Genomic DNA, 53,071 nt, shown 5'->3' with positions numbered 1-53,071 from the left:
CGACTCCCGGCCCACCGTCGCGACCCCGGCGACCGCGGCCCGCTCCCGGCGGCGGAGGACGGGGATCGCCGTGGCGGCAGGCATCGCGGTGTGTGCGGTGGCCGTGGGTGCGCTGGTGGTCGTACGGGGCGGGGATTCCGGTTCCGGGGGTGCGGCGGCTGCCGTCTCGTCGGCCTCTGCAGGGGTCAAGGAGTCGCAGGCAGGCGGGAGTTCGGAGCTGGTGACCTCGGACACCGGCTCCGCGAGCCCGTCCGCGTCGGGCAAGAAGGCCCAGGGCGCGGAGAGTTCGTCGCCGCAGCCCGGGGCGAGCGGCAGCGGGGCGGCGACCCCGTCCGCGAAAGCCACTCGTACGGCCAACACCTCCGCCGCACCCACCCGGAGCTCCGCTCCGCCGGCCACCTCGAAGCCGACTCCGAAGCCGACGCCCACCCCCGCCTGGATCAGCGAGTGCACGTACTACTCGGGCACCGTGCAGACCGAAGCGGGCGACAAGGGCCAGCGGGTGGTGCAGGTGCAGTGCATGCTGACCAAGCGCGGGTACTCGGTGGGCGCCTCGGGCGTGGACGGGGACTTCGGCTCGGACACGACGGCCGCGGTGAAGCGGTTCCAGACCGCGCGGGGGCTGGAAGTGGATGGGCAGGTCGGGCCCAACACCTGGGCCGCGCTGAGGAGTTGGAGCTAGTCAGTCGAGGGGGTCGGTCACCGCGACGCGGTGGGCCTCCAGGCCGGGGGTGGCGAGGAGTTCGGCGATGCAGGACTCGGATCCGCCGACGTACGTACTGAACAGGTCGGTGTCGCCGCCCACGCACCACGCGCGGTCCTCGGGCCACCACAGGTCGGGGAGTTCGTCGGGCCAGGGGCAGTCGGGGTCCGCCTCCCCTGCCTCGGCCGGGGACGCGGCGTCCGCGAGGCGGCCGGCGAGGAGGATCTCCTCGCGGCCGGGGGTCTCGAAGGCGGGGACGCCGGTCCAGTCGTACTGCCCGTAGCCGTGCCAGAGCCCGAACCAGCAGCGGTCCGGCGTGCGGGTGTGCCGGGCCAGGACGGGAATCAACGTGCGGGCCTCGGCGGCGGGGGTCGGGCCCTCCTTGGGGAGGTACTCCCAGACGCCCGGGCGGCTCAGGTCCCGGTTGTCGAGGTCGAAGCGGTGGCCGAGGCCGATCAGCTCGTGCCAGCGCGTCCCGCCCGACACCGTACGGCCGTACGCCGCCGCCACCTCGTCCCAGCGCACCGGGCGGCCGTCCAGCTCCGCCGGGTGCAGGATGCGCGCGTACGCGGCAAAGCCGGGGGCGCAGACCCCCGCCACCGTGCCGAAGCCGTCGCCGGCGCCGTCGCACGACTGCGGACGGACCAGCCAGCGCGCCGGGGCGAGGTCCTGGCCCTCGATGCGCAGGCGGCCGTAGGTGGCGGGAGTGGTGAGCATGGCCCCAGTCTGGCTCAGCTCCAGAGCGCCTGCAGCACGCCGAGGCCGCTGCAGCCGTCGCCGCCCGACGGGTCGTCCGCGTACACCGTGTAGAGCGCGAAGGCCTGCACGAGCAGCAGCACCGGGATGAGGCAGGCCGCGACCGTGGCGAACGTCCGCAGGCCGCCGGCCGGGCGGGCGCGCAGTGCGCGCAGGAGCGCGCCCGCCGCCAGGGCGCAGACCGGGGCCGCCCAGGCCGTGACGTACATACGCGTCGACGGGCCGAGGTACTCGCAGTGCTGGAAGGTGTCGCCGTCGAAGGTGAAGAACGCCACCGTCAGCGCCGCCGACACCGCCACCAGGAGCGGGACGAGCAGGAAGAGCCCCTGGCGGGACGGGGCGGACTGCGGGTGAGTCGTCGTCATCGCTGTCAGTACCAGTCCGGGTTCGGTCGGACGATCCGTACGTTCTGCTGTCCTTCGCCCTTCTCCGTGGCGGGGAGACGGCCTTCCAGACTGACGTTCTGGTTCGGGTCCGAGTGCTGGGTGTACTTGATCTCGCCGTCCGGCATCACCGCGGTGACGATCGCGGCGTGGTGGGTGTTGCCCTGCTCGTTGGACGCACCGGGGCCCTGCTGCTCGTAGTAGAGGATGTCGCCCGGCTTCACATCGGTGCGCGGGACCTCGTCGCCGCCGTGCTTGAGCATGAAGTTCTGCTGGTTCTCGGCGGCCGCCCAGCTGTCGGAGTAGGCGAGGCGCTTGTCGACGTTGTCGATGCCGGTGCGGTTGCCGATCATCCAGGTGTCGTCGTCCGAGGTGCCCCAGATCGACGTCTTCTCCTTCATGCCCGAGGCGTGCAGGGCGTTGGAGACGAAGTTGGTGCAGTTGTTGCCGAAGTCGGTCGGGTCGTCCTTGTCCCAGTTGTCGAGGGCGTACTGGACCATCTTCACGCGGTCGTACTTGCCGTTGCCGCGCAGATCCTTGCGCACGTCGGCCGGGATCCCGTCGAGGTTGGCGATCGCGACGGGCTCGGCGAGCTGCATCTGCCTGCGCTGCTCGGGGGTGAGGCCGTTCCACCAGTTGGCGACCGTGGTGGGGCTCGCGCCGACCGGGATGTCGGCGGCGAGCATCTTCATCTCGGTCTGCGAGGCGTGCGTCTGGAGGTCGTTGAGGGCCTTGGTGGGGTCCGTGACGCCCGTCTGGTTCGCCAGCTTCTCGAACTCCGCCGCCGCCAACTCGTCGGCGGTGGTGACCTGTTGGATCGCCTGGTTCACCAGGTCCTGCACCTGGGTGCGATACGGACCGATCTCCTCGGCCTCCATGCGGTTGTGCGGGGGCGGGGCGGTGACCGTGCCGTCGTCGGCGATCGTCAGCCCGTAGCGGCCGGCCAGTTCGACGGCCTCACGCATGGTCGAGTGGGCTGTCTCGATGGACGTGGTCATGCCGTCGGCGACCATGTGGACGGCGAGGAGGATGTCGTACGCCGCCTCCAGCTGGTTCGCCAGCTTCTCGAAGTCGTCCTTGGCGGCGGCCCCGACGGCGTCCGCCCAGTTGTCGGCGAGGGGCTTCGCACCGTACTCGCGGAGGTCCTTCGCCGCGTCAAGGCCGTACTTGGCGAGGTCGTGCCACTCCTCGGACGCGGTGTGCCAGATGCTGGGACGGGCGTTGTTGATGCCCTGGTACGACACCATGGTCAGGCCTTTCCGAGGTCGTTGAGTCCGGAGCGCAGCCGGGAGTCGGCCTCGGCGTCGGCCGCGTCGTAGCCGTCGGCGGAGTCGCGGAGGCGGGCGCTCAAGTCGCCCATTTTCTTGGCGAGTTCGACCATGCGCTCCTCCCACTTCAGGGCGCACACTTTGAGCTGGACCGGGCTCTGCCAGCCGTTGCCGTAGTGGGCTCCGTAGACCTCGTCGCTGGTGTCGAGGGAGTGGGCGAGGCGCGCCATCACCTGGCGCGACAGGGCTTCGGTGTCGGCTGCGGCGGCGCGGACGCGGGTCGTTTCTATGCTGATGTCGCTCATGGGCATCTCCCCGTGTGGATGGACCGGTGCATCCTACGGCGCAGGGGCAACAGGAGATTCAGGAGGCACCGATGAACGGGCTGGGGACGGCAGTTGGGGGCACGGGCACGCGGCAGGATCAGGACCGGGGCTGGGGGTTCTTCGCCGCGTGGGCTGTGGTGGGCGGGGGCTGTGCGCTCGCGGTGCTCACGCTGCTGTCGATCGGGATCTTCGTCCTGCCGGTCGCCGCGCTCGTCGCGCTGCTGCTGACCAGGTTCAGTGGGTGGCAGCGCGGGCTGCCGGGGCTCGTGTCGGGTCTCGGGGTGCCGCTGCTGTACGTGGCGTACCTCAACCGCGGTGGCCCGGGCACGGTGTGCACGACGTCGGGGACCGGTCAGACGTGCACGGACGAGTGGAACCCCTGGCTGTGGCTCGTGGGGGCGCTGATTCCGCTGGTGGTGGGGGTGGTGGCGATGGTGGTGGTGCGGCGTCAGGAGAGGCGGGGCGTGAGGTCCGGAGCGTAAAGCAGAAGAGTTCTTCGCGAACATCTCTTCGCAAAGGAGTCTTCTGGTTCTATCGTCGTGCCCATGACGGATCCCCTGGGCCCGCTCGCGCCCGACCCGGACCATGACATATCCCTCGATGTCGCCGCCCTGCGCGTCCTCGCCCACCCCCTGCGGTTCACGCTGCTGGGGCGGCTGAGGCAGTACGGGCCCGCCACAGCACGGCAGTTGGCGCGGTTGTACGACCTGGACTCGGGCGCCGCGAGCTACCATCTGCGGCGCCTCGCGGCCGGCGGGCTCATCGAGGAGGACACCGAGCGGGGCAACCGGCGCGACCGGTGGTGGCGCGCCGTACACCAGCAGTCCTTCCACGATCCGGGGGCGACTGCGCCCTCCGAGGAGGCGGAGAGCCGGGCCTACACGCATGCGGGGGTCCTCGCGTACGCGGACCGGCTGCGCAGGGTGGCGGGCATGGTGCCGCTGATGTCGGACGCATGGCACGGGGCGGCGATCTTCGCCGACTACACCGTGGAGCTGACGCCCGACGAACTCAACCTGATGAAGGCGGAGATCGTCGGGGTGGTGAAGAAGTACCGGGAGCGCGGGGCGAGTTCACCGGTGGGCGAGGGCGCCGCCGAGCGGGTCTCCGTACAGCTGCAGGCCTTCCCCCTGGTGGAGGAGTGATGGCGACGACGGCCACCGCCGTATACCGGGACACCAACGTCCTGCGCTGGGCGGGCGCGTACACCGCCTCGGTCACCGGCGACGTCGTCTACTTCCTCGCCCTGTCCTGGGCCGTCACCCGCACCGCGGGCCCCGCCCAGGCGGGCGCCGTGCTCGCCGCGGGGGCCGTGCCGCGCGCCGTGCTGATGCTCGGGGGCGGGGTGGTCGCGGACCGGTTCGGGGCGCGGCGGGTGGTCCTGGTCAGCGATGCCGTGCGGTGCGCGGTGGTCCTGGCGGTGGCGGCGGTGGTCTTCGCGGCCGGCGCCGAACTGTGGCTGCTGTACGCGCTGGCGGTCGTCTTCGGCACCGTGGACGCGCTGTTCATGCCGGCCGTGGGCGCCCTGCCGCCGCAGCTCGCGCCGCGCGACCAGCTCGCCCGCGTCCAGGGCATGCGCGCGCTGGCGGTACGGCTCAGCAACGCGGTGGGGCCGCTGATCGCCGGTGTGGTGCTGGGAGTCGGCGGGGCGTCGGCCGCGCTCGCGGGCGCGGGGCTGCTCTTCGGCGGCTCGCTGGTCCTGCTCCTCGGGGTACGAGTGAAGCCGCTGCCGGTACGGGACGCGGGGGCCACCCCCTGGGAGGACTTCCACGACGGCCTGCGCCACCTCAGGAGCAACCGCCGCCTCACCCGCCTGGTGATCGTGATCGGACTCGGCGAGATGTGCTTCAGCGGCCCGGTGGCGGCGGGCCTGGTCATGCTGACCGACGAACGGCACTGGGGCGCGGGCGTGTTGGCGGCGATCCTGGCCGCGTTCTCGGTGGGCGGCGCGGTCTCGGCGCTGGCGCTGACGGCCGCGCACCGCATCCCGTACGCCGGTCTCGCCCTCACCGCCTCCCTGCTGCTCACCGCGGTCCTCACCGTCGCGATCGGCCGCATCCCGTCGGCGGTGGTCGCGGTGGCGCTGGGCGCGCTGATGGGGCTGGCGAGCGGAACGGCGATGGTGATCGGTAACGCCCTGCTCCAGAAGGAGACCGACTCCCGCTACCTGGGCCGCGTCTCCTCGGTGACGGCCCTGTGCACACTCGGCCTGAGCCCGCTCCTGTTCCCGCTGGCCGGGGTGGTCGCGGCGGAGTGGGGTACGGCGGTGTTCTTCGCGGGGTGCGGGGCGGTGTGCCTGGCGGCGGCGGGGGTCGCGCTCTCGGTGCGTACGCTGCGGACCGCCCGGCTGTGAACCTCCGGTAGTTTCACCGCCATGCCGTCAGACGATCTGCTGGGTTCCGGGCGCAATGCCGATGTGTACGCGCTCGACGAGGGGTGGGTGCTGCGGCGCTACCGCGACGGGATGGACGCCACGGCGGAGGCGTCGGTGATGCCGTACCTGCGCGAACACGGCTACCCCGTACCTGCCGTACGGTCGGCGGACGGTCCTGAGCTGGTGATGCAGCGGCTGTACGGGCCGACGATGCTGACCGCGCTCCTCGAAGGATCGCTCACCGCCGACGAAGGGGCGGCGATGCTGGGCGGCCTCCTTGAGCAGCTGCACGCAGTGCCGGCGCGGTTGTCGGACGATCCTGCGGTACGGATCCTCCATCTGGACCTGCACCCGGACAATGTGATGCTCACGCCGGAGGGGCCGGTGGTGATCGACTGGTCCAACACGGCTGAGGGATCACCGGAGTTGGACTGGGCGATCTCGGCGCTCATCCTGGCCCAGGTGGCCGTGGGCGACCATCCGCCGGAGCTCGCGGAGGGCGCCCGCGCCGGGCTGGCCGCGCTGCTGAAGGGGCGCGAGGGCCCCGGCGATCTGGCGGGGGCCAGGGCGATGCGGGCGGCCAACCCGACCATGACGGCACGGGAGTTGGAGCAGCTCGACGAGGCGGTGGAGCTGGTGCTCAGCGCGGTCCGGGACTGAACGGGCCGAACGGACCGATGGGGGCCGGGTCCCCGTGCAGCTCCGTGTCGGCGGGACCGACGGCGAAGCGCGTGAAGCGGACCTGGAGCCCTTCGCGCTGCGGCGAGCAGCAGAAGGGGCCCGCGGAGGCGGTGGCGTCCGGGTCGAGCGGGGCGAGGCGGACCATGCGCCAGGGTCCGTCCTCGCAGCGGGCCCGGACGGTGACCGCGTCGCCGGAGCGGCTGGCGCGCACGGTGACGCGGCGGCCCGACCAGTCGGGGACGGGGGCCATGGACCAGTCCGAGCGGTCGTCGCGGGTGACGACGGCACCCAAGTGCGGTGCGGAGTCGGTGATTTCGATGCCCGACTTGATCCAGCCGCTCTCGTCGACGCGGACCATGACGCCGGCCTGGTCGTAGAGCTCGGCGAAGCTCCCGGTGTCGAAGGTGACCTCGACGGCGGATCCGGCGGGCAGATCGGTGAGGAGGGCGTGGCCGTCGTCGTGGACGAAGCCGTAACTGGTGGTGCGCCAGAAGTCGGTCTTGTCGCGGGTCGTGACGAGGAGGCTGTCGCCGTCGCGCTCGGCGGCGAGGGGCGGGTTGAGGGGAAGGGCGTCGTCCCAGTCGAGGAGGTAACCGCCGTTCCAGGGCTGGACCTTGACGACGGCGTCGACGGGGACGGGTCCGTAGATGTGGGGGAAGTCGTCGGCGCCGGGGGCCGGGGGCTCGTAGCGCAGGGGCGCGGTGAGGCGGTCGCTGTCGATGGTGAGGAGGACGAGGTCGTCGGGGCAGGTCCCGTCCCCGTAGAGGAAGCCCGCGACGGCGACGACCTGCCGGCGCAGCGAGGTGTGGATGAAGCCCTCCTCCTGGAGGGTGCGGCCGCGGGTGGACATCTCGTACGTACCGGAGGCGAGGGCGGCGTCCCACAGGGCGCGCTCGGTGAGGTGCAGGAGGGATGTCATGGGGTCACGCTAGCCGGGCGGGGCGGGGCCCTTCGGCTCTCCGCCCCGCTCCGGCTTCTAGCCCCGGCGTCGTAGCCCTGCGACGAGGAGAACCCCGACGCCGATGAAGCACATCGCGGCGAGGGCCAGGGCGCCCAGCGGGTGGTCGCCGGTTCCCGTGTCGGGCAGCGTGCCGGAGTGCGGTCCGGGTGCCGGCTCCACCGGCGCATCGGAGGACGGGGCCGGCGTGGGGGTCGGTGACGGGGTGGGGGCGGCCGTGACGAGCACGGTCTCCGCGGGCAGGCCGAGGCCGTGGCCGACCGGTACCTCGCCGCCGGTGAGGGCGTCGTGGGTGACTTCGGCGTCGAAGCTGTAGCAGCCGGGGGCGGGGAGTCGTACGGGCTCGGTGGCGTACGTGGTGTTCGAGCGGATGACCAGCGGGGCGAGCCGGGCTGCGACCGGGGGCTGAGGGGTGGCCCAGTCCAGGCCGTCGCAGGTGCCGTCGGCGGCGGGCGAGAGGGGTCCGTACAAGGTGACCGCGGCGGTCAGCGTGCGGTTCGGCGGGAGTCCGGCGACGGTGACGCGGTCGCGGACATCGGCTCCTGCCGGCACGGTGCTCTGCGTCGCCTGCGTGGTGACCGACAGGACCGGCGGGACGACGCGCGGCTGGACCTGGAACGACTCATGGGGCTCACCCGGGGCGAAGGAGACGTCGTCTCCGGTCGCCGGGTCGAGGACGGCGCCGAAGGAGTAGCAGCCCGGTGTGTCCATCTGCCGCTCGGGGGTGGCCGTGCGCCCCGCCCCGGTCAGTGCCACGGGGTCGTAGCGGTGGTCGACGGGCGGTGTTCCGGTCCAGTCGACGCCGTCGCAGGCACCGTCCACGGCAGGCAGTGGCCCGTACAGCGTGGTGGTGAGAGTCGCGTCGCCGGTGAGCCCGGAGACGATCAGGGTGTCGGTGACGGAGTCGCCCGCGGTGAGCGTCTGCGCGGAGACCTCACTGGTCATGCGCGGCGGGTCACCGGGCTCGATGTCGATGGTGACCGCAGACTTCGCCTGCAGGGGAAGGGGTTGGGTCAGCATCATCGACTGCACGCGGTGGGCGGGGTCTCCCACCATGAGGGTTCCGGTCGGGGCGGTCACAGGTCCGGTGGCGGACAGCCGGGCGGACGCCTTGGCGGCGGCGCGAATCCACAACTGCCCGCCGGGGGCGACTGTTTCTCCGCTGGTGAAGGGCTGCGTTCCGGCGGCGTCGGTGAAGGCGTCCGCGTTCTCGACGGTCACGGTGACGGGGCCGGTCGCGTTGGCGCCGATCGTGTACGGACCGATCAGCTGGTTCGTGGCGCCGCCGGACGGGCCTTCGATCGTGGGCGTGGGATCGGCGGCCGCCGGGGCGGGGCCTGCGGCCAGGACGTCGTCGACGATCTTGCGTACGACGTCGTAGAGCGCCTTGTCCTGGTAGTCGGGCGGCATGACGATGCCGTCCGTGAAGTAGTGGACGGCCATGGCGACCGTCCCGGACCGCTGCCGGTTGGCGACCGTCGCGTTGGCCGACGGCACCGCGGGTTCGTTCGTCGCGGGCCAGTAGTTCTCCAGGATGCGCTGGACATAGCCCAGGTTGTGGGCCCGGCTCGGCGGTTCGGGGTCGTAGCCGGTGCCGGTGCGCTGGCCCTGGGCCCACTCCACGCAGTACGCGGAGCCGACGACGGTCGTGCCCGTGGCGTCACGGAAGTTGTACCGGCAGGAGTTGGTGCCGTTGGTCCGCGTGAAGTCGAGGCTCGCCGGGTCGTAGCCGAACTCCGGGTAGGCGTGCGCCGCGGGGTCGAAGGACTCGGGGGCCGCGTACGGCTTGGGCTGGGTGTCGCGGACGCCCACCTCGATGCAGCCGTTCGTGCCCCACTGCACGGCCGCGAAGGGAGCGGAAGGCGGCACCTCGTCGGCCGCGGCGGGCGGTTGGCCCAGGCCTCCCCAGGTGACGAGCAGCCCGAGCATCAGCGTCAGCACCGCGACGGACGAGACAGGACGTGAACGAGTCATACGGCAGCCCCTGACAAAAATATGCTTGCCATGACAATCCGTCAGATCTTGTCGCGTCGGGCCCCGTCCACGCCGGGCACGTGCCGGATGTCCCCTGGATGCCTCAACCCGTCAGGCGCCTCACGCGTGACCGGACGGAGGTGGGCATGCTGGGGAGGCTCGTCGGGCGGCGGGCTCGTACGGACGGTGGTGCAGCGTGGCCGGGGAAGCCGCGCGACCGGGAACCTAGCCGGCTCGGCTGATGCGGTCGACGGCCCGCAGGACCTCGTCCCGATGGTGCGCCCGCTTGATCCAGGCGGGCAGGCGCGCCAACAGGGTCATCGTGTGCCCGGTGTCGTTCCGGGGCGCCCGTTCGCGGAGCCGCGCTTCGACGAACCCCCGGATCAGCGCCAAGTGCTCCCGGTTGTACGCCCACACCCAGCCGTGGCGCGTGCGCGCCTGGAGCCGGAGCGGGAGGTGGAAGTACGGGTCCGTCTCCGGAGCGGAGGCGGAGTTGCCGTACGACACGCACCTGCCGCTCCAGGTCCGCGCCAGACCGCACGCGCGGCAGACCAGCTTGCGCGGTACGAACATGGCGCGCCCGCTCCGGTCCCCGCTGTCGGCAACCGGCTCGATGTACGCGGCCTCCGCGCACCTCGGGCAGGTCACCAGGATCTGCCCGAGGTAGTCGTAGAGCGTCGCTCGCGGGTCGCGGAAGCGCGGGGCTGCGGGCATACGGGCAGTATGCGCCGGGGCAGTTCAGCCCCGCAGCACCTTTTCCTCCACCTCCGGGTCCAGGCCCACCGTCGGCCGGTCCGGGCGTTGCGGGGCCTCTCCGCCCAGCGACCGCAGCCAGGTCCAGGTGTCCGCCACCGTCTCCTCCACCGGCCGGCAACTCAGGCCCGCAGCAAGCGCCTTGGAGACATCGCCGCAGTGCATCATGTCGTGCATCTCGCCGCCCGGCGGCATCCAGATCGGGAGATCCATCCACGGCTCGATGCCCGCCGCAAGGATCGGTTCCGGGGCCGTCCAGCGCAGGTCGGCGGGGGCCGCTGCCGTGGAGGCCGTCGCCGCGACGCAGGCCTCCAGGAGCTCGCCCATCGTGGTGTGGCCCGGTGCGCTCACCGCGTTGTACGCGCCCGACAGGCCCTCCGCCGCCGCGTCCAGCACCCACGTCGCCAGGTCGCGGGCGTCGACGTACTGGAGCGGGAGGTCGCGCGGGCCGGGGGCCAGGACCGGGCCGCCGCGGGCGATGCGGTTCAGCCACCACGGGAGGCGGCCGATGTTCTCGTACGGGCCGATGATCAGGCCCGCCCTGGCGAGCAGCGCGCGGTCGCCGAAGGACTCCAGGACCGCGAGCTCGCCGCCGCGCTTGGCCTCCGCGTACGGGACTTCGCCCGTCAGGCCCGGGTCCGACTCGACCACCGGGCCCGTCTCGTCGAGGCCCGCGGCGGTCGGCCAGACGTAGACGGAGCGGCTGGAGATGTACGTGTAGTGGCCGGCCCGCGCCGTGAGGAGGCGGGCGGATTCCCGTACGACCGAGGGCGCCGCCGACCAGGTGTCGACCACCAGGTCCCAGGACCCCTCGGCCAGGGCGGCGAGTCCGTCGGGGGTCGTGCGGTCGCCGTGCAGGGCGGTGACGCCGGGCGGGGACGGCTTGTTGCCCCGGTGGAAGACCGTGACGTCCCAGCCGCGGGCGAGGGCGTCCTCCGCCACGGCGCGGCCCACGAATTCCGTACCGCCGAGAATCAGTAGCTTCATGGCCGCCACCCTGCCCCGGCAGGAGCGGTCGCGACAGGCGGGAACGCTGTCAGCGGAATTCGCCCAGTGCGTAAGGTGCCTGGAATGAGCAGACGGTGGTGGGCGCTCGGCGGCGCGGTGGTGACCGTCGGGGCGGGGCTCGGGGTGCGGGCGTGGGGCGGCGGGGACTTCGCGAAGTACGCGGGGGACGCCCTCTACACGGTGATGGTGTGCGCCGTGGTGGTCGTCGTGGCGCCCCGGCTGCGGACCGGCGTCGCCGCGGGCATCGCGCTGGGATTCAGCTGGGCCGTCGAGTTGTTGCAGATCGTGGGGATCCCGGCTGTCCTGCAGCCGCTCCTCGGGTCGACCTTCAACGCACCGGACCTGTTCTGGTACGCCGTGGGGGCGGGCCTGTGCTGGTGCGTCGGAGCGATGAGGGGATGGGGTCATGAAGACACGGAAAGCGGCTCAACGGTTCGTGCGGGTATGGGAGTCGGAGTGGAAGAGCGGTGACGTCGCCGCCATCTCGAAGCTGTACGCGGACGACTGTGTCCACCGGTCCATGCCCTTCCGCGCCCTGCACCGCGGCCGCGCCGAGATCGCCGCGTACATCGAGTGGTCCTTCGCGAGCGAGCGCGCGCTCGACGTCCGCTTCGGACAGCCCCTGGTGACCGACGACGGGGTGGCCGTCGCCGAGTTCCGGGTGCTGATGGAGAAGGAGGGGCGTCCTTCCACCCTGGCGGGGTGCGTGTTCGTACGGTTCAGGGAGTCGGACGGACTCGCGGTGGAGAGCCGCGACTACTGGCACAGCACGCCCCGCCACCAGGCGCCGGAGGGGCCGCTCGGCCTGGGACAGGAGCCGGAGCGACGATCTGTAATCCGGTCCCGCCCGGACGGGGCGAGCGACTAGATTCGGGGCCATGAGTGATGTGCTGGAGGCGCCGTACACGCGCCTGCTCGTCGACCGGTTCGCCGAGACCTTCCGCTTCTACCGGAACGTGCTTCCGGAGCTCACCGGCGCGAAACTCGCCGGTGGCAACGAGGCTTCGGGATACGCGAGTTGGGATCTGGACGGGCGTACGGTCTTCGCCCTCTTCGGCCGGGGACACATGGCGGCAGCCCTCGGAACCGCCCAACTCCCCCCAGGAGCAGGGGCACAGGACCACTTCTCCGTCGTCGTACACCTCGCCGACCATGCGGCCCTGGACCGCGCGGTCACCCGCTGCACGGAAGCCGGAGCCGAACTCGTGGCGCCCGCGCAGGACAGGCCGCAGTGGGGGCCGACCCTGCGGACGGCCCATCTCCGCGACCCGGACGGGCACTTGATCGAGCTGCAGACCTACTGAAGCTGAAGCTGAAGACGGAACGGAAGGGCATCGCGATGTACGACTTCGACCATGCACCCATGCCAGAACAGCCCCCGGTCCTCGCCGCCCTGCGCGCCGCCGCCGCGGACGCCGGTTTCACCATGTCCTGCGAGGACCGCACCGGAGCCTTCCTCGCCGCGCTCGCCGCGGAAGTCCCGGCCGGCGGCCGCATCCTCGAACTCGGCACGGGGGTGGGCGAGGGTTCGGCGTGGCTGCTCAGCGGGGCGGCCGCGGAGGGCGTGGAGCTGGTCAGCGTCGAGCTCGACGAGGACGTGCAGGCCGTCGCCCGCAAGCATCTGGGGGACGACCCCCGGGTGACCTTCGTGGCCGGGGACGGCGGGGCGTGGCTCGAGGCGTACCGCGGGGAGTCCTTCGACCTGATCTTCGCCGACACCTGGCCGGGCAAATTCACGCACCTGGACGCGGCGTTGAAGCTGGTCAAGCCGCACGGCACGTACGTGATCGACGACCTCTACACCCAGCCGAACTGGCCCGACGGTCATGCGGCCGAGGTCGAGCGGCTGCTGCGCGAGCTCTTCGCGCGGCGCGACTTCACCTGCGTACGGATGGGGCAGAGGGGCCTCTCCTCCGGGGTCCTGACCGCCGAGCGGTCGCGGGGCGGCGGAGGCGGCGGTCGCAAGGGGCGTTAGAGCGCGGCCCGCACCAACGACACGACCTCCTCCTCGCTGAGGCCCAACTCGCGGGCCTCGGCTGCGAGTTCGCGTACGCGCTCCAGGAGGCGAGCCCGGCCGGCCGGGGCCGCCCCGTCCACGACGACCGCGCCGCGGCCCCGGCGCAGTTCGATCAGGCCCTCCTCGCGGAGCTGCTGGTAGCCGCGGAGGACCGTGTGGACGTTGACGCCGAGGGTGTCGGCCAGGACGCGGGCGGCCGGGAGCCGTTCGCCCGCGTCCAGGGTGGAGTCGGCGAGCGCGCCCCGTACGCAGGCGGCGATCTGGTCGCCCAGGGGGGTGGCGGAGGTGGGGTCGACACGGAAGAGCATCAGGGCCTCGCCCGGTGACGGTCGCGGTCGGCGAGGGTGTTGAGGAGGGCCGCGGCCTCGGCGGCACCGTCGACGGTGACCACGAAGTCGCGTCCGCCGGTGCGCCGTACGACGAGCGCGTCGCCGGAGCGGAGGATGATCCCGGTGGCGCCGGGGCGCACGCGCAGGCCCCAACCCCAGAATTCCGTCAGGGCGTTGAGATTCCGGTGGGACGCCTCCTCGACCCGCGAGAGCGGCACCCTGATGCGCGGCCAGGGCAGCCACCCGGTGGTGACCGCGAGCCCCCGGCGGTCCACGGTGACGTACGGGCGGGCGAAGAGCAGCACCAGGAAGCCGATGACGAGCGCCGGGAGCGCGGACACCCAGCCCGCCACGGCCCAGACGACGACCCCGACGGCGAACAGCGTTGCTGCGGCGGCGAGCACCCGCCAGGAGTCGATGCGCCGCGCCCAGCCCGCGATCTCCCCGTCGGCCAGGTCGACTCGGGGCGTGGCGGCAGGAGTTGAAGCGGCGGGGTCCGGCATCGGTACGTACCGTACGAGCAGGAGCCCGACCCCCGTCGCGAGGGCCGCCGCCCCGAAGGCCGCCGCCAGGTTCCACAGCGGCATGCGGGCGGGGGTGTGCAGATTGGCCCGGAGCGTGGCGTCCATCAGGTACCCGAGGAATGCGGCCAGGCCCCAGGCGGCGCCGATCAGGGCCTTGAGCCCTCCGGCGGGCTGGCCGCGGCGGAGCGTGACGGCCGGCCAGAGTGCGGCGAGGGCGAACAGGATCAGCGAGAGCGTGACGACGAAGGGGGTCGTCGCGGTGTGGCCGTTGGGCGTTCCCGTGCCGGTGAAATGCGTGGCCAGGCGGTTGGGCAGCCGGTCACGCAGGGCCGCCCAGGCGATCAGGTCGAGGGCGAGAGCGAGCAGGAAGGGCAGTGCGACCACTGCCGTCAGTCGGGTCCGTGCATGCTTCATGACAACCTCCATTGTTCGCATACTACTAGAACAATCAGAGGTCCGTGAGATCAGGTCGACGTCAGATACGCCAGCACCGCCAGCACCCGCCTGTTGTGCTCCTCCCCCGTCGCCAGCCCCAACTTGCCGAGGATGGAGCCCACATGGGTCTCCACCGTCCGCTCGGTCAGCCACAGCCGCCGCGCGATCCCCAGGTTCGTCCGCCCCTCGGCCATCAGCGACAGCACCTCCGCCTCGCGCGGCGTCAGCGTGGCCAGGGGATCGCGCCGCGCCCCGAGCATCCGGGCCACCACCTCCGGGTCGAGCGCGGAGCCGCCCGCCGCGACCCTGCGCAGCGCCTCCAGGAAGTCGTCCACGTCGAAGACGCGGTCCTTGAGGAGGTAGCCGAAGCCGCCCTGCGCGACCAGTTCCATCGCGTTGCGCGTCTCGATGTGCTGGGAGAGCAGCACGATGCCCAGGTCCGGGAACTCCTCCCGTACGCGCCGCGCCGCACGCGCCCCGTCGTCGGTGAGGTCCGGCGGCATCCGGATGTCGATGACGGCCAGGTCGGGGCGCGTCTCGGAGACGGCGGCGACCAGCGCGGGGGCGTCCGCGGCCCGGCCCACGATCTCGTGGCCGGCGTCCGCGAGGAGCCGCGCGAGACCCTCCCTGAACAGGGCGGAGTCCTCACCGATCACGATGCGCACGGCAGCACCGCCTCCACAACCGTCCCGCTACCGGCCGCACTTGAGACCGAGAGGATCCCGCCGAGCGCCGCGACCCGGTCGGCGAGGCCCGCCAGCCCGGACCCGGGGCGCACGCCCGCACCGCCGCAGCCGTCGTCCTCGACGGCGATACGGATGGACTCGCCCTCGTCCTGCACGCGCAGCCCGATCCGGCCGGCGCCCGCGTGCTTGACGGCGTTGGCGACGGCCTCGCTGGCGACGTAGTACGCGGTCGTCGCGACCTCGTCGGGCAGCTCGGGGCGCTCCAGTCGCCAGTCGAGGGCGATCGGGGCGCGGGCGGAGAGCGCTTCGAGGGCGGGGCCGAGGCCGTCGTCGAGGGAGGAGGGGCGCAGCCCGTGCGCGAGTTCCCTCAACTCCGCGACCGCCGTGCCCAGTTCGGCGACGGCCTGGTCGAGGAGTCCGTCCATGTCGACGCTGTCGTCGTCGAGGTGGCGCTGGGCGAGGCGCAGCGCCATGCCGAGGGTGACGAGTCGCTGTTGGGCGCCGTCGTGCAAGTCCCGTTCCAGGCGGGCGCGTTCGCGGTATCCGGCGCGGAGCATCCGGGCACGGCTCGCCTCGACCTCGCCGAGGGCGCGCCCGACCTCCATGCGCAGCCGTACGGTCTCCACGAGCAGCACGCAGGCGGCGGCCACCTCGCGCGGGCAGTCGCCCCCGGCGACGATCCCGATCGGGCGCCCCGCGAGCCGCACCGGGACGGACCCGGTCACCAACTCGCCGTCCACGTCACGGAATTCGTCGGATCCGGGCAACAGATAGCCGACCCGCAGCCCCGGCTCGCGCAGCGCCTCGCGCAGGACGGACTCCAGCTGTTCGGGGCGCGCCCGCCCTTCGTGGACCTCGCGCTCCAGGGTGTCCAGGGAGGCAAGGGCCGCCTGCCGTACGGGGAAGAGCCGCCGGTCGACCCTGCGCCGCACCCGGTTCTTGACCGGTACGAGGGCCGCCGCGACCAGCGCGGTGAGCGCGGCCGCCGTCACCGCGCTGCCCCGCCCGACGGCGAACCCGCCGGCGAAGGACACCGCCGAGTAGACGGCCAGGAGGCCCGCGGTGACCACGCCCCAGGTGGCGACGGCGCTGGCGGCGCGGTCCACGTCGTAGAGGTCGTGCCGCAGCAGCGCCAGGGTGGTGAGCGCGGGCACCCCGGCGTACAGCGCGATGAGTCCGGCCCAGATCAGCACGCCGACCTCGCCCCACAGGAGGTAGTCGGCCCAGCAGCACAGCAGGGTCCCGGGCAGCGCGAGCGCGCCGAGCGCGAACCACTTCACCTGGGCCCGCTCGACGGCCCCGGCGGCCCGGTAGCGGCCGCGCATGACCAGGACGGAGAGGACGAGCAGGGCCATCATCAGGCCGAGCGGGACCAGGGCGGTCCAGGCGTAGGCGGCGGGCAGGGTGGGGAGCGGGTGGCCGTAGTCCTCGAAGGGCGGTTCGTACGGGGTCGGGTCGAGCATCGCCAGCACATCGAAGACGACGGGCACGACGAGGATCCCGCCGAGGACCCACCGCGCCCGGCGTCCGGCGGGCAGCCGCCCGTCGGGGAAGAGCAGGACGAGGAGCATCACGGGGACGTACCAGAGGGTCCACCAGCCCGAGGTGAGCTGGTGCAGCAACTCGGCGCCGGGGAGGGGCCGCCCGCGGGCAAGGCCGGCCCCCGCGTAGGTGTCGAGGCCGATGATCAGCGGCGGCACGAGCCCGGTGAGGGCGAGCAGCGCCCCGACGGGGTTGCGGGGCCGCCGCCGCGCGACGAAGAGCCCGAGCGCGAGGGAGACGCCGCCGATGACGGCGGCCCCGGCGAAGAGCAGGGAGTCCCCGGCGGCGGGCGAGGGCCGGACGGTCACCAGCACGACGGAGACGACGCACACCACTCCGACGGCGACCAGCGCGACACCGCCGGCGACTCGTCGCGGCCAGACACCGGCCCTGCTCTGCTCCTGTGCCTTCATGCGCTCACGGTAGGGGCGCGGTCACCCTTCGCGGTATCCGTGGCAGCACGCAGACTTCTCCCGTACCCGCCCGGATGTGGCACCAACTCCCCCACCGCCACAGTGCTGTGACAGAGCCTCAGCCACGAGTCCACCGATCCGGGAGACCCCGATGACCGACACCAAGCACCTCGCCGCCCCTGTCACCGCCGCCCCGCTCGCGGCCGGTCTGCGCACCCTCGCCACCGCCGCGCTCGGCGTCGTCGCGGTCGGCTCCGTCGTGAACGCGCTGTTCGCGGTCCTGACTCCGGGCGGCGACCCGCACAACGGGTTCAGCTACGGCGACGCGGCCGGCCACCGCGACCGCTTCTGGGCGATGTTCGCGTACGGCGGGCCGCTCTACGCCCTGTTCTGCGTCGGCCTCGCCTTCGCGGTCCTCGTCCTGGTGCGGCAGCGCGGGGCGGCGCTCGCCCGCATCGGTTCGGTGCTCCTGATCGTCTCGGGGGCACTGGTCAGCTCGGGCTTCGGAGGCGTCGGCGTGCTGTACGGGTACGCCACGAACTCCGCGGCCCTGCCCACCGCTTCGGGCCACAGCTTCGTCGCGTACATCAACGACCACACCGACCTCTACACCAACGTCCTGGCGCCCAGCGCACTCGCCCAGATCGTCGGCTCGGTGCTCGTCTGCATCGCGCTCTTCCGGGCACGCTCGGTCCCGCGCTGGCTGTCCGCGCTGTTCATCGTCGGGATGCTGCTGAGCTTCGCCATCTCCAGCGGCGCCGCCGGGTTCGTCGCGGCACTGCCCTCCGCGGTCGCGACCGTGGCGATCGCCTGGTACGCCCGCGAGCGCACCACGGCCTGACCAGCACCGCACGGGGGCGGCCCCGCACCGGAGGGGGATCCGGTGCGGGGCCGACGCATGCCGTCGTACGTCTACGCGTGCACGGTGAACGGCGCCTGGAGCGAGGCGCCCGGCGGGAGTTGCTCCTGGATCAGGGCGAGTGCTGCCCCGAAGTCGCCGTCGTTGTTCCCGGCGGAGTACCCCGCGCCGCCGTAGTGCAGGGTCACGCCGAGGTCGGTGTCGGGCCGCCGCAGCGCCAGCAGGCAGCTGAGGGTGGCCCGGTGCACCTCGCCGCCGGTGTCCAGGACCGGCAGCGGCATGTCCCACTCGAGGACGCAGTCGCCGAGCGCCGCCCCCTCGGCAGGGGCCAGCGCGTCGAAGGAGTCGCCCACGTACTCAACACCCCTGATCCGGGTGTGCAGTTGCCGCCCCTCGACCGTGATCACGAAGGCTTCCGATCCATGGCGGTCCCGGTACCAGCCGGCCCACGACTGTGCTGTCATGACCCGGACCTTAGCGCTGTCACCAGCCCCCCGTCACAAGGAGTGACCAAGTCCGGAATTACCGCTTCCTGGCGTACTTCGTCACGATCGTCCCGTTGTCGAAGGTCCGTACGTCGTCCAACTCGAAGTCCACGACGCCGAATTCGGCCGAGAAGAGCGGAATGCCCGCCCCGATGACGATCGGATACACCTTGATGACCAACTCGTCGATCTCCGGAAGAAGTTGGGCGGCCAGGTCGGCCCCGCCCGCGAGATAGATCCCGAGCCCGCCCTCCTCCGCCTTGAGCTCCTTCACGGCGCTCAGCACATCGCCGGAGATCATCTCGACGGCGGGGTCGGGGCTCTCGGCGATGGAGCGCGAGACCACGTACTGGCGCAGATGCGCGTACGGGCTCGTCACTCCCATGTCCAGCGCCGCAGCATAGGTACCGCGCCCCTGGATGATCGTGTCGAAGTGGGTGTTGGGTGCGTCGTCGACCCCGAAGTGACCGCGCACATGCGTCGGCAGGCACTCCGGATAGGTGCCGATCAGGAAGTCCTTCAGGAAGGGCTCGCCGAGCGGGTAGAAGTCATAGGCCCCGGAGGGCGCCGCGATGAAACCGTCGATGGAGGCACCGACGTAATACGTGAGCTTGCGCAAACCGGCCTCTTTGGTCTCGGGGATGTGGCCGTCCGTGAACCACGACAGCTATAGTGCTCCACGTGTAGTGGTTGCGCAAGAGCTTCAGGAGAGAGTCATGGCCCGAAATCCGGAACGCAGGACCGCACTTGTCGACGCGGCGATCGACGTACTCGCCCAGGAAGGAGCGCGCGGCCTCACCTTCCGGGCGGTCGACGCCTGCGCCGGCGTCCCCGCCGGCACCGCGTCAAACTACTTCGCCAGCCGCGACGATCTGCTGACCCAGGCCGGACGCCATATCCACGTACGGATGACGCCCGACCCCGCGGAGGTCGCCGAAGCCCTGCGCCCCGGACCTTCGCGCGCACTCGTCACCAGCCTCATGCAGTGGCTCGTGCAGCGCATGGAGAAGGAGCGCAACGGCTATCTGGCGCTCATCGAGCTCCGCCTGGAAGCCACCCGCTGGCCCGCCCTGCGCGCCGAACTGACCGTCGCCCTGCAGACGGTCCTCGACGCCAACATCGCGTTCCATCTGGCCTCGGGCATGCCGGGCGACGCCGAGACCGTACGGCTGCTGTACGTCTCCATGACGGGCCTCCTCGTCGAACACCTCACCCTGCCCGGCCTGTTGGGCGAGGACTCCACCGCCCGCCTGGTCGAGGCTCTGGTCGAAAGGATCGTCCCGGAGGGGTAGTTCAGCCCTGCGGCTCCTGCGGCTCGCGCCACATCGGCCACATCTGCGGCCCGTCGGGAAGCTGCACCGTCCTGCCCATGAAGGCGAACCCGAGCCGCTCGTACAGCACCCGGCTGCGCGCGCTGCTCGCCTCCAGATAGGCGGGCGTTCCCTCGCGGTCGCAGCGCTCCAGGACGGGCGCCATCAGTGCGGTCCCCAGCCCCTCCCCCTGCCGCTCCGGGCTCACCCCGATCATGAGCAGATACGTGTGGGCCCGGTCGTGCGGATGGACGGCGCCCATCAACCGGCCCACCAGCTCGGCCCGTTCGTTCTCCGGATCGGCCGTCTCGCGCATCAGGGCCGGGACCTCGTCCTCGCCCTCCGGCTCACCCGCGGGCACCTCCAGCCACAGGGCCATCGCGGACCCGTCCTCGGTGAGGTCGACCCGGCCCTCGGCGAGGGTGATGTCGATGAAGACCCCGAGGAACTTCCCGTGCACCGCCCGCCGGTGCGCCTCGTCGGGGAAGACCCACCCGCTCACCGGGTCCTGCTGGAACGCACTGTCCAGCAGTTCCACGAGCGCCTCGCGGTCGCCCTCGCCCGCCTGCCGTATCGCCACACCCATGTCCCGTGCCCCTCTCGTCCGTCCGCTCAACCGGCGGGCACGATCTTAGAGTTGGGGGCGGAACGCCGTGTGTCCCGGCGCGGGATCCGCGCCGGGACACACGAGACCTTCGACGCGCGGGTCAGCCGCCGAGCGCGCTGAGACTGCTCTTCGGGTCGGCCGTGGTCGACGCCTTGGCGAGCACGGTGTCGGCGACCGTCCCGACCTGCTTCGTGGTGCGGTCCAGGTCCACCGGGTTGTTCACCTTGGACTTCACCGGGGTCTCGACGCTGGTCAGGGCGTCGGCGGCGTCCGGAACCCCGTCGGCGTACGCGACCGAGGGGGCGGCCAGGGCGAGGAACGCGGCGGCAGCGGCGGCGCCGAGGGTGTGACGGGCAGTGGGCACGGGCGGAGATCCTTCCGGAAACGGGACGTCGATCGCGGGCAGTTCTACAGCCCGCCGCCGCACCGCGTACCGCATGAGCCCTGTCGTGGGCGCGCCGGACCCACTGTCCCCTCATCGGCCCGTCCGGAAATCGGCTGAGCGACTACGGCCCGGCGCCCGCGGCTCAGTGGTTCCGCCGCGTCACGAACTCCGCCAGGGACAGCAGCCCTCCCGCCGCCGTGAGGTCGGGGACAGCGCGCGACAGATGGTGCACCGCCCGGGACATTCGGTCGGCCGCCTGCATCTGCGCCCAGTCGCGGCCGCCCGCCCGCTCCACGGCCTCGGTCGCGGACCTTATGGCAGCGGCGTTCATCGGCCCCCGGTAGAGCCCCTCCAGTTCGGCCGCGGCGGGCGTCCCCGAGGACAGGGCGGCGACCACCGGCAGCGACTTCTTGTGCGCGGCCAGATCCGCACCGGCCGGCTTCCCCGTCTGGGCGGGGTCGCCCCAGATCCCGATGAGGTCGTCGATCAGCTGGAAGGCGAGCCCCGCCTCCCGCCCGAACGCGTCCATGGCGTCGACCACTTCGGTGTCCGCCCCCGCGTACAGCGCACCCAGCGCGCACGCACAGCCGAGCAGCGCCCCGGTCTTGGCCTCCGCCATCGTCAGGCACTCCTCCAGCGTGACGTCGCCCCGGTCCTCGAAGGCGCAGTCCGCCTGCTGGCCGGCGCAGAGCTCGATGACGCACGCGGCGAGACGCTCCGAGGCCGCCCGGGAGGCCGGGTGCGCATCCTCGGCGAGCAGCCGCAGCGCGAGTGCGTGCAGTGCGTCACCGGCGATGATCGCGTCCGGTATGCCGAAGACCGTCCAGGCGGTGGGCCGGTGTCTGCGGGTGGGGTCCTGGTCGATCACGTCGTCGTGCAGCAGGGTGAAGTTGTGCACCAGCTCCACGGCGGCGGCCGCCCGTACGGCAGGCTCCGTGTCCCCGCCCAGGGCCTGCGTCGCGGCGAGCACCAGCGCGGGCCTGATCGCCTTGCCCGCCTGTCCCGCAGCCGGGGTGCCGTCGGGCAGCTCCCAGCCGAAGTGGTACATCGCGATACGGCGCAGGGAGCCCGGCAGGGTCTCGACGGTGGACCTGAGCCGGGGGTTGACCGCGATCCGGGTCCGCTCCAGCAGAGCGGCGGCCTCGTGACCCTCGGTCGCGGAATGTGCAGTGATCACACCCGTTCACCTTCCTTACGGGGTGCGGGCCCGGGGCAGCGGCCCCGGGCCCGCGACCGCCCACTCAGCGCCAGCGACTGACCTCGACGTTCTCCAGCACGCCCAGCGCGTCCGGTACCAGGATCGCCGCCGAGTAGTAGGCCGTCACCAGGTAGGAGATGATCGCCTGCTCGTCGATGCCCATGAAGCGCACCGAGAGGCTCGGTTCGATCTCGTCGGGGATCCCCGCCTGCTGCAGACCGATGACACCCTGCTCGGCCTCGCCCGTACGCATACAGATGATCGAGGTGGTCCGGGCGTCGGTGATCGGGATCTTGTTGCAGGGGAAGATCGGCACCCCGCGCCAGGCGGGCACATGGTGCCCCGCCACCTCGATGCTGTCGGGGTAGAGCCCGCGCTTGTTGCACTCCCGCCCGAAGGCCGCGATGGCGCGCGGATGCGCGAGGATCATCTTCGACCCGCGCCTGCGCGACAGCAGTTCGTCCATGTCGTCGGGGCCGGGCGCCCCGTCGTGCGGCTGCAGCCGCTGGCTGTAGTCGGCGTTGTTCAGCAGCCCGAACTCACGGTTGTTGATGAGCTCGTGCTCCTGGCGCTCGCGCAGCGCCTCGACCGTGAGCCGCAACTGCTGCTCGGTCTGGTTCATGGGCTGGTTGTAGAGGTCGGCGATACGGCTGTGCACCTTCAGCACCGTCTGCGCGACGCTCAGTTCGTACTCGCGCGGCGCCGCGTCGTAGTCCACGAACGTGTGCGGTACGACGGCCTCGCCCACATGCCCGGCGGAGAGGTCGATCGCCGCCTCGCCGTACTTGTTGGTCCGCTGCTCGGGGACGAAGGCGAGCCCGGCCAGATGGTCCCGGAGCGAACCCGCGCGCTCGGCCAGGTTCAGCACATCGGCCCGGGTCAGCTCCAGGACCGTACAGGCGGTGGCGGCGCGGGCGGTGTACTCCCAGGTGGAGTCCGCGTCCACGAGCGCCTGGTCGCCCAGGTACGAGCCGTCGGCGAGCACCCCGAGCACGTTCTCACCGCCGTACTGCCCGGCGCCCAGCTTCTCCACCCTGCCGTGCGCGAGCAGGAACACCCGGTCGTTGGCCGTCCCCGCCTCGGCCATCACCTCCCCTGCCGCGAACTCCCGCTGCGCGCACCGCTGTGCGAGCTCCTGGAGCGCGGACTGGTCCTCGTAGTCCCGCAGCGCGGGCAGCTCGCCCAGCTCGGCGGGGATGACCGCGACCCGGTCGCCGGTCTGCACGAACGTCACGCGTCCGTCGCCCACGGAGTAACTCAGCCGGCGGTTCACCCGGTACGTACCGCCCTGCACCTGCACCCACGGCAGCATCCGCAGCAGCCACCGCGAGGTGATCTCCTGCATCTGCGGCGCGGACTTGGTGGTGGTCGCCAAGTTCCGCGCCGCCGCCGTCCCCAGACTCTGCTGGGACGGGGCCTGCTGCTCGCGGATCTCTTCGCCAACCGACATCTGACTCCCTCTCGATCAAGCGCTGACCTGCGTCCGCGAGCCTTCCACTACGGGGTGTCGCCGCGCCATTACACAAACGGAGGAGACTGTTTGGCGCTGGGCGGGGAAGGGCGGCGACAATCCCCCCATGTCCCCGGAACCACTTCGACCACTCCGCCCCCGCCTCCCGTCCCCGCTCCAGCAGGTCACGGACGGCCGGTTTGACCGCCACGGAGTCGAACTGCTCCTGAAACGGGACGACTTGATCCACCCGGACCTCACGGGCAACAAGTGGCGCAAGCTGTCCCCCAACCTCACGGCCGCGGCGGGCCGCCCCCTGCTGACCTTCGGCGGCGCGTACTCCAACCACTTGCGCGCGACGGCGGCCGCGGGCCGCCTGCTGGGCTTCGGGACGATCGGTGTCGTACGGGGGGACGAGCTGGCGGACCGCCCTCTGAACCCGTCGCTGGCGCGGTGCGCGGCGGACGGGATGCGACTGGTGTTCGTGGACCGCACGACGTACCGGGCGAAGACGGTCCCGCCGGAGTTCGCGGACGCGTACGTCGTCCCCGAGGGCGGCAGCAACTCCCTTGCGGTGCACGGCTGTACGGAGCTGGGCCGCGAGCTCCGGGGGGCGGCGGACGTGGTGGGGGTGGCCGTGGGGACGGGGGGAACGGTGGCGGGCCTGGCGGGCGGTCTGGCGCCCGGGCAGCGGGCGATCGGCATCCCGGTACTGAAGGGAGGCTTCCTGGGCGAGGAGGTACGCCGCCTGCAGCGGGAGGCGTTCGGGGCACCGACGGGGAACTGGACGCTGGACGACCGGTTCCACGAGGGGGGTTATGCGCGCGCGACGCCTGAACTGGAGGCGTTCGCAGGGGACTTCGAGGAGCGCCACGGAATCGCTCTGGAGCGGATCTACGTGGCGAAGATGCTGCGGGGTCTGCTGACACTGACGGAGGAGGGCGCGTTCCCCCGGGGCACGAGGCTGGCAGCGGTGATCACTGGACGCCCGTGAGGAGTTCCCCCACCCCGCCCCTTCCCGAAACTCGGGGCGTCGCCCCAAGACCCCACCGGGGCTCCGCCCCGGACCCCGCCTGGTTTTGCGCCTAAGCCGGCGCCGCTCTCGCGGAGGTGGTTGGCCTGGGTGTGGGTTCCTCAATGGCCGCTTGCGGTCCGTTCCGATGCGACACCGGGGCAAATCCAGCCCGTCAAGGGGGTCCCCCCTGCTCGAGCGAAGCCGAGAGCTTGGGGGAGATTGAGGACACGCGGCCGAAGGTCGCGTACGGGGGCGCGCCCCTAATCCGCCGCCTCCCGGTACGCCGCCGCCTCCTCCAGGTCCAGCCGCCGCAGCAGCGTCCGCAGCATCTCGTCGTCGATCCGCCGCCCGTCCCGCAGCTCCACGAACACCGCCCGCTCCGCCTCGATCATCTCCCGAGCCAGCCGCCGGTACGTCTCGTCCGCGCTCTCCCCCGTCACCGCGTTCACCGCCCCCAGCCGCTCCCACACCGCGTTGCGCCGCCGCTCCAGGACCGTACGCAGCCGGTCCGCCAGCGGCTGCGGCAGCGCGTTCTCCTCGTCCGCGAGCAGCACATCCAGACGCTCCTCCGCCGCCCGCGACGCCTCGCTCTGCGCCTGCGCCTCGGCCAGCGTCTCGGCATGGGCATCGCGCCCCGGGATCTTCAGCAGCCGGATCAGCGGCGGCAGCGTCAGCCCCTGCACCACCAGGGTCCCGATCACGGTCGTGAACGTAAGGAAAAGCACCAGGTTCCGCGCCGGGAAGTCCTCCCCGTCCACCGTCAGCGGGATCGAGAAGGCAATGGCCAGCGAGACCACGCCCCGCATCCCGGCCCACCCCACGATCAGCGGGGCCTTCCAGTCCGTGTCGGGCTCGCGCTCACGGATGCGCTCCGACAGCACCCGCGGCAGGAAGGTCGCCGGGTACACCCACACGAACCGCACCGCCACCACCAGCACGAAGACGGCCACCGCGTACCACCCGGCGACCCACCCCTCGTACTCCCCGAGCCCCTTCAGCACGAACCGCAACTGCAGCCCGATGAGCGCGAAGACGACCGACTCCAGGATGAAGGAGACCATCTTCCACACGGCCTCCTCCTGGAGCCGCGTCGCGAAGTCGACCTGCCACGACCGGTGCCCCAGATACAGCGCCACCACCACAACCGCCAGCACCCCGGACGCATGCACATGCTCGGCCGCCGCGTACGCGACGAACGGGATCAGCAGCGACAGCGTGTTCTGCAGCAGGGCTTCCTTCAGATGCGTACGCAGCCAGTGCAGCGGCACCATCAGGATCAGCCCGACCCCCACACCCCCCACGGCCGCCAGCGCGAACTCCTCGATCCCGCCCGCCCAGCTGGCCCCTTCCCCCACCGCGGCCGCGAGCGCCACCTTGTACGCGGTGATGGCCGTCGCGTCGTTCACCAGTGATTCGCCCTGCAGGATCGTCGTGATCCGCGAAGGCAGCCCCACCTTCCGCGCGATCGCCGTCGCCGCCACCGCGTCCGGCGGCGCGATGACGGCGCCCAGCACCAATGCAGCAGTCAGCGGCAGATCGGGAATGAGCAGATACGCCAGCCACCCCACGGCCAGCGTCGCGAAGAGCACGTACCCCACCGAAAGCAGCGCCACGGGCCGGAAATTGGCCCGCAAGTCCAGATACGAGGAATCGACCGCGGCCGTGTAGAGCAGCGGCGGCAGCACCAGCGGCAGCACGATCCCGGGATCGAGCGTGTACTCGGGCACCCCCGGCACATACGCGGCGATCAGCCCCACCGCGACCAGCATCAGCGGCGCGGGCACCGGCGTCCGCCGCGCCACCCCCGCCACGATGGCGCTTCCCGCCACCAGTGCCACCAGCGGCAATGCATCCATAGACCTGCCCGCCCTCACACACCAGTCCGTCGTAACCTGGCCATCATGAGCGAGTGCCAGCACACAGCCGAACTGCCGCGCCCCGAGCCCGCACCCCTGAACGACACCTGCCCGGAGTGCCTGGCTGTGGGATCGCACCCCGTCCAGCTGCGGCTCTGCCTGGTCTGCGGCCACGTCGGCTGCTGCGACTCGTCGCCGTTCCAGCACGCGACCCTGCACTTCAAGGAGACCGGTCACGCGGTGATGCGGAGCTTCGAGCCGGGCGAGAGCTGGCGCTGGTGCTTCGTCGACGGTTCGATCGTCTGACGCCGGGGTACGTCAACCCGACGCCCCCGCTTCACAATTGGGCCCGCAGACCCCTAGCCACTGTCCGTACCCGTAGGCTTACCATGAGTGACAGCCGCCGGGGCGGGAGTACCGGCCCACGACGACACGCGACCACGGATCGCGATAGCGTCACCGCGCATGGTTCCCGGAGAAGTGACTCCGGAGAACCCGAACGAGCTTGTGCCACCTTGGAGGTGAGGGTGTCCCCTATCGCAGGCGAGCCCGGGAATCAGGACTTCGTGGAAGTCCGGCTGCCGGCTGCGGGTGCTTACCTGTCGGTGCTGCGTACGGCGACCGCCGGCCTCGCAGCGCGTCTGGACTTCACCCTCGACGAGATCGAGGACTTGCGCATCGCGGTCGACGAGGCGTGCGCGATCCTGCTTCAGCAGGCCGTGCCCGGCTCGGTGTTGAGCTGTGTGTTCCGGCTGATCGACGACTCCCTCGAGGTGACCGTCTCGGCTCCCACGACCGACGGCCGCGCCCCGGAGCGCGACACCTTCGCCTGGACGGTGCTCTCGGCGCTCGCAGGACAGGTCGACGCCACGGTCGCCGAGGACCGTACGGTCTCCATCAGCCTGTACAAGAAGCGCGGCGCGGGACCCGGGCCGGCGTGAACGGGGACGGTCCGGTGAGGGACAAGGTGAGCTCGGGCTCGATCCCGGAGCAGCAGGCCCGGCCGCACCCGGTGGATGGACTTCTCGACGCCGCAGAGCAGGCGCAGGCAGAGCAGGCGGGTCCTATGAGCGAGCAGCAGCACGAGCACCACGAGCGGAAAGAACCACGCGATCCGCGCGACCGCAGTGCAGCGCGGGAGATGTTCATCGAGCTGGGCAAGCTTCCCGACGGATCGGCGGAGAAGGCCGAGCTGCGCAACCAGCTGGTGCGGATGCACCTGCCCCTGGTCGAGCACCTCGCACGCCGGTTCCGCAATCGCGGCGAGCCGCTGGACGACCTCACGCAGGTCGCCACGATCGGCCTGATCAAGTCGGTGGACCGCTTCGACCCGGAGCGCGGCGTGGAGTTCTCCACGTACGCGACACCCACGGTCGTCGGCGAGATCAAACGTCACTTCCGTGACAAGGGCTGGGCGGTACGGGTACCGCGCCGCCTCCAGGAGCTGCGTCTTTCGCTGACGACGGCCACCGCGGAACTCTCCCAGCAGCACGGCCGTTCCCCCACGGTCCACGAGCTGGCGGAGCGCCTCGGCATCTCGGAGGAGGAGGTCCTGGAGGGCCTGGAGTCGGCCAACGCCTACTCCACGCTGTCGCTGGACGTCCCCGACACGGACGACGACTCCCCCGCGGTCGCGGACACCCTGGGCGCGGACGACGAGGCGCTGGAGGGCGTCGAGTACCGCGAGTCGCTGAAGCCGCTGCTCGAGGATCTCCCGCCGCGGGAGAAGCGGATCCTGCTGCTGCGCTTCTTCGGCAACATGACCCAGTCGCAGATCGCGCAGGAGGTCGGCATCTCGCAGATGCACGTCTCCCGCCTCCTCGCCCGGACGCTCGCGCAGTTGCGCGAGAAGCTCCTGGTCGAGGAGTAGGTCCCAGCTCGCTACGCGTCGCGGGGGCCCGTGATGTCCAGGGCCTTCGCCGTCGCGGGATTGACCAGCAGGACGAGGCCGGTGACCGCGACGACGGCGAGCACGATGCCGGCGGGGATCAGCCCGTTCTCCGATTTCAGCAGGGTGTACGCCACCGGCAGCGCGATGATCTGCGTGATGATCCCCGGGCCCCGGCTCCAGCTCTTCTGCCGCAGCAGCCCGCGGGCCGCGATCAGCGGGATGAGCGCGAGCGCGATCAGTGTCACACCGGCCGTCGCGCCCGTTTCCGTACTGTTTCCGTCGACGGCGCCCCGGATCAGCAGGTACACGCCCGCGGCGACCAGGCCCGCCCCCTCCAGGCCGCAGAGGGCCGCTGCGTACGCCAGACGGCGGGGCCGGGGGGTCTCGGAGGTGTCGGGACGTTCGGGACTCTGCTCACTGCTCACCCCGGCAGCGTAACGGGCGTCTCGCAGGGCCGGACTGGGCCGGGTACCAGACGGTAGGTAATCTTCTGCCCATGCGCGCTCTCCTCGTGGTCAATCCTGCTGCCACCACTACCAGTGCGCGCGTACGCGACGTGCTCATCCACGCCCTCGCCAGCGAGATGAAGCTGGAGGCGATCACCACCGAGTACCGCGGCCATGCCCGGGACCTCGGCCGCCGGGCGGCGGAGAGCAAGGACATCGACCTGGTCGTCGCTCTGGGTGGCGACGGCACGGTCAACGAGGTCGTGAACGGCCTCCTGCACAACGGCCCCGACCTGGAGCGCCTGCCGGGCCTCGCGGTCGTCCCCGGCGGCTCCACCAATGTCTTCGCCCGCGCGCTGGGGCTGCCGAACGACGCCGTGGAGGCGACCGGCGCGATCCTGGATGCGCTGCGTGAGCGCAGTGAGCGCACCGTCAGCCTCGGTCTGGCGGCCGGTACGCCCGGCACGGAGGACGAAGGGGTCCCGGCGCGCTGGTTCACCTTCTGTGCGGGGCTCGGTTTCGACGCGGGCGTAGTGGGGCGGGTCGAACAGCAGCGGGAGCGCGGCAAGCGATCGACGCACGCGCTGTACGTACGTCAGGTCGTACGCCAGTTCCTGGACGAGCCGCGCCGGCGGCACGGTGCGATCACCCTGGAGCGCCCCGGCGAGGACCCGGTCACCGACCTCGTCCTGTCCATAATCTGCAACACCTCCCCCTACACCTACCTGGGCAATCGCCCGATGTACGCCTCTCCCGAGGCGTCCTTCGAGACCGCCCTGGACGTGCTCTCGCTCTCGAAGCTTTCGCCCACCGCGGCGGCTCGCTACGGCACTCAGCTGCTCACTTCCACACCCGAACGCGGTCCGCACGGAAAGCACGCAGTTTCCCTGCACGACCTCACCGACTTCTCCTTGCATTCCAAGGTTCCACTGCCGTTTCAGATGGACGGCGACCACCTGGGACTGCGTACGAGCGTGACGTTCACAGGCGTACGCCGTGCACTGCGTGTGATTGTGTGAGTGGAAGGGCCGAAAGTCCTTTAACTCGAACGTTTGGGCTGGGCTCCACCCCATGGAAGTACGGCTGTGACCTAGCCGACACCGAGGAATCCAAAAAAACTTCTCGGAAGGGGTTGTATCCGAAGCCGAGGTTTGCGAATCTCTTCATGGCGCTCGGAACGGCCCGCACCATCGGCCCCCTGAAGCACCGGAACCCCTCTACAAGCACAAGAGACGATGTCACGTCAAGTGACCTTCGACTCTTCACCTGCGGAGGGATTCGTGAAAGCGTTCACATTCACAAGCAACGTGCTTGAAACACCTAGGAGAGGTAGCAGCCATGGACTGGCGTCACAACGCCGTTTGTCGTGAGGAAGACCCGGAGCTGTTCTTCCCCATCGGCAACACCGGTCCCGCGCTGCTGCAGATCGAGGAAGCCAAGGCCGTCTGCCGCCGCTGCCCCGTCATGGAGCAGTGCCTGCAGTGGGCGCTCGAGTCCGGCCAGGACTCCGGCGTCTGGGGTGGCCTCAGCGAGGACGAGCGCCGCGCGATGAAGCGCCGTGCCGCTCGCAACCGGGCGCGCAACGCGACCGCCTGAACCACCCTGCACAGAGCCTGAGCCTGGCGGCGCGCGTACACAGCGTACGCATCACCGCCGCCCTTGAGCCGCAGCGCGCAGTACCCAACAGCGCAGTAGATCCACAGCTTTGAGCCCCGGCCCGAATCACTTCGGACCGGGGCTCGCTGCTGTTTCAGCAGGTCCGGCTCCTACTTCTGGGGCTTGACCGGGATGTCGAGTACGACGCGGGTGCCGCGCTCCGGGGCCGGAACCATGTCGAAGGAGCCGCCCAACTCGCCCTCCACCAGCGTCCGTACGATCTGCAGCCCCAGATTGCCGGCCCGGTGCGGGTCGAATCCCTCGGGCAGTCCGCGGCCGTCGTCCTGGACGGTGATGAGCAGCCGGGCATCGTCGCGGGAGCCTCCACCGCGTACGGCGGACACCTCGACCGTGCCCTGCTCGCCCTCTCCGAAGGCGTGTTCCAGGGCGTTCTGCAGAATTTCCGTCAGCACCATGGCGAGCGGGGTCGCGACTTCCGCGTCGAGTATTCCGAAGCGGCCCGTACGGCGGCAGGTGACCCGGCCCGGGGAGATTTCCGCGACCATCGCGATGACGCGGTCGGCGATCTCGTCGAATTCGACGCGCTCGTCGAGATTCTGCGAAAGCGTCTCGTGCACGATGGCGATCGAACCGACGCGGCGGACCGCCTCGTTGAGCGCGTCCCTGCCCTGTTCGGAATCCATGCGCCGCGACTGGAGGCGCAGAAGGGCCGCCACCGTCTGGAGGTTGTTCTTCACCCGGTGGTGGATTTCCCGGATGGTGGCGTCCTTGGTGATCAACTCACGCTCGCGGCGGCGGAGTTCCGTGACGTCGCGCAGAAGGACGAGCGAGCCGATCCGGCTCCCCTTGGGGGCTAGCGGGATGGCGCGCAGCTGGATGACGCCGCCGTTGCCCTCGACCTCGGTCTCGCGGGGCGCGTAACCGCTGGCCAGCTTCTCCAGGGCCTCGTCCACGGGGCCGCGGGAGGGGGCCAGTTCGGCGGTGAGCCTGCCGAGGTGCTGGCCGACGAGGTCGTGGGCGAGGCCCAGACGGTGGTAGGCGGAGAGGCCGTTGGGGCTGGCGTACTGGACGACGCCGTCCGCGTCGAGCCGGATCATGCCGTCGCCGACACGGGGGGACGCGTCCATGTCGACCTGCTGGCCGGGGAAGGGGAACGACCCCGCCGCGATCATCTGGGCCAGGTCGGAGGCCGACTGAAGGTAGGTGAGCTCCAGGCGGGAGGGGGTGCGGACGGTGAGGAGGTTGGTGTTGCGGGCGATGACACCGAGGACGCGGCCTTCGCGCCGTACGGGAATCGACTCGACCCGGACGGGCACCTCCTCGCGCCACTCGGGATCGCCCTCGCGCACGATGCGCCCCTCGTCGAGGGCGGCGTCGAGCAGCGGCCTGCGGCCGCGCGGGACGAGATGGCCGACCATGTCGTCCTGGTACGAGGTGGGGCCCGTGTTGGGCCGCATCTGCGCGACGGAGACATAGCGGGTCCCGTCCAGGGTGGGGACCCACAGGACGAGGTCGGCGAAGGACAGGTCGGAGAGCAGCTGCCACTCCGAGACCAGCAGATGGAGCCACTCGAGGTCGGTGTCACTCAGAGCGGTGTGCTGGCGGACGAGGTCGTTCATGGAGGGCACGCTGCGAGCGTACCTGTCGAAAATAGGGTCGTCGCACGCATGGACAGGGCGAATGGTCTAGTCCACAATGGCTGCGGTAAAGCTTCCGCTCTCCCCGCACAGGAGAGCGGAGACGAGGTACGCGGCGCTCTCTGCCCTGACTGCGCCAAGTCCTCCCCCTCGGCCGGCGGACCGCACATCCAACGGCCGATGTAGCTCCGGGCTGCGGTGTCGGCCGGACGGGCTGAGGGTCCCGTCCGATCAGACGCCGCGGCCCGAAGTGTTTTCACCTCTTCCGGACGCGCCTCTCGCGAGCTTCGGCCCCGGGGGGCCTCAGCGGCTTCGAGCCGCTGCGCCGGCCTCCGGCCGGCCGTGCCGATCACGGCCGGCACTTCACCGCGGGCCCGACCCGTCACCCGTCACCTGTCACGGCCAGGCGAGCATCGCCATCTCCGCCACCCGCGCCAGCTCCTCCCCGCTCGCCCCGTCCCGCGCCTGCAGGGACATGCCCTGGAAGACCGCCGCCACGTAGCGCGCCAGGACTCCGCAGTCCGTGTCCGCCGGGAGTTCGCCCCGGTCGACGTCCGCGCGGATCGCCTTCTCGAAGCGGCCGATGTTGATGTTGCGCATGTCGCGCAGGTCCTGCTCGACCTCCGGCGTCGTGCAGTTGGTCGCCGCCGAGATCACCATGCAGCCCGGCGGGTGCCCGGGCTCGGTGAAGAATCCCGCCGCCTCTCGCAGCACGCGTGCGAACGCCTCGCGGGCCGTGGGCTCCTCCTCGATCGCGACGACGACGAAGGCCCCGTGGACCTCTCCGTAGACCTGCACGACCTCGTCGAACAGCGCCTTCTTGTCGCCGAAGGCCGCGTACAGGCTGGGCGCCCCGATGCCCATCGCGCGGGTCAGGTCCGCGATGGAGGTCGCCTCGTACCCGTGGCGCCAGAAGGCCGTCGTGGCCTGTTCCAGGGCTGCGTCACGGTCGAAGGAGCGGGGCCGGCCGCGCTGTTTCGTTGCCATGCCGTCGATTCTATAGCGGTCGATAGAAAATGTGGGGTACGGTCTTTTCTGTAACGACCGCTAGAGAAGTGGGGAGGCGTCGCCATGGGCACGCTCACGGGCAGGACGGCACTGGTCACGGGCGGCAGCCGGGGCATCGGGCGCGGAATCGCCGAGCGGCTCGGCCGCGACGGGGCGACGGTCGCCGTGCACTACGGATCCAACGAAGCCGCCGCCAAGGAGACCGTTGCGGCCATCGAGGCAGAGGGTGGATCCGCCTTCGCGATCGGCCAGGAGCTGGGCGTTCCGGGAGACGCCGCCGCCCTCTGGGAGGCCTTCGACCGGCGGGCGGACGGACTCGACATCCTGGTCAACAACGCGGGCATCGGAGCGGCGAACGGTTTCGGCACCATCGAGGAGGCCGAGTACGACCGGATCTTCGCGGTGAACACCAAGGCCCCCTTCTTCCTGGCCCAGTCCGGCGCCGAGCGGCTGCGGGACGGCGGCCGCGTCATCAACATCTCCACCGGGCTCTCGCGGGCCGCGCTGATGCCCGACACGATCGCCTACGCGATGGCCAAGGGCGCCCTGGACGTGTTCACCAAGTACCTGTCCAAGGTGGTGGGTTCACGCGGGATCACGGTCAACACGGTCTCCCCCGGCATCGTCGACACCGACATCAACGCGGACTGGCTGCGCGCGAGCGACGAGGCGTGGGAGCAGGCCGCCGCGTTCTCCGCGCTGGGCAAGGTGGGCACCGTCTCCGACATCGCGGACGTGGTCGCCTTCCTCGCCTCGGACGACGCCCGCTGGGTCACGGGGCACTGGATCGACGCGACGGGTGGCTCGCTGGCGTAACGCGGTCAGCGGGTCTCGGTGACCTTGGCCAGGGCCCTGGGTGCGTCGGGGTCCTGGCCGCGGGCGATCGTCACCTCGTACGCCAGGAGCTGCAGCGGGAGGATCTCAAGGAGCGGCTGGAGCTCCTCGGGGACGCCGTCCGTCGGCAGGACGAAGCCCGCGGAGGCCGCGTCGACCTGGTACTTCGGGCCGATGACCACCAGGTCGGCGCCGCGCCCGCGCAGCCGGTCGAGGACCGGCTGGAGCGCATCGCCGCCCGAACCGTCGGTGACGACCGCGATGACCGGCGAGACGTTGTCGACCATGGCGAGCGGGCCGTGGAGCAGGTCCGCGCCCGAGTAGGAGAGCGCGGGGATGTAGCTCGTCTCCATCATCTTGAGCGCGGCCTCCTTGGCGGTCGGATAGCCGTAACCGCGCGAAGTGATCACCATCCGGCCGGCGAAGCGGTAGCGGGCGGCGAGCAGCCGTATCTCGTCCTGGCGGGCCAGGACCGCCTCGGCCAGCTCGGGCAGATTGCGGGCGGCGGCCCCGTCGCTGCCGCGCAGCCCCTCGGCGAAGAGGTAGAGGGAGAGCAGGGACGCGGTGTACGTCTTGGTGGCGGGCAGCGCCTTCTCCGGGCCCGCCAGGATGTCGATGTGGTACTCGGAGACCGCCGCCAGCGGCGAGTCCGCGTTGTTCGTGACGGCGAGCGTGATCGCACCGGCCTCGCGCGCGGCCCGGGTGGAGGCGACCAGGTCGGGCGAGCCGCCGGACTGGCTGACGACCACGACCAGGACGTCGCGCAGGTCGGGCCGGGCGCCGTACGCCGTCGTCGTCGACATGGAGGTCAGCCCGCAGGGCAGGCCGAGCTTGATCTCCAGCAGGTACTTCGCGTAGAGCGCCGCGTTGTCCGAGGTGCCGCGCGCGGTCAGCAGCACGAAGCGCGGGTGCCGGGCCGCGATGGCGTCCGCGGTCTCGCGGATCCTCGGCGCTCCCTGGTCCAGGATCCGCCGCAGCACCGCCGGCTGCTCCGCGATCTCCGCGGACATGATCCTGCCAGGCTGCTCGGACATCGCGACTGCCTCCAAATGGCTGCCTCTGAATGGGTCCCGGGAGCCTTCCCAGTCGACCATGGGAGCAGACGCAGCCGCCAGCCGGAGCGCGTCAAGCTCTGCTAGATTGGTCTATACCACAGTACGCTCCCACTCTTCAGATCGGCAGGCCCAGCGTGGAAGTTGTCATCGTCCCGGACGCCAAGGCAGGCGGCGAACTCATCGCGGAGGCCATGGCCTCGCTGATCCGCCGCAAGCCCGATGCTCTGCTCGGCGTTGCGACCGGCTCTACCCCGCTGCCCATCTACGAGGCCCTGGCCGCCAAGGTCGCCTCCGGCGCCGTGGACGCCTCGACGGCGCGGATCTGCCAGCTCGACGAGTACGTCGGGCTGCCGCAGGGCCACCCCGAGTCGTACCGCTCCGTCGTCCTGCGCGAGGTCGTCGACCCGCTCGGTCTCACCCCGTCCTCCTTCATGGGCCCCGACGGCTCGGCCGAGGACGTCCAGGCTGCTTGCGAGGTGTACGACAAGGCCCTCGCGGACGCGGGCGGCGTCGACCTGCAGCTGCTCGGCATCGGCACGGACGGGCACATCGGCTTCAACGAGCCGTGCTCCTCGCTCTCCTCCCGCACCCGGATCAAGACGCTGACGAACCAGACGCGCGTCGACAACGCGCGCTTCTTCGACAACGACATCGACCAGGTCCCCCACCACGTCATCACCCAGGGCATCGGCACCATCCTGGAGGCCCGCCACCTGGTGCTCCTCGCCACCGGCGAGGGCAAGGCGGACGCGGTCGCGGCGACGGTCGAGGGGCCGCTGTCGGCTCTCGTACCGGCATCGGCGCTGCAGTTGCACCGGCACGCGACGGTCGTCGTGGACGAGGCGGCGGCGTCCAAGCTGAAGCTGGCCGAGTACTTCCGCGCGACGTTCGCGGCGAAGCCGAGCTGGCAGGGCCTGTAGGACCCCGTACGCAAGGGGCCCGGACACCATCGCGGTGTCCGGGCCCCTTACGTGTTGCCGTACAGGCTAAGAAGCGACGACCTCCGCCGCCGCCCGCCCGCAGACGCGTGCCGCGCCGTGCGTGGCGATGTGCAGGGCGCCGCGCGGGGTTGCCTGCGGTACGCCCATCTCGACCACGACCGTGTCCGGCCGGGCGGCGATCAGTGCGTCCAGTGCGGCGGCCATCCAGGGGTGGCGGTGCTCGTCGCGTACGACGGCGACGATGCGGCGCCCGTCCGCTGCGGCCAGGACCGCCTCCGCCGTGGTGTCCGCGCCGTACGTCCCGGTCGCGGTGCCCGGCAGCAGCTCGGCCAGTTCGGCGGCGATGCCCCAGGGGGTCTCGTCGCCGACGGCGATGTTGGCGACGGGCGTGAAGGCGGCGACGTACGGAGCCGAACTCAGCGGCGTGTGGCCTTCGTTGACGGTCACCTTCAGCGCGCGGCGGGCGGCGACCAGGCCGATCTCGTTCTCGTTGCCGGGCGCGGTCCCCTCCTGCACTGCCGCGCCCGGCTCCGATGTCTCCCTGCTCTGCTGGGTCCACGCGGCGAGCGCGCGGACCCGTGCGGCGGCGTCGGCCAGCCGCTCTGCGGGAAGTTCACCGCTGCGGACGGCTGCGACGAGCGCATCCCGCAGCGAGAGGACCGTCTCCTCGTCGGCGAGCCCGCCGCCGACGCAGATGGCGTCGGCGCCGGCCGCGATGGCCAGCACCGATCCGCGCTCGATGCCGTACACGGCGGCGATGGCCTGCATCTCCATGCCGTCGGTGACGATGAGCCCCTCGTAGCCGAGCTCGCGCCTGAGCAGTCCGGTGAGGATGCGCGGGCTGAGCGTGGCCGGGTGCTCGGCGTCGAGCGCGGGCAGCAGGATGTGCGCGCTCATCACGGACTTGGTCCCTGCGGCGATCGCGGCCCGGAACGGGACGAGTTCGCGGGCGTGCAGGGTCTCCATGTCCGCGTCGATGCGGGGCATCGCGTGGTGGCTGTCGACGGCGGTGTCGCCGTGGCCCGGGAAGTGCTTGGTGCAGGCGGCGACGCCGGCGGCCTCCAGGCCTTCGACGTACGCGGCCGTGTGCCGGGCGACCAGGGCGGGGTCGGCGCCGAAGGACCGTACGCCGATGACCGGGTTGTCCGCGTTGGAGTTGACGTCCGCGGACGGCGCCCAGTTGAGGTTCACCCCGCACGCGGCGAGGCGGCGGCCGAGCTCGTGGGCGACGGCCCGGGTCAGGTCGGGGTCGTCAACGGCGCCGAGGGCGAGATTGCCCGGGAAGGAGGAGCCGTTACGGACCTCCAGGCGCGTGACGTCGCCGCCCTCCTCGTCGATGGCGACGAGGATGTCGTCCCGCTCGGCGCGCAACTGCTGGGTGAGCGCGGCCAGTTGCTCGGGCGATTCGATGTTGCGGCCGAAGAGGCCGACGGAGGAGAGGCCTTCGCGGATCTGCCGCAGCAGCCACTCGGGCGCGGTCGTCCCGACGAAGCCGGGCTGGAGCACCGCGAGGGCGTCGCGGGTCAGCGTGTCAGTGCTGGATGCGATCGTGGTCATGGAGGGGCGTCATCCCTTCACGGCGCCGGCCGTCAGACCTGCGGCCATCTTGCGCTGGACGAGGAGGAAGAGGATCACCACGGGCACAGCCATCATGGTGGAACCGGCCATCATCGGGGCGTACTCGGTGCCGTGCTGGGTGGTGAAGGTCGACAGCCAGACGGTGGCGGTCTGCTTCTGCTGGCTCAGCAGCATCAGAGCGTAGAGGTACTCGTTCCACGCCTGGATGAAGCCGTAGACGGAGGTGGCGACCATGCCCGGGGCGAGCAGCGGGAAGACGACGCGGATGAAGGCGCCGGTCTTCGTGCAGCCGTCGACCATCGCGGCCTCTTCGAGCTCCTTGGGGATGTTGACGATGAAGCCCCGGAGGGTCCACACCGTGAACGGGAGGATGAAGGTGAGGTACGTGATGATCAGGCCGGTGAGCTGGTCGTACTGACCGAGGTCGTTCAGCAGCAGGAAGACCGGGATGATCATGGCGACGAGCGGGACCATCTGCACCGCGAGGATGCCGACGATCACGATCTTGCGGCCGCGGAAGGCGAACCGGGAGATGGCCAGGGCGGCCAGCAGACCGACGACCAGGCCGATGGCCACCACCGAGAGCGAGACGATCGCGCTGCGGCCGATGGGGCCCCAGAAGTCGGAGATGTTCAGCGCACGGTCGAAGTTCGCCAGGGTGAAGGTCCTGGGGAAGAAGTGCGGGTTGGGGTCGATCGCGTCCTTGGCCGGCTTGAACGCCGTGTTCAGCATCCAGTAGACCGGGAAGCCGACGACGACGAAGACCAGGATGCCGATGACGTTCCAGCCCAGCTTGGACTTGCGTCGGCGGGGGGCCTTGAGCTTGGCGGCTGCGGGTGCCGCTGTCGTGGTCGTCACTCCACGTCTCCGATCTTGAGCATCTGGCGCATGTACACGGCGACCACACCCAGCAGGAGCAGCACGGTGATCAGGGCGATCGCCGACCCCTGCGAGTAGTCGTTGACCACGAAGGCCTTCTCGTACGAGTACGTGGTGAGCAGCTGGAACTCAGCCTCGGGGTGGCCGTTTCGCATCACGAACACCTGCGGGAACACCCCCATGTCCCAGATGACCGAGAGCGTCGCGAGCATCACGAGGATGGGCTTGAGGATCGGCAGCGTGACGTGGCGGAACACGCCCCAGCCGCCCGCTCCGTCGAGGCGCGCGGCCTCTTCGAGCTCCTTGGGCACCTGGGTGAGGCCGGCGTTGATGGTGATGACGACGAACGGGACCGCTCCCCACACCACCAGGATCATGATGACCGCGAGGCCCTGGGTGCCGCTGGCGAACCAGTTGTGGCCGTTGAAGTCCACGCCGGGGATCTTGCTGAGGACGTAATTGAAGACCCCGTACTGGGAGTCGAACATCCACTTGAAGATGGTGACCGCGACGATGATGGGCATGCCCCAACTCGCCACGAGCGCAATGTTGATGAGCGTCTTCACCCAGCCCGACACGCGCTGGAGAAGCAGCGCGATGAGCATCCCGAGCACCATCGTCAGCACGACGGCCGAGAGGGCGAACACGATGGTGCGGACGACGACGTGCCAGAACTCGCTGTCGCCCAGGACCGTGGAGAAGTTGTCGAAGCCGACCGACTTCGTCGGCTGGAAGCCCCAGAGCTGGGACTGTCCGAACTTCTCGAAGGAGAGCCGGACCAGCCGGTAGAGCGGGTAGCCGAGGACGAGGGCGAGGACGAGCAGACAGGGCGCGAGCAGCGCCCACGGCACTGCGGCGCTCGTCGAGACGCCCTTCTTGCCCTTCTTGCCCTTCTTGCCAGGGCCTCTCGTTCCGGAGTCCGGCGATGGCGAGCGCCGCTGCGGCGGCACCTTTGCGGTAGTTGTCTCTGCGGCACTCATCGCGTGCTCCTCAACGATCCCTTTCGTGCGTACGGGCAGCAGGGCGGGCCCGTTGAGTGTCAACGGGCCCGCCCGTCAGGTCACTTGGTGTTGATGACCTTGTCGATGGCGGCGTCTGCTTCCTTCGCAGCGTCCTCCACCGACTTCTTGCCCGTACCGATGGCCTGCAGCATGGTCTGCAGGACCTGGGCCTTCTCGACCTGGCCCCAGCCCGGCGCCATGGGAACGAACCAGCTGTTCTCGGCGGCGGCCGCGTTGACGGCCGTCTTCGGGTCGTTCTTCAGCGGCGCGAGGTCCGTCTTGTTGTTGGGCAGGTTGCCCTTGCCGACGAGAACCTTCTGGCCGCTCGTGCCGGTGAAGGCGTTGATCCACTCGGCCGCGACGCCCTGCGCCTTGGACTTGACCGGGACGGCCAGGTCGGAGCCACCGAGGAAGACCGGGATGGCCTTGCCGGACGGGCCGGGCATCGTGAAGGTCTCGAGCTTGTCGGCGATCTTGCCGACCTTGTCGTTCTCCGGAAGGGCAGCGGTGCCGCCCTCCCAGCCGGCGCCGAAGATCAGGGCAGACTTGCCCTGGCCGTAGACGATCGGACGGTCGGACTCGTCCTTCGTCTTGTCGCCCTTCATGTACTTGTCGACGACGCTCTTGAACTCGTTGAGGCCCTTGATGGACTCCGGCGAGGAAAGGTTGCCCTTGAACTGGCCGCCCTCCTCCTTCGCGATGGAGCCGCCGGCGTCGTAGATGAAGGAACCGGCCGCGTACCAGTCACGGGTGGGCTGGTACCAGGCGCTGAACTTGTCGCCCTTCTTCGCCTGGATCTTGTCCAGGTCGGCGGTCAGCTCGGTGTACGTCTTCGGGACGGCGGTGATGCCGGCGTCCTTGGCGATGTCCTTGCGCCACGTGGCGACACGGCCACCGGCGTAGTACGGAACACCGTAGGTCTTGCCGTCGTACGTGGCCGAAGCCTTCAGCCCGTCAAGCCAGTTGGCGGAGTTGTCGAACTTCGAGGCGTCGAGCTCGGCGAACGCGCCCTTGATGACGTAGGGCAGCATCTCGGTGTTGCCCATCTCGACCACGTCCGGAGCCTTGTCCGTGGCGAGTACGGCGTCGAGCTTGGCGTTCTTGTCCGGCCAGCCGTAGTACTCGTGCGTGATCTTGATGCCCGGGTGCTTGGCCACGATCGCGTCGTCGGCGGCCTTGACCAGCTCCGGCCAGTTCTTCTGAGCGTCGACCGTGAGCCAGACCTTCAGGGACTTGACGTCCGAGCCCTTGGCGTCGGTGCTCTTCTTGTCGTCGGATCCACACGCAGCGATGCTGACCAACATGCCCGCAACGCCGATAGCCGCGATGAGCTTGCGCTTCACGACACCCTCCTCAGGGATGCAAGAAACTTCCCCCCACCACCCGAGAACGCCGTTCCGCCGCAACAACCATGCGGCGTGTACTGCCCGTGAGGCTGGGACCTGGTCTTTAATGGTTTAGACCAGTACCGGGAGCTTGGCCTAGACCTTTAGGGGTGTCAAGGGTGTATAAGAAGGCCTGTCGCGTCCGTTATCGGACCGACACCTGCGGGAGGCCGACGCCCTGACAGCGCACCGTGCCACCATGTGAGCCGCAACAGACGGAGGAGCCGGTGACGGCAGCAGCGCAGCACTCGGAGAGGCAGGCCATGGGCACTGACGGGGGTAGTACGGAGAATGAGGGCACGACGCCCGGGCGTACTGCGCGCGTGCCCAAGTACTACCGCCTCAAGAGGCACTTGCTCGACATGACCGAAACGCTCCCGCCCGGCACGCCCGTGCCGCCGGAGCGCACTCTGGCCGCCGAGTTCGACACCTCGCGCACGACGGTGCGCCAGGCGCTCCAGGAGCTCGTCGTCGAGGGCCGCCTCGAGCGCATCCAGGGCAAGGGCACCTTCGTCGCGAAGCCCAAGGTCTCGCAGGCCCTCCAACTCACCTCGTACACCGAGGACATGAGGGCCCAGGGTCTCGAACCCACCTCGCAGCTCCTGGACATCGGCTACATCACCGCCGACGACGCACTGGCCGGGCTGCTCGACATCACGGCCGGCGGCCGCGTCCTGCGCATCGAGCGTCTGCGCCTGGCGAGCGGCGAGCCGATGGCGATCGAGACCACACACCTTTCGGCCAAGCGCTTCCCCGCGCTGCGCCGTTCCCTGGTGAAGTACACGTCGCTCTACACGGCCCTGGCCGAGGTCTACGACGTACGGCTCGCGGAGGCCGAGGAGACGATCGAAACGTCGCTGGCCACACCGCGCGAGGCGGGGCTGCTCGGGACGGACGTGGGGCTGCCGATGCTGATGCTGTCGCGGCACTCGATCGACGAGCGGGGCGAGCCGGTGGAGTGGGTGCGGTCGGTCTACCGCGGCGACCGCTACAAGTTCGTGGCGACCCTGCAGCGGCCCAACGACTGAGGTTGATGCCATTCCGGTATGCGGACGGGGGTTCCGCCGGGCGGAACCCCTCGCTTAGATTTCCTGCGCATTACAACAGGTGATCAGCGAGGGGACGGAACACCACATGCCGGAAGAGAAGCCACCACCACCCACCGTCACGCCGGTGCGCGTGATCATCGCGCTCTGCCTGATCGCGCCTTTTGTGGCGATGCTCTGGGTGGGCTCGTACGCGAAAATCGACCCGACCTTCATCGGCATCCCGTTCTTCTACTGGTACCAGATGCTCTGGGTCCTCATCTCGACCGCGCTCACGATGGTCGCGTACAAGCTGTGGCAGCGTGACCAGCGCGCCCGCAAGGCCGACTCGGCCCGCACGGAAGGCGCGTCCTCATGAAGACCGGCGTCAACGGCGTCGCTCTCGGCGTCTTCATCTTCTTCTTCCTGGCCGTCACGGTCATCGGGTTCATGGCGGCGCGCTGGCGCAAGGCCGAGAACGAGGAGAGCCTCGACGAATGGGGCCTGGGCGGACGGTCGTTCGGGACCTGGGTCACCTGGTTCCTGCTCGGCGGCGACCTGTACACGGCGTACACCTTCGTGGCGGTCCCTGCGGCGATCTACGCGGCGGGCGCGGCGGGCTTCTTCGCCGTCCCCTACACGATCCTCGTGTACCCGCTGATCTTCACCTTCCTGCCGCGCCTGTGGTCGGTCTCGCACAAGCACGGCTACGTCACCACCTCCGACTTCGTGCGCGGCCGCTTCGGCTCGAAGGGCCTGTCGCTGGCCGTCGCGGTCACGGGCATCCTCGCCACGATGCCGTACATCGCGCTCCAACTGGTCGGCATCCAGGCGGTACTCGACGTCATGGGCGTCGGCGGCGAGAGCAGCAACTGGTTCATCAAGGACCTGCCGCTGCTGATCGCCTTCGCGGTGCTCGCGGCGTACACCTACTCGTCGGGGCTGCGCGCGCCCGCGCTGATCGCGTTCGTCAAGGACGGCCTGATCTATCTGGTCATCATCGTCGCGATCATCTACATCCCCATCAAACTGGGCGGATTCGACGACATCTTCGCGGCGGCGGGCAAGAAGTTCGCGACGCTCAACCCGGCAACGGGCAAACCGATCGGCGGACTTGCCCCCGGTGAGGCGGGCCAGTGGGGCTACGCGACCCTCGCCCTCGGCTCGGCGCTCGCGCTCTTCATGTACCCGCACTCGATCACGGCGACCCTGTCCTCGCGCAGCCGCAACGTGATCCGCCGCAACACCACGATCCTGCCGCTGTACTCCCTGATGCTGGGCCTGCTGGCCCTGCTCGGGTTCATGGCGATCGCGGACGGTATCAACGTCAAGAACGGCCAGCTGGCGATCCCGCAGCTCTTCGAGAACATGTTCCCGGACTGGTTCGCGGGCGTGGCCTTCGCGGCGATCGGCATCGGCGCACTGGTGCCGGCGGCGATCATGTCGATCGCGGCGGCGAACCTCTTCACGCGCAACATCTACCGCGACTTCATCAAGCCGGACGCGACCCCGGCCCACGAGGCGAAGGTCTCGAAGCTGGTCTCGCTCCTGGTGAAGGTGGGGGCGCTGGCCTTCGTCCTGACGATGGACAAGACGGTGGCGATCAACTTCCAGCTGCTGGGCGGGATCTGGATCCTCCAGACGATGCCGGCGCTGGTCGGCGGCCTGTTCACGCGCTGGTTCCACCGCTGGGCGCTGCTGGCGGGCTGGGCGGCCGGCATGGCGTACGGAACGGCCGCCGCGTTCGGTGTCGCCTCGCCGACGCAGAAGCACTTCGGCGGCTCGTCGAAGGAGATCCCCGGGATCGGGGAGATCGGCTACATCGGCCTGACGGCGTTCGTCCTGAACGTGGTGGTCGTGCTGGTCCTGACATTCGTCCTGAAGGCGGCCAAGGCCCCGGAGGGCGTGGACGAGACGTCCCCGTCGGACTACACGGCGGACGCGGGCGACAAGGGCGTCCAGATCGACCTTCCCCCGGCGACAGCGCACTCCGCCCACTGACCCAACGGGCAACACCCGCACGGGCCGTCACAGCCCCCGAGAGGGGCGCTGCGGCGGCCCGCGTGCGTGGGGTTCGCCCCTCGGCGGACTTGATTTTGCCGGTGTCGCATCAGAACGGACAGCAAGCGGCCATTGAGTAACCCCCACCCACGCCAACCACCTCCGCGAGAGCGGCGCCGGTTTAGGCGCAAAACCAGGGGTCCGGGGGCGGAGCCCCCGAGTTGGGGGCCGCGCACCCCGGGGCGAGGGGGGCCGGATCGGGGAAAACCCCCGCGCCCCGGCCCCGCCGAACCCCGCACACTGACCCCCATGGACCTCACCATCCGCCGGGCCGAGCCCGAAGAGTACGAACCCCTCGGCGACCTCACCGCCGCGGCCTACCTCCACGCCGGCTTCCTCGACCTCGGCGAGGACGACCCCTACCTCGACACCCTCCGCGACGTCCCCGCCCGCGCCATCGGCGCGGAAGTCCTCGTAGCCGTACGCGAAACCGAACTCCTCGGCGGCGTCACCTACGCCCCGCCCGGCAGCCCCTGGGCCGACATCGCCGGCCCGCACGAGGCCGAGTTCCGGACACTCGCCGTCGCCCCGGACGCCCGCGGTCAGGGCGTCGGCGAGGCTCTCGTACGCGCCTGCATCGACCGCGCCCGAGCCGCCTCCCACGTCGAAAACCTCGTTCTTTCGACGCAGCGAACCATGCTCGGAGCCCACCGGATCTACCACCGCCTGGGCTTCACAAGGACCCCGGAGCGCGACTGGGCCCCTGTCCCCAACGTCTCTTTGCTGACGTACAGCTTGAAGCTCTGACGCGACCCGACACAACATATGGGGGGTGCCACATCAAGCGCCCCCCACATGTATGCTCGTGCTCGCTGTCGTCGCAGGGGAATCCGGTGTGAGTCCGGAACTGTCCCGCAACGGTGTGTTAAGTCCGAATACCTGCCGCCAGCACGCGCCGCTTCACCCGAAGCGGACGCAAGACGTCCGGGCCTCGCGGTTGGGCCTGCGGATGCTGTACGGAGTGCTGCCCCGACGCGCCCCCGTACGCACCCGTGTTGCCTCCGCCGGCCCGCCTGCCGAGCGAGGGAGAGCGCACCGTGACCATTGCGCCCACTGCACCTGCTGCCACCATCACCAGCGGCACAGAGCAGGACGCCGATGGACCAGGAACCGCACTGCTGCGGACCCTGACCGACCTCACCGCCGACCTCCCCGACACCGACCCCGGCCGCGTCGCCGCCGCCGCACTCCGCGGCCGGCACGCCGGTTCGGACACGGCCGAACTCCGGGAGCTGGCCACCGAGGCGGCCGCGGGCCTGATCTCCGAGGACCCTGCCTACTCCCGGCTCGCCGCCCGTCTCCTCACCGTCTCCATCGCGGAGGAGGCGGCCACCCAGGGCGTCACGTCCTTCTCGACCTCCGTGGCCGTCGGCCACCACGAGGGCCTGATCGCGGACCGTACGCACGCCTTCGTCGAGGCCCATCTCGCCCGCCTCGACGCGCTGATCGACACGGCCGGCGACGACCGCTTCGGCTACTTCGGCCTGCGCACCCTCTACAGCCGCTACCTCCTCCGCCACCCCATCACCCGCAAGGTCATCGAGACCCCGCAGCACTTCATGCTCCGGGTCGCCTCCGGCCTCGCCGAGGACGAGTCGGCCCGCGCGGTCGACGAAGTGGCCGCGCTCTACCGCCTGATGAGCCGCCTGGACTACCTCCCGTCCTCCCCCACCCTCTTCAACTCCGGCACCCGCCACCCCCAGATGTCCTCCTGCTACCTCCTGGACTCCCCCCTGGACGAGCTGGACTCCATCTACGGCCGGTACCACGAGGTCGCGCGCCTCTCGAAGCACGCGGGCGGCATCGGCCTCTCGTACTCCCGCATCCGCTCGCGCGGCTCCCTCATCCGCGGGACGAACGGCCACTCCAACGGCATCGTCCCGTTCCTGAAGACCCTCGACGCCTCGGTCGCCGCGGTGAACCAGGGCGGCCGCCGCAAGGGCGCTGCCGCGGTCTACCTGGAGACCTGGCACTCGGACATCGAGGAGTTCCTGGAGCTGCGCGACAACACGGGTGAGGACGCGCGCCGTACGCACAACCTCAACCTGGCGCACTGGATCCCCGACGAGTTCATGCGCCGCGTGGACGCCGACGCGACCTGGTCGCTCTTCTCCCCGGCCGACGTGCCCGAGCTCGTGGACCTGTGGGGCGACGAGTTCGACGCCGCGTACCGCAAGGCGGAGGCGGCCGGACTGGCCCTGAAGACCATCCCCGCCCGGGAGTTGTACGGCCGCATGATGCGCACCCTCGCGCAGACCGGCCAGGGCTGGATGACCTTCAAGGACGCCTCGAACCGCACCGCGAACCAGACCGCCGAGCCCGGCACGGTCGTCCACTCCTCGAACCTCTGCACCGAGATCCTCGAGGTCACGAACGACGGCGAGACGGCCGTCTGCAACCTCGGCTCGGTCAACCTGGGCGCGTTCGTCGTGGGCGGCGACATCGACTGGGAGCGCCTGGACGAGACGGTCCGCACCGCGGTCACCTTCCTCGACCGCGTGGTCGACATCAACTTCTACCCAACCGACCAGGCGGGCCGCTCCAACGCCAAGTGGCGCCCGGTGGGCCTCGGCGCGATGGGTCTGCAGGACGTCTTCTTCCAGCTGCGCCTGCCCTTCGACTCCCCCGAGGCGAAGGCCCTGTCCACCAAGATCTCCGAGCGGATCATGCTCGCGGCGTACGAGGCGTCCGCGGACCTCGCCGAGCGCAACGGCCCCCTCCCCGCCTGGGAGAAGACCCGCGCGGCCCGCGGCGTCCTGCACCCCGACCACTACGGCGTCACGCCCACCTGGCCGGAGCGCTGGGACGCCCTGCGCACGCGTATCGCGGCGACCGGAATGCGTAACTCCCTGCTCCTCGCGATCGCTCCGACCGCGACGATCGCCTCGATCGCCGGCGTCTACGAGTGCATCGAGCCCCAGGTCTCCAACCTCTTCAAGCGCGAGACGCTCTCGGGTGAATTCCTGCAGGTCAACGCCTACTTGGTCGAGGACCTGAAGAAGCTCGGCGTCTGGGACGCCCAGTCCCGCGAGGCGCTGCGCGAGGCGAGCGGCTCGGTCGCGGACTTCAACTGGATCCCCGCCGACGTCCGCGCCCTGTACCGCACAGCGTGGGAGATCCCGCAGCGCGGCCTGATCGACATGGCGGCGGCGCGCACCCCGTACCTCGACCAGTCGCAGTCGCTGAACCTCTTCCTCGAGACGCCCACCATCGGCAAGTTGAGCTCGATGTACGCGTACGCCTGGAAGCAGGGCCTCAAGACGACGTACTACCTGCGCTCGCGCCCGGCCACCAAGATCGCCCGGGCAGCGGCGAAGTCCACCCCCATCCCCGTACAGCAGGCCCCTGAGGTCACCGACGCCGAAGCGCTCGCCTGCTCCCTGGAAAACCCCGAGTCCTGCGAGGCCTGCCAGTAATGAGCTCCACCAACGCCGACAAGAACCTCCTCGACCCGGGCTTCGAGCTGACCCTGCGCCCCATGCGCTACCCGGACTTCTACGAGCGCTACCGGGACGCGATCAAGAACACCTGGACGGTCGAGGAGGTCGACCTCCACTCCGACGTGGCCGACCTCGCGAAGCTGACGCCGGGCGAGCAGCACATGATCGGCCGACTGGTCGCGTTCTTCGCGACGGGCGACTCGATCGTCTCGAACAACCTGGTCCTCACGCTCTACAAGCACATCAACTCCCCCGAGGCGCGCCTGTACCTCTCGCGTCAGCTCTTCGAGGAAGCGGTGCACGTCCAGTTCTACTTGACGCTCCTGGACACCTACCTCCCCAACCCGGAGGACCGGGCGGCCGCCTTCGACGCGGTGGAGGAGATCCCCTCCATCAAGGAGAAGGCCCAGTTCTGCTTCAAGTGGATGGACTCGGTCGAGAAGATCGACCGCCTGGAGTCGCAGGCGGACCGCCGCCGCTTCCTCCTCAACCTGATCTGCTTCGCGGCGTGTATCGAGGGCCTGTTCTTCTACGGCGCCTTCGCCTACGTCTACTGGTTCCGCAGCCGCGGCCTGCTCCACGGCCTGGCGACCGGCACCAACTGGGTGTTCCGCGACGAGACCATGCACATGAACTTCGCGTTCGAGGTCGTGGACACGGTCCGCAAGGAGGAGCCGGAGCTCTTCGACGACGCGCTGCAGCAGCAGGTCACCGACATGATCAAGGAGGCGGTCGAGGCGGAGCTGCAGTTCGGCCGCGACCTGTGCGGTGACGGTCTGCCGGGCATGAACACCGAGTCGATGCGCGAGTACCTCCAGTGCGTCGCCGACCAGCGCCTGACGCGCCTGGGCTTCGCCCCGGTGTACGGCTCGGAGAACCCGTTCTCCTTCATGGAGCTGCAGGGTGTCCAGGAGCTGACCAACTTCTTCGAGCGCCGCCCGTCGGCGTACCAGGTCGCGGTCGAGGGTTCGGTCTCCTTCGACGACGACTTCTAGGACGCGGAAGGGGCGGCCGGACGCGGAAATCCCCGCGCCCGGCCGCCCCTTCGCGACTTACAGTGCGCCGCATGAACGACTTCTCCGCCCACGGCGCCACGCTCCACTACGACGATCTGGGCCCGGCATCGGGCCTGCCCGTCGTCCTGGTCCACGGGCACCCCTTCAACCGCACACTCTGGACGCCCCAGGCGCAGGCCCTGGCAGCGGCAGGCCACCGGGTCATCACGCCCGACCTGCGCGGGTACGGCGACTCGACGGTCACCCCCGGCAAGGTCCTCCTCTCCGACTTCGCCGACGACCTCGCAGCCCTCCTCGACCATCTGGGCCTGGAGCGCGCCGTGATCGGCGGGGTCTCCATGGGCGGCCAGATCACCATGGAGTTCCAACGCCGGTACGCCCACCGGGTGTTGGCCCTGGTCCTGGCCGACACCTCCTCGGCCGCCGAGACCGAGGAGGGCAAGGCATTCCGTAACACCCTCGCGGACCGGCTCCTCGCGGAGGGCATGGACGGATACGCGGCCGAGGTGATCGACAAGATGCTCGCCGCGTACAACGTCACCGCGCTCCCGGACGCGGCCGCCCACGTCCTGACAATGATGCGTACGACCAACCCCGAAGGCGCAGCGGCGGCCCTGCGCGGCCGCGCGGAACGCCCCGACTACGGCGAGACGCTCGCGGCGGTCACGGCCCCCGTGCTCATCCTGGTCGGCGCCGACGACGTCTACACACCGGTCGCCACGGCGGAGTCCCTCCACCGCCTGGTCCCGCATGCCACGCTCGCGGTGATCGAGGGCGCCGGCCATCTCCCGGGCGTGGAACAGCCCGACCGGTTCAACGCCGCGCTGATCCCGTTCCTCGCTGCTAGCGTCCCCGCATGGTGAAACGCATACCTCCCCTGGCCGGTCCCGAGAAGGACACCCTCCTCGTCAGCATCAACCGCCACCGCGACGTGGTGCTCTGGAAGCTGCAAGGCCTGGACGACGAGCAGGTACGACGCCCGCTCACCCCGTCGGGAACGAACCTCCTCAGCCTGGTCAAGCACCTCGCGTACGTCGAGTACGGCTGGTTCTGCGGGACCTTCGGCCGCGAGACGGAACCACTGGGAGACCCCGAGAACGACCTGACCGTCGGCCCCGACGAGACGACCGCCGACATCGTGGCACTCTACGGCCGCGCCCGCGCAGCAGCCGACCTCGCGGTCAACGAGGTCGGCCTGGACGGTCTCGGCACGTCCTGGGACGGCGAGACGGTGTCCATGCGCTGGGTCCTGGTCCACATGATCGAGGAAACGACCCGGCACGCGGGCCACATGGACATCGTGCGTGAACTGATCGACGGGGCGACGGGCGACTACGCGTAGCCCCGAGCGACCGGACGTACGGGTGGGGGCCACGACTGCCCCCGCCCGTACGGCTAGCGCAGTGCCACGCCGTCGCCGGCCGAGTTGACCGCCATCGTCGTGTGCGTACCGGAGAAAGCCCACCGCCAGGTGCCGGCCGAGGTCGCGGTGACCGTGGTGCTGAGGCTGCCGGTGGAGTTGGTCTTCGCCGTCTTGACCGTCTTGTACGAGCTCGTTCCGGCCTTCTTGAACTGGAGCTTCACGGTCTGGTTGATGTAGCCGTGGTACTTGAGGTCGCTCCAATTGGCCCGCGTGAGACGCCCCTTGACCGTGAGCTTGCCGCCCTTGGAGACGGGCTCGGGTCCTGCGTCCGTGGTGAGGACCGACGCTCGCTTGAAGTCGAACAGGGCGAGCCGGTCGTGGATCCAGTAGTTGCCGTCATTGGCCGACACGGTCGCGTTCACCTGCCAGGTCCCCGCCAGCAGATTGGGGTCCCGTCCCGGCAGCGAGTCCTTGAACCAGTCCGGGTGGACTTCGAAGGTCTCGGTGCAGACGGAGGTCGTCTTGCTGGACTTCTTGCAGGTGTTGCCGATCCAGTCCTCCGAGTCCAGACCGTTGGAGGTGTTGAAGACCGCGGCGTGCGTCAGCTTCTTCACTCCCGAGTTGTCCCGGACCGTGAACACGACCGAGAACCGCTTCACGTCGTGCACGCCGACGATGACGTTGCCGCCGTTGTTGACGACGGTCTTGATGACCCGGATGTCGCCTTCGCCCTCGGCGTGCGCCGTGGACGCCCCCAGCGCCAGCATCACCACCGCACTCGATGCCGCCGCGCACACCGATCTCTTACGTATGCGCATGTTCTGTGATGCCCCCTCCGCATTGTGGAGAGCGCAGCCTAGCGCCCCTTGATCGGCCGGAGCAGCGCAATCGTGGCAACCGTCGTCGCCACCAGCGCGGCCGCCGCCACCAGCAGGCTCGTACGGAGTGCCATCGAGCCGAACGCGGCCACCGCCACCGCACCCCCCGCCTGGCGCGCCGTGTTGAAGACGCCCGCCGCCGTGCCCGCGCGGTCCGCCGGGACGTTGTCCAGGAGCAGGGCCGTCAGCGGGGTCACGGCCAGGGCTCCCGCGAAGCCCACCGGGATCATCAGGGCCGAGACCAGGGCCGCCGGGGTGTGGGAGTCGGTCGCCAGGAGCGCCAACAGCCCGGCCACTGTGCCCAGTTGGCCCGCCGCGATCATCGTGCGGGGGCCGAAGCGTGCCGTCAGCCGTACCGCGCCGAAGTAGTTCACCAGCGCGACCACCGCCGTCATCGGGACGAACATCAGGCCCGCGGCGAGCGCCGACTGGCCGCGCCCCTCCTGGAAGGAGAGCGAGAGCAGGAAGATCGCGCCGTAGAAGGCACCGTTCACTGCGAAGCCCGCGACGACCGCGAGGGAGACCGTACGGGAGCGGAAGAGGCCCAGCGGCACCATCGGGTTCGGCCGGCGCGCTTCGACCGCCAGGAACGCGGCCGCCGCGAGCACGGTCACGGCCAGCGCGGCGAGGCTCGTCTCGATCACCGCGTACGTGAGGGACGCGAGCGTCAGCGCCCCGGTCAGCTGCCCCGGCAGGTCGAGCGGCGCCGGACGCTTCGGGGAGCGTGCCGTACGGGAGAGGAGGAGCAGGCCCACCACGCCCGCGGGGACGTTGATGAAGAAGATCGTCCGCCAGCCCCAGAGCCCCGTCAGCAGCCCCCCGGCGACGGGCCCCGCCGCTGCCGCGACCGCCCCGCCCGTCGTCCAGACCGCGATCGCGCGGGCCCGCCGGGCCGTGTCCGGGTAGGCCTGGCGGATCAGGGCGAGGGAGGCGGGGAGCATCAGGGCCGCCGCCGCGCCCTGGACCATCCGCGCCGCGACCAGCAGCCACAACTGCGGGGCCAGGCCGCACAGTACGGACGCCGCGGTGAAGAGGGCGAGCCCGCTCCCGTACGCCCGCTTCGCGCCGATCCGGTCGGAGAGCGAGCCCGCGGAGAGCATCAGGGCGGCGAACATCAGGGTGTAGCCGGTGACCACCCACTGCAGTCCGGCCATGCCGCCGTGGACGGAGTCACCGATCGCGGGCAGTGCCACGTTCACGACGAGCGCGTCGAGCGCGATGACGAAGAAGCCGATGAGGGAGGCGGCCAGGACCGGTCCCGGGGAGGCGAGTTGGGGTCGTCCGGTCTGTGCGGTCTGTGCGGTCTGTGGTGCGGTGTCGGTAGCCATGGCCGCAACACTGGTTCCGGGAGGGCCGCCCCGGCAGACCGCACTGTTCCTGGGTGTGCCAGGGCCCCCCACGGCCGACACGCGTCGGCCACAATGGCGTTCATGAGCGAACTCGGCATATTTCTGCGCGCCCGCCGGGCCAGGGTCACCCCCTCCGACGTGGGCCTGCCCGAGGGCATCGGCCTGCGCCGCACCCCGGGGCTGCGGCGCGAGGAACTGGCAACGCTCGCCGGGGTGTCCATCGACTACTACACGCGCCTGGAGCAGGGGAAGGAGACCCGCCCCAGCCCGGCCGTGGTCGACGCGCTCGCCGCGACCCTGCGGCTCAACGACGACGAGCAGGAGCACCTGCGCGGACTCGCGGCCGCATCGGCCCAGCGCGCCCCCGAGCGGCGGAAACCCGTACCGGCGCGGACCGTGCGGCCCGGCGTGCACCAGCTGCTCGAGGCGCTGCGGCCCAACCCCGCCTATGTGGTCAGCCGCACCAACGACATCCTCGCGGCCAACCCCGGCGGCTACCGGCTGCTCGCCGGCATCGAGGAGTGGCCGGCCGGGCAGCGCAACATCCTGCGGTTCTTCTTCCTGCACCCGGGTGCCCGCGCCCTCTACCCGGAGTGGGAGAAGCTCGCCCCGGGCGTCGCGGCCCGGCTGCGGGCGATGGCCGGTACGTATGCCGACGCACCGGACCTGGTGGAGCTGGTGGGCGAACTGGCCGTCAAGAGCCCGGAGTTCGCCCGGCTGTGGAAGCAGTACGACGTGGAGGCGAGGGTGGACGGACACAAGCGGTTCCACCACCCCGAGGTCGGCGACGTGACCCTCGGGTACGAGTCGATGACCCTCGCCAGGACCGAGGAGCAGCGGCTCATCGCGTACCACGCGGAGCCGGGAAGCCCCGCGTACGACGCCATGGTGCTGCTCGACATGGCCTCGCCCCGGGCTCAGGCGGAGAGTTCGTACGAGACCCCGGGTCGGTCCGAGCTGCGCTGAGCGGCGGCGGCCCGTGCGATCTGCCGGTCGATGCGCCGGTCGCGGGCGACCCCGACCAGCGACGGCAGGGCGATGAGGACGAAGACGGCGATGACGGTCAGGTAGTTCAGGAAGTTGTCCATGCGTCTACTTTCCCGCGCTGCGGCCCGAAAAATGAGTGGCAGGACCGTCACGCAACCTCGAATTACTGCCACACTGGATCCATGCTGAAAAACGTCGCCGTGGTGCTGCTCGACAAGGTCCAGCCGTTCGAACTCGGCGTCGCCTGCGAGGTGTTCGGGATCGACCGGAGCGAAGAAGGGCTGCCCGTCTACGACTTCGCGGTGGTCTCCGCCGACGGCCCCGTCCTGTCCACGCACGCCGGCTTCACGATCACCACAGCGCTCGGCCTCGACCGCCTGGAGGA

At 70.6% G+C, this 53,071-nt stretch carries 59 protein-coding genes and 1 riboswitch (2 of these 60 running past the window's edge); of the genes, 29 read left to right on the top strand and 30 right to left on the bottom strand.

Annotation, left to right across the window (positions count from 1 at the left end):
• Window positions 1-682, top strand: partial view of a serine/threonine-protein kinase gene (locus OG707_RS26985; RefSeq protein ID WP_329122698.1) — the 3' portion only. 1,001 nt of this gene lie to the left of the window's left edge; the window shows 682 of its 1,683 coding nt (coding positions 1,002-1,683); the start codon falls outside the window, past its left edge; it ends in the stop codon at window positions 680-682.
• Here OG707_RS26985 and OG707_RS26980 read toward each other — a convergent pair whose 3' ends face one another.
• The 4 genes from OG707_RS26980 to OG707_RS26965 are packed head-to-tail and all read right to left on the bottom strand — an operon-like array spanning window position 683 to window position 3,415.
• The gene (locus OG707_RS26980; protein ID WP_329122696.1) at window positions 683-1,420 is read right to left on the bottom strand and encodes a hypothetical protein; all 738 of its coding nucleotides are present in this window, start codon (window positions 1,418-1,420) and stop codon (window positions 683-685) included.
• A gap of 14 nt (window positions 1,421-1,434) precedes the next feature.
• Window positions 1,435-1,824 (bottom strand): hypothetical protein, encoded by a 390-nt coding sequence (locus OG707_RS26975; protein WP_329122694.1) that lies wholly within the window; start codon window positions 1,822-1,824, stop codon window positions 1,435-1,437.
• Between the two features lie 5 nt (window positions 1,825-1,829).
• Window positions 1,830-3,089: an amidase domain-containing protein gene (locus OG707_RS26970; RefSeq protein WP_329122692.1), complete on the bottom strand. Its 1,260-nt coding sequence runs from the start codon at window positions 3,087-3,089 to the stop codon at window positions 1,830-1,832.
• A 2-nt stretch (window positions 3,090-3,091) separates the two neighbouring features.
• Window positions 3,092-3,415: a type VII secretion target gene (locus OG707_RS26965; protein ID WP_329122690.1), complete on the bottom strand. Its 324-nt coding sequence runs from the start codon at window positions 3,413-3,415 to the stop codon at window positions 3,092-3,094.
• A 71-nt stretch (window positions 3,416-3,486) separates the two neighbouring features.
• Between OG707_RS26965 and OG707_RS26960 the strand changes: the two genes are divergently transcribed.
• From OG707_RS26960 to OG707_RS26945, 4 genes are all read left to right on the top strand, one after another.
• Complete coding sequence (locus OG707_RS26960; protein ID WP_329122687.1) at window positions 3,487-3,918, top strand: hypothetical protein; 432 nt, start codon at window positions 3,487-3,489, stop codon at window positions 3,916-3,918.
• 63 nt (window positions 3,919-3,981) lie between these two features.
• Complete coding sequence (locus tag OG707_RS26955) at window positions 3,982-4,581, top strand: winged helix-turn-helix domain-containing protein (RefSeq protein ID WP_329122686.1); 600 nt, start codon at window positions 3,982-3,984, stop codon at window positions 4,579-4,581.
• Entirely contained in the window at window positions 4,581-5,789 is a 1,209-nt protein-coding gene (locus OG707_RS26950; protein WP_329122684.1) for an MFS transporter, read from the top strand. The genes OG707_RS26955 and OG707_RS26950 overlap by 1 nt, the downstream gene beginning before the upstream one ends.
• A 21-nt stretch (window positions 5,790-5,810) precedes the next feature.
• On the top strand, window positions 5,811-6,470 hold the full coding sequence (locus tag OG707_RS26945; protein ID WP_329122682.1) for a phosphotransferase: 660 nt from the start codon (window positions 5,811-5,813) through the stop codon (window positions 6,468-6,470).
• Here the strand turns inward: OG707_RS26945 and OG707_RS26940 are convergent.
• The 4 genes from OG707_RS26940 to OG707_RS26925 form a co-directional block, all read right to left on the bottom strand.
• Window positions 6,451-7,410 (bottom strand): DUF952 domain-containing protein, encoded by a 960-nt coding sequence (locus OG707_RS26940; RefSeq protein ID WP_329122681.1) that lies wholly within the window; start codon window positions 7,408-7,410, stop codon window positions 6,451-6,453. The two genes, OG707_RS26945 and OG707_RS26940, sit on opposite strands and share 20 nt — an antisense overlap.
• A gap of 57 nt (window positions 7,411-7,467) precedes the next feature.
• On the bottom strand, window positions 7,468-9,423 hold the full coding sequence (locus OG707_RS26935) for a hypothetical protein (protein WP_329122679.1): 1,956 nt from the start codon (window positions 9,421-9,423) through the stop codon (window positions 7,468-7,470).
• Window positions 9,424-9,648: 225 nt separating this feature from the next.
• Window positions 9,649-10,137, bottom strand: a complete 489-nt coding sequence (locus OG707_RS26930; RefSeq protein ID WP_329122677.1) for a hypothetical protein — start codon at window positions 10,135-10,137, stop codon at window positions 9,649-9,651.
• 24 nt (window positions 10,138-10,161) lie between these two features.
• Complete coding sequence (locus OG707_RS26925; RefSeq protein ID WP_329122675.1) at window positions 10,162-11,163, bottom strand: NAD-dependent epimerase/dehydratase family protein; 1,002 nt, start codon at window positions 11,161-11,163, stop codon at window positions 10,162-10,164.
• An 84-nt stretch (window positions 11,164-11,247) separates the two neighbouring features.
• Between OG707_RS26925 and OG707_RS26920 the strand changes: the two genes are divergently transcribed.
• From OG707_RS26920 to OG707_RS26905, 4 genes are read left to right on the top strand one after another with little or no spacing between them, the layout of a single operon-like run.
• The gene (locus OG707_RS26920) at window positions 11,248-11,655 is read left to right on the top strand and encodes a ribosomal maturation YjgA family protein (RefSeq protein WP_329122673.1); all 408 of its coding nucleotides are present in this window, start codon (window positions 11,248-11,250) and stop codon (window positions 11,653-11,655) included.
• A complete protein-coding gene (locus OG707_RS26915; protein ID WP_329122671.1) occupies window positions 11,591-12,052 on the top strand; it encodes a nuclear transport factor 2 family protein in 462 nt (153 codons plus the stop codon). Before OG707_RS26920 ends, OG707_RS26915 begins: the two co-directional genes overlap by 65 nt.
• Window positions 12,053-12,062: 10 nt before the next feature.
• Window positions 12,063-12,488, top strand: coding sequence for a VOC family protein (locus OG707_RS26910; protein WP_329122669.1), 426 nt, complete (start codon window positions 12,063-12,065; stop codon window positions 12,486-12,488).
• 59 nt (window positions 12,489-12,547) lie between these two features.
• Complete coding sequence (locus OG707_RS26905; protein ID WP_329122667.1) at window positions 12,548-13,159, top strand: O-methyltransferase; 612 nt, start codon at window positions 12,548-12,550, stop codon at window positions 13,157-13,159.
• On the opposite strand, the gene OG707_RS26900 is transcribed toward OG707_RS26905, so the two are convergent.
• Genes OG707_RS26900 through OG707_RS26885 form a run of 4 tightly spaced genes read right to left on the bottom strand, consistent with a single transcriptional unit; the run spans window position 13,156 to window position 17,130 of the window.
• Complete coding sequence (locus OG707_RS26900) at window positions 13,156-13,509, bottom strand: GntR family transcriptional regulator (protein ID WP_329122665.1); 354 nt, start codon at window positions 13,507-13,509, stop codon at window positions 13,156-13,158. The two genes, OG707_RS26905 and OG707_RS26900, sit on opposite strands and share 4 nt — an antisense overlap.
• Window positions 13,509-14,468 (bottom strand): DUF1648 domain-containing protein, encoded by a 960-nt coding sequence (locus OG707_RS26895; RefSeq protein WP_329122663.1) that lies wholly within the window; start codon window positions 14,466-14,468, stop codon window positions 13,509-13,511. Before OG707_RS26895 ends, OG707_RS26900 begins: the two co-directional genes overlap by 1 nt.
• 50 nt (window positions 14,469-14,518) lie before the next feature.
• Window positions 14,519-15,154, bottom strand: a complete 636-nt coding sequence (locus OG707_RS26890) for a response regulator transcription factor (RefSeq protein ID WP_329122661.1) — start codon at window positions 15,152-15,154, stop codon at window positions 14,519-14,521.
• Window positions 15,142-17,130, bottom strand: coding sequence for a sensor histidine kinase (locus tag OG707_RS26885; protein WP_329122659.1), 1,989 nt, complete (start codon window positions 17,128-17,130; stop codon window positions 15,142-15,144). Before OG707_RS26885 ends, OG707_RS26890 begins: the two co-directional genes overlap by 13 nt.
• A 151-nt stretch (window positions 17,131-17,281) precedes the next feature.
• Here OG707_RS26885 and OG707_RS26880 point away from each other — a divergent pair, with 151 nt between their 5' ends.
• Entirely contained in the window at window positions 17,282-17,971 is a 690-nt protein-coding gene (locus tag OG707_RS26880) for a DUF4386 family protein (RefSeq protein ID WP_329122657.1), read from the top strand.
• 71 nt (window positions 17,972-18,042) lie between these two features.
• Here OG707_RS26880 and OG707_RS26875 read toward each other — a convergent pair whose 3' ends face one another.
• Together OG707_RS26875 and OG707_RS26870 are read right to left on the bottom strand one after the other, a co-directional pair.
• Window positions 18,043-18,453, bottom strand: a complete 411-nt coding sequence (locus OG707_RS26875) for a DUF6304 family protein (protein ID WP_329122655.1) — start codon at window positions 18,451-18,453, stop codon at window positions 18,043-18,045.
• A gap of 58 nt (window positions 18,454-18,511) precedes the next feature.
• Entirely contained in the window at window positions 18,512-19,093 is a 582-nt protein-coding gene (locus OG707_RS26870) for a dihydrofolate reductase family protein (RefSeq protein ID WP_329122652.1), read from the bottom strand.
• 97 nt (window positions 19,094-19,190) lie between these two features.
• On the opposite strand from OG707_RS26870, the gene OG707_RS26865 reads away from it, so the two are divergent.
• Complete coding sequence (locus OG707_RS26865) at window positions 19,191-19,766, top strand: TetR/AcrR family transcriptional regulator (RefSeq protein ID WP_329122650.1); 576 nt, start codon at window positions 19,191-19,193, stop codon at window positions 19,764-19,766.
• A 1-nt stretch (window position 19,767) separates the two neighbouring features.
• Here the strand turns inward: OG707_RS26865 and OG707_RS26860 are convergent, their stop codons facing one another.
• The 4 genes from OG707_RS26860 to OG707_RS26845 all read right to left on the bottom strand — a co-directional run bounded on the left by OG707_RS26860 (window position 19,768) and on the right by OG707_RS26845 (window position 23,424).
• Entirely contained in the window at window positions 19,768-20,370 is a 603-nt protein-coding gene (locus OG707_RS26860) for a GNAT family N-acetyltransferase (protein WP_329122649.1), read from the bottom strand.
• Window positions 20,371-20,491: 121 nt separating this feature from the next.
• The gene (locus OG707_RS26855) at window positions 20,492-20,755 is read right to left on the bottom strand and encodes a hypothetical protein (protein ID WP_329122646.1); all 264 of its coding nucleotides are present in this window, start codon (window positions 20,753-20,755) and stop codon (window positions 20,492-20,494) included.
• A 163-nt stretch (window positions 20,756-20,918) separates the two neighbouring features.
• Window positions 20,919-21,953 (bottom strand): family 2 encapsulin nanocompartment cargo protein polyprenyl transferase, encoded by a 1,035-nt coding sequence (locus OG707_RS26850; protein WP_329122644.1) that lies wholly within the window; start codon window positions 21,951-21,953, stop codon window positions 20,919-20,921.
• Between the two features lie 64 nt (window positions 21,954-22,017).
• On the bottom strand, window positions 22,018-23,424 hold the full coding sequence (locus tag OG707_RS26845; protein ID WP_329122642.1) for a family 2B encapsulin nanocompartment shell protein: 1,407 nt from the start codon (window positions 23,422-23,424) through the stop codon (window positions 22,018-22,020).
• Window positions 23,425-23,551: 127 nt separating this feature from the next.
• Here OG707_RS26845 and OG707_RS26840 point away from each other — a divergent pair, with 127 nt between their 5' ends.
• Window positions 23,552-24,418, top strand: a complete 867-nt coding sequence (locus OG707_RS26840; RefSeq protein WP_329122640.1) for a 1-aminocyclopropane-1-carboxylate deaminase/D-cysteine desulfhydrase — start codon at window positions 23,552-23,554, stop codon at window positions 24,416-24,418.
• A 281-nt stretch (window positions 24,419-24,699) separates the two neighbouring features.
• On the opposite strand, the gene OG707_RS26835 is transcribed toward OG707_RS26840, so the two are convergent.
• Window positions 24,700-26,295, bottom strand: coding sequence for a Na+/H+ antiporter (locus OG707_RS26835; protein ID WP_329122638.1), 1,596 nt, complete (start codon window positions 26,293-26,295; stop codon window positions 24,700-24,702).
• A gap of 45 nt (window positions 26,296-26,340) precedes the next feature.
• Here OG707_RS26835 and OG707_RS26830 point away from each other — a divergent pair, with 45 nt between their 5' ends.
• The 3 genes from OG707_RS26830 to OG707_RS26820 all read left to right on the top strand — a co-directional run bounded on the left by OG707_RS26830 (window position 26,341) and on the right by OG707_RS26820 (window position 28,165).
• The gene (locus OG707_RS26830; RefSeq protein WP_329122636.1) at window positions 26,341-26,601 is read left to right on the top strand and encodes a UBP-type zinc finger domain-containing protein; all 261 of its coding nucleotides are present in this window, start codon (window positions 26,341-26,343) and stop codon (window positions 26,599-26,601) included.
• Between the two features lie 221 nt (window positions 26,602-26,822).
• Window positions 26,823-27,236 carry an anti-sigma regulatory factor gene (locus tag OG707_RS26825; protein ID WP_206960663.1) on the top strand — a complete coding sequence of 138 codons (414 nt, stop codon included), beginning with the start codon at window positions 26,823-26,825 and terminating at the stop codon, window positions 27,234-27,236.
• A gap of 14 nt (window positions 27,237-27,250) precedes the next feature.
• Window positions 27,251-28,165: an RNA polymerase sigma factor SigF gene (locus tag OG707_RS26820; RefSeq protein WP_329122631.1), complete on the top strand. Its 915-nt coding sequence runs from the start codon at window positions 27,251-27,253 to the stop codon at window positions 28,163-28,165.
• An 11-nt stretch (window positions 28,166-28,176) separates the two neighbouring features.
• On the opposite strand, the gene OG707_RS26815 is transcribed toward OG707_RS26820, so the two are convergent.
• Window positions 28,177-28,611, bottom strand: a complete 435-nt coding sequence (locus tag OG707_RS26815) for a hypothetical protein (protein WP_329122629.1) — start codon at window positions 28,609-28,611, stop codon at window positions 28,177-28,179.
• A gap of 71 nt (window positions 28,612-28,682) precedes the next feature.
• Between OG707_RS26815 and OG707_RS26810 the strand changes: the two genes are divergently transcribed.
• The gene (locus tag OG707_RS26810; RefSeq protein WP_329122626.1) at window positions 28,683-29,651 is read left to right on the top strand and encodes a diacylglycerol/lipid kinase family protein; all 969 of its coding nucleotides are present in this window, start codon (window positions 28,683-28,685) and stop codon (window positions 29,649-29,651) included.
• A gap of 319 nt (window positions 29,652-29,970) precedes the next feature.
• Window positions 29,971-30,228 (top strand): WhiB family transcriptional regulator, encoded by a 258-nt coding sequence (locus tag OG707_RS26805; RefSeq protein ID WP_004937597.1) that lies wholly within the window; start codon window positions 29,971-29,973, stop codon window positions 30,226-30,228.
• Between the two features lie 170 nt (window positions 30,229-30,398).
• On the opposite strand, the gene OG707_RS26800 is transcribed toward OG707_RS26805, so the two are convergent.
• On the bottom strand, window positions 30,399-31,868 hold the full coding sequence (locus tag OG707_RS26800; RefSeq protein WP_329127985.1) for a sensor histidine kinase: 1,470 nt from the start codon (window positions 31,866-31,868) through the stop codon (window positions 30,399-30,401).
• A 414-nt stretch (window positions 31,869-32,282) separates the two neighbouring features.
• A complete protein-coding gene (locus OG707_RS26795) occupies window positions 32,283-32,873 on the bottom strand; it encodes a TetR/AcrR family transcriptional regulator (RefSeq protein WP_329122624.1) in 591 nt (196 codons plus the stop codon).
• Between the two features lie 84 nt (window positions 32,874-32,957).
• Between OG707_RS26795 and OG707_RS26790 the strand changes: the two genes are divergently transcribed.
• The gene (locus tag OG707_RS26790; protein ID WP_329122621.1) at window positions 32,958-33,710 is read left to right on the top strand and encodes an SDR family oxidoreductase; all 753 of its coding nucleotides are present in this window, start codon (window positions 32,958-32,960) and stop codon (window positions 33,708-33,710) included.
• 5 nt (window positions 33,711-33,715) lie between these two features.
• Here the strand turns inward: OG707_RS26790 and OG707_RS26785 are convergent, their stop codons facing one another.
• On the bottom strand, window positions 33,716-34,762 hold the full coding sequence (locus OG707_RS26785) for an SIS domain-containing protein (protein WP_329122619.1): 1,047 nt from the start codon (window positions 34,760-34,762) through the stop codon (window positions 33,716-33,718).
• Between the two features lie 155 nt (window positions 34,763-34,917).
• Here OG707_RS26785 and nagB point away from each other — a divergent pair, with 155 nt between their 5' ends.
• Window positions 34,918-35,703 (top strand): glucosamine-6-phosphate deaminase, encoded by a 786-nt coding sequence (gene nagB, locus OG707_RS26780; protein WP_329122617.1) that lies wholly within the window; start codon window positions 34,918-34,920, stop codon window positions 35,701-35,703.
• A gap of 66 nt (window positions 35,704-35,769) precedes the next feature.
• Here the strand turns inward: nagB and OG707_RS26775 are convergent, their stop codons facing one another.
• The 4 genes from OG707_RS26775 to OG707_RS26760 form a co-directional block, all read right to left on the bottom strand.
• Entirely contained in the window at window positions 35,770-37,281 is a 1,512-nt protein-coding gene (locus tag OG707_RS26775; RefSeq protein WP_329122615.1) for a glycoside hydrolase family 3 protein, read from the bottom strand.
• 9 nt (window positions 37,282-37,290) lie between these two features.
• Complete coding sequence (locus OG707_RS26770; protein ID WP_329122613.1) at window positions 37,291-38,160, bottom strand: carbohydrate ABC transporter permease; 870 nt, start codon at window positions 38,158-38,160, stop codon at window positions 37,291-37,293.
• The gene (locus tag OG707_RS26765) at window positions 38,157-39,161 is read right to left on the bottom strand and encodes a carbohydrate ABC transporter permease (protein ID WP_329122611.1); all 1,005 of its coding nucleotides are present in this window, start codon (window positions 39,159-39,161) and stop codon (window positions 38,157-38,159) included. The genes OG707_RS26770 and OG707_RS26765 overlap by 4 nt, the downstream gene beginning before the upstream one ends.
• Window positions 39,162-39,241: 80 nt before the next feature.
• Window positions 39,242-40,525 (bottom strand): extracellular solute-binding protein, encoded by a 1,284-nt coding sequence (locus OG707_RS26760; protein ID WP_329122610.1) that lies wholly within the window; start codon window positions 40,523-40,525, stop codon window positions 39,242-39,244.
• A 305-nt stretch (window positions 40,526-40,830) separates the two neighbouring features.
• Between OG707_RS26760 and OG707_RS26755 the strand changes: the two genes are divergently transcribed.
• From OG707_RS26755 to OG707_RS26720, 8 genes are all read left to right on the top strand, one after another.
• Complete coding sequence (locus OG707_RS26755; protein ID WP_329122608.1) at window positions 40,831-41,595, top strand: GntR family transcriptional regulator; 765 nt, start codon at window positions 40,831-40,833, stop codon at window positions 41,593-41,595.
• A gap of 106 nt (window positions 41,596-41,701) precedes the next feature.
• Window positions 41,702-41,971 (top strand): DUF3311 domain-containing protein, encoded by a 270-nt coding sequence (locus OG707_RS26750; RefSeq protein ID WP_329122605.1) that lies wholly within the window; start codon window positions 41,702-41,704, stop codon window positions 41,969-41,971.
• Window positions 41,968-43,593: a monocarboxylate uptake permease MctP gene (mctP, locus tag OG707_RS26745; RefSeq protein WP_329122603.1), complete on the top strand. Its 1,626-nt coding sequence runs from the start codon at window positions 41,968-41,970 to the stop codon at window positions 43,591-43,593. Before OG707_RS26750 ends, mctP begins: the two co-directional genes overlap by 4 nt.
• A 309-nt stretch (window positions 43,594-43,902) precedes the next feature.
• Window positions 43,903-44,400, top strand: a complete 498-nt coding sequence (locus OG707_RS26740) for a GNAT family N-acetyltransferase (RefSeq protein ID WP_329122601.1) — start codon at window positions 43,903-43,905, stop codon at window positions 44,398-44,400.
• Window positions 44,401-44,448: 48 nt separating this feature from the next.
• Window positions 44,449-44,554, top strand: a riboswitch (cobalamin riboswitch).
• Between the two features lie 136 nt (window positions 44,555-44,690).
• Complete coding sequence (locus OG707_RS26735) at window positions 44,691-47,069, top strand: ribonucleoside-diphosphate reductase subunit alpha (protein WP_329122599.1); 2,379 nt, start codon at window positions 44,691-44,693, stop codon at window positions 47,067-47,069.
• Window positions 47,069-48,088, top strand: a complete 1,020-nt coding sequence (locus OG707_RS26730) for a ribonucleotide-diphosphate reductase subunit beta (RefSeq protein ID WP_329122597.1) — start codon at window positions 47,069-47,071, stop codon at window positions 48,086-48,088. Before OG707_RS26735 ends, OG707_RS26730 begins: the two co-directional genes overlap by 1 nt.
• Before the next feature lie 71 nt (window positions 48,089-48,159).
• Window positions 48,160-48,972 (top strand): alpha/beta fold hydrolase, encoded by an 813-nt coding sequence (locus OG707_RS26725; RefSeq protein WP_329122595.1) that lies wholly within the window; start codon window positions 48,160-48,162, stop codon window positions 48,970-48,972.
• A complete protein-coding gene (locus tag OG707_RS26720; RefSeq protein WP_329122592.1) occupies window positions 48,966-49,451 on the top strand; it encodes a DinB family protein in 486 nt (161 codons plus the stop codon). The genes OG707_RS26725 and OG707_RS26720 overlap by 7 nt, the downstream gene beginning before the upstream one ends.
• 53 nt (window positions 49,452-49,504) lie before the next feature.
• Here the strand turns inward: OG707_RS26720 and OG707_RS26715 are convergent, their stop codons facing one another.
• Both OG707_RS26715 and OG707_RS26710 read right to left on the bottom strand, forming a co-directional pair.
• The gene (locus OG707_RS26715) at window positions 49,505-50,290 is read right to left on the bottom strand and encodes a hypothetical protein (protein WP_329122590.1); all 786 of its coding nucleotides are present in this window, start codon (window positions 50,288-50,290) and stop codon (window positions 49,505-49,507) included.
• Window positions 50,291-50,328: 38 nt separating this feature from the next.
• Window positions 50,329-51,678, bottom strand: a complete 1,350-nt coding sequence (locus OG707_RS26710; RefSeq protein ID WP_329122589.1) for an MFS transporter — start codon at window positions 51,676-51,678, stop codon at window positions 50,329-50,331.
• A gap of 102 nt (window positions 51,679-51,780) precedes the next feature.
• Between OG707_RS26710 and OG707_RS26705 the strand changes: the two genes are divergently transcribed.
• Window positions 51,781-52,665: a helix-turn-helix transcriptional regulator gene (locus tag OG707_RS26705; protein WP_329122587.1), complete on the top strand. Its 885-nt coding sequence runs from the start codon at window positions 51,781-51,783 to the stop codon at window positions 52,663-52,665.
• On the opposite strand, the gene OG707_RS26700 is transcribed toward OG707_RS26705, so the two are convergent.
• Entirely contained in the window at window positions 52,617-52,787 is a 171-nt protein-coding gene (locus tag OG707_RS26700) for a hypothetical protein (RefSeq protein WP_329122586.1), read from the bottom strand. The genes OG707_RS26705 and OG707_RS26700 overlap by 49 nt on opposite strands.
• A gap of 81 nt (window positions 52,788-52,868) precedes the next feature.
• On the opposite strand from OG707_RS26700, the gene OG707_RS26695 reads away from it, so the two are divergent.
• Window positions 52,869-53,071: the beginning of a GlxA family transcriptional regulator gene (locus tag OG707_RS26695; protein WP_329122584.1), read on the top strand. The gene runs 766 nt beyond the window's last position; 203 of the gene's 969 nt are visible here — the first part of the coding sequence; the start codon lies at window positions 52,869-52,871; the stop codon falls past the right edge of the window.

Source organism: Streptomyces sp. NBC_01465, assembly GCF_036227325.1.
In the GTDB taxonomy this organism is placed as follows: Bacteria; Actinomycetota; Actinomycetes; order Streptomycetales; family Streptomycetaceae; genus Streptomyces.
Note: the sequence above shows the minus strand (reverse complement) of the source record. Positions and strands in the feature narration are given on the sequence as shown.

Excerpts from the sequence above, each read along its gene's own strand:
- OG707_RS26835 (WP_329122638.1), bottom strand. The coding sequence starts at position 26,295 with ATGGATGCATTGCCGCTGGTGGCACTGGTGGCGGGAAGCGCCATCGTG.
- OG707_RS26860 (WP_329122649.1), bottom strand. The coding sequence starts at position 20,370 with ATGGGTGTGGCGATACGGCAGGCGGGCGAGGGCGACCGCGAGGCGCTC.
- OG707_RS26915 (WP_329122671.1), top strand. The coding sequence starts at position 11,591 with ATGAAGACACGGAAAGCGGCTCAACGGTTCGTGCGGGTATGGGAGTCG.
- OG707_RS26775 (WP_329122615.1), bottom strand. The coding sequence starts at position 37,281 with ATGACCACGATCGCATCCAGCACTGACACGCTGACCCGCGACGCCCTC.
- OG707_RS26950 (WP_329122684.1), top strand. The coding sequence starts at position 4,581 with ATGGCGACGACGGCCACCGCCGTATACCGGGACACCAACGTCCTGCGC.
- OG707_RS26940 (WP_329122681.1), bottom strand. The coding sequence starts at position 7,410 with ATGACATCCCTCCTGCACCTCACCGAGCGCGCCCTGTGGGACGCCGCC.
- OG707_RS26875 (WP_329122655.1), bottom strand. The coding sequence starts at position 18,453 with ATGACAGCACAGTCGTGGGCCGGCTGGTACCGGGACCGCCATGGATCG.
- OG707_RS26830 (WP_329122636.1), top strand. The coding sequence starts at position 26,341 with ATGAGCGAGTGCCAGCACACAGCCGAACTGCCGCGCCCCGAGCCCGCA.
- OG707_RS26785 (WP_329122619.1), bottom strand. The coding sequence starts at position 34,762 with ATGTCCGAGCAGCCTGGCAGGATCATGTCCGCGGAGATCGCGGAGCAG.
- OG707_RS26805 (WP_004937597.1), top strand. The coding sequence starts at position 29,971 with ATGGACTGGCGTCACAACGCCGTTTGTCGTGAGGAAGACCCGGAGCTG.
- OG707_RS26880 (WP_329122657.1), top strand. The coding sequence starts at position 17,282 with ATGACCGACACCAAGCACCTCGCCGCCCCTGTCACCGCCGCCCCGCTC.
- OG707_RS26800 (WP_329127985.1), bottom strand. The coding sequence starts at position 31,868 with ATGAACGACCTCGTCCGCCAGCACACCGCTCTGAGTGACACCGACCTC.
- OG707_RS26790 (WP_329122621.1), top strand. The coding sequence starts at position 32,958 with ATGGGCACGCTCACGGGCAGGACGGCACTGGTCACGGGCGGCAGCCGG.
- OG707_RS26705 (WP_329122587.1), top strand. The coding sequence starts at position 51,781 with ATGAGCGAACTCGGCATATTTCTGCGCGCCCGCCGGGCCAGGGTCACC.
- OG707_RS26810 (WP_329122626.1), top strand. The coding sequence starts at position 28,683 with ATGCGCGCTCTCCTCGTGGTCAATCCTGCTGCCACCACTACCAGTGCG.
- OG707_RS26930 (WP_329122677.1), bottom strand. The coding sequence starts at position 10,137 with ATGCCCGCAGCCCCGCGCTTCCGCGACCCGCGAGCGACGCTCTACGAC.
- OG707_RS26840 (WP_329122640.1), top strand. The coding sequence starts at position 23,552 with ATGTCCCCGGAACCACTTCGACCACTCCGCCCCCGCCTCCCGTCCCCG.
- OG707_RS26885 (WP_329122659.1), bottom strand. The coding sequence starts at position 17,130 with ATGAAGGCACAGGAGCAGAGCAGGGCCGGTGTCTGGCCGCGACGAGTC.
- OG707_RS26740 (WP_329122601.1), top strand. The coding sequence starts at position 43,903 with ATGGACCTCACCATCCGCCGGGCCGAGCCCGAAGAGTACGAACCCCTC.
- OG707_RS26970 (WP_329122692.1), bottom strand. The coding sequence starts at position 3,089 with ATGGTGTCGTACCAGGGCATCAACAACGCCCGTCCCAGCATCTGGCAC.
- OG707_RS26700 (WP_329122586.1), bottom strand. The coding sequence starts at position 52,787 with ATGGACAACTTCCTGAACTACCTGACCGTCATCGCCGTCTTCGTCCTC.
- OG707_RS26715 (WP_329122590.1), bottom strand. The coding sequence starts at position 50,290 with ATGCGCATACGTAAGAGATCGGTGTGCGCGGCGGCATCGAGTGCGGTG.
- OG707_RS26865 (WP_329122650.1), top strand. The coding sequence starts at position 19,191 with ATGGCCCGAAATCCGGAACGCAGGACCGCACTTGTCGACGCGGCGATC.
- OG707_RS26945 (WP_329122682.1), top strand. The coding sequence starts at position 5,811 with ATGCCGTCAGACGATCTGCTGGGTTCCGGGCGCAATGCCGATGTGTAC.
- OG707_RS26710 (WP_329122589.1), bottom strand. The coding sequence starts at position 51,678 with ATGGCTACCGACACCGCACCACAGACCGCACAGACCGCACAGACCGGA.
- OG707_RS26955 (WP_329122686.1), top strand. The coding sequence starts at position 3,982 with ATGACGGATCCCCTGGGCCCGCTCGCGCCCGACCCGGACCATGACATA.
- OG707_RS26935 (WP_329122679.1), bottom strand. The coding sequence starts at position 9,423 with ATGACTCGTTCACGTCCTGTCTCGTCCGTCGCGGTGCTGACGCTGATG.
- OG707_RS26960 (WP_329122687.1), top strand. The coding sequence starts at position 3,487 with ATGAACGGGCTGGGGACGGCAGTTGGGGGCACGGGCACGCGGCAGGAT.
- OG707_RS26925 (WP_329122675.1), bottom strand. The coding sequence starts at position 11,163 with ATGAAGCTACTGATTCTCGGCGGTACGGAATTCGTGGGCCGCGCCGTG.
- OG707_RS26725 (WP_329122595.1), top strand. The coding sequence starts at position 48,160 with ATGAACGACTTCTCCGCCCACGGCGCCACGCTCCACTACGACGATCTG.
- OG707_RS26730 (WP_329122597.1), top strand. The coding sequence starts at position 47,069 with ATGAGCTCCACCAACGCCGACAAGAACCTCCTCGACCCGGGCTTCGAG.
- mctP (WP_329122603.1), top strand. The coding sequence starts at position 41,968 with ATGAAGACCGGCGTCAACGGCGTCGCTCTCGGCGTCTTCATCTTCTTC.
- OG707_RS26920 (WP_329122673.1), top strand. The coding sequence starts at position 11,248 with ATGAGCAGACGGTGGTGGGCGCTCGGCGGCGCGGTGGTGACCGTCGGG.
- OG707_RS26755 (WP_329122608.1), top strand. The coding sequence starts at position 40,831 with ATGGGCACTGACGGGGGTAGTACGGAGAATGAGGGCACGACGCCCGGG.
- OG707_RS26845 (WP_329122642.1), bottom strand. The coding sequence starts at position 23,424 with ATGTCGGTTGGCGAAGAGATCCGCGAGCAGCAGGCCCCGTCCCAGCAG.
- OG707_RS26900 (WP_329122665.1), bottom strand. The coding sequence starts at position 13,509 with ATGCTCTTCCGTGTCGACCCCACCTCCGCCACCCCCCTGGGCGACCAG.
- OG707_RS26975 (WP_329122694.1), bottom strand. The coding sequence starts at position 1,824 with ATGACGACGACTCACCCGCAGTCCGCCCCGTCCCGCCAGGGGCTCTTC.
- OG707_RS26750 (WP_329122605.1), top strand. The coding sequence starts at position 41,702 with ATGCCGGAAGAGAAGCCACCACCACCCACCGTCACGCCGGTGCGCGTG.
- OG707_RS26980 (WP_329122696.1), bottom strand. The coding sequence starts at position 1,420 with ATGCTCACCACTCCCGCCACCTACGGCCGCCTGCGCATCGAGGGCCAG.
- OG707_RS26895 (WP_329122663.1), bottom strand. The coding sequence starts at position 14,468 with ATGAAGCATGCACGGACCCGACTGACGGCAGTGGTCGCACTGCCCTTC.
- OG707_RS26905 (WP_329122667.1), top strand. The coding sequence starts at position 12,548 with ATGCCAGAACAGCCCCCGGTCCTCGCCGCCCTGCGCGCCGCCGCCGCG.
- OG707_RS26765 (WP_329122611.1), bottom strand. The coding sequence starts at position 39,161 with ATGAGTGCCGCAGAGACAACTACCGCAAAGGTGCCGCCGCAGCGGCGC.
- OG707_RS26720 (WP_329122592.1), top strand. The coding sequence starts at position 48,966 with ATGGTGAAACGCATACCTCCCCTGGCCGGTCCCGAGAAGGACACCCTC.
- OG707_RS26910 (WP_329122669.1), top strand. The coding sequence starts at position 12,063 with ATGAGTGATGTGCTGGAGGCGCCGTACACGCGCCTGCTCGTCGACCGG.
- OG707_RS26965 (WP_329122690.1), bottom strand. The coding sequence starts at position 3,415 with ATGAGCGACATCAGCATAGAAACGACCCGCGTCCGCGCCGCCGCAGCC.
- OG707_RS26795 (WP_329122624.1), bottom strand. The coding sequence starts at position 32,873 with ATGGCAACGAAACAGCGCGGCCGGCCCCGCTCCTTCGACCGTGACGCA.